The sequence below is a fragment of the Myroides sp. C4067 genome, from assembly GCF_038039665.1.
GTDB classification, from domain to species: Bacteria; Bacteroidota; Bacteroidia; order Flavobacteriales; family Flavobacteriaceae; genus Flavobacterium; species Flavobacterium odoratimimum.
On record NZ_JBBPHJ010000017.1, the window covers coordinates 1 to 57,671 of the forward strand.

At 34.6% G+C, this 57,671-nt stretch carries 43 protein-coding genes, 1 tRNA gene, 1 pseudogene and 1 riboswitch; of the genes and pseudogenes, 15 read left to right on the forward strand and 30 right to left on the reverse strand.

What is annotated here, in order from left to right; translation table 11 throughout:
• The 3 genes and pseudogenes from AABL87_RS12395 to lgt all read right to left on the reverse strand — a co-directional run.
• A pseudogene (locus AABL87_RS12395) lies at nt 1–685 on the reverse strand (hypothetical protein); the annotation flags it as partial.
• A 376-nt stretch (nt 686–1,061) separates the two neighbouring features.
• On the reverse strand, nt 1,062–1,790 hold the full coding sequence (locus AABL87_RS12400; protein ID WP_341277423.1) for a GNAT family N-acetyltransferase: 729 nt from the start codon (nt 1,788–1,790) through the stop codon (nt 1,062–1,064).
• A gap of 24 nt (nt 1,791–1,814) precedes the next feature.
• A complete protein-coding gene (gene lgt / locus AABL87_RS12405; protein WP_341277424.1) occupies nt 1,815–2,675 on the reverse strand; it encodes a prolipoprotein diacylglyceryl transferase in 861 nt (286 codons plus the stop codon).
• Nucleotides 2,676–2,810: 135 nt separating this feature from the next.
• Here lgt and AABL87_RS12410 point away from each other — a divergent pair, with 135 nt between their 5' ends.
• The 3 genes from AABL87_RS12410 (at nt 2,811) to AABL87_RS12420 (ending at nt 5,465) form a co-directional block, all read left to right on the forward strand.
• Nucleotides 2,811–3,053: a hypothetical protein gene (locus AABL87_RS12410; RefSeq protein ID WP_341277425.1), complete on the forward strand. Its 243-nt coding sequence runs from the start codon at nt 2,811–2,813 to the stop codon at nt 3,051–3,053.
• Between the two features lie 407 nt (nt 3,054–3,460).
• Nucleotides 3,461–4,018: a hypothetical protein gene (locus AABL87_RS12415; protein WP_006264278.1), complete on the forward strand. Its 558-nt coding sequence runs from the start codon at nt 3,461–3,463 to the stop codon at nt 4,016–4,018.
• A gap of 136 nt (nt 4,019–4,154) precedes the next feature.
• Nucleotides 4,155–5,465: a DEAD/DEAH box helicase gene (locus AABL87_RS12420; RefSeq protein WP_039328018.1), complete on the forward strand. Its 1,311-nt coding sequence runs from the start codon at nt 4,155–4,157 to the stop codon at nt 5,463–5,465.
• Nucleotides 5,466–5,520: 55 nt separating this feature from the next.
• Here the strand turns inward: AABL87_RS12420 and AABL87_RS12425 are convergent, their stop codons facing one another.
• On the reverse strand, nt 5,521–8,577 hold the full coding sequence (locus AABL87_RS12425) for a DNA polymerase III subunit alpha (protein WP_341277426.1): 3,057 nt from the start codon (nt 8,575–8,577) through the stop codon (nt 5,521–5,523).
• 179 nt (nt 8,578–8,756) lie between these two features.
• Nucleotides 8,757–9,914, reverse strand: coding sequence for a DNA polymerase IV (gene dinB, locus AABL87_RS12430; RefSeq protein ID WP_437440461.1), 1,158 nt, complete (start codon nt 9,912–9,914; stop codon nt 8,757–8,759).
• A gap of 84 nt (nt 9,915–9,998) precedes the next feature.
• Between dinB and AABL87_RS12435 the strand changes: the two genes are divergently transcribed.
• On the forward strand, nt 9,999–10,766 hold the full coding sequence (locus AABL87_RS12435; RefSeq protein ID WP_006258618.1) for an XRE family transcriptional regulator: 768 nt from the start codon (nt 9,999–10,001) through the stop codon (nt 10,764–10,766).
• Nucleotides 10,767–11,031: 265 nt separating this feature from the next.
• On the opposite strand, the gene AABL87_RS12440 is transcribed toward AABL87_RS12435, so the two are convergent.
• The 13 genes from AABL87_RS12440 to nhaC form a co-directional block, all read right to left on the reverse strand.
• The gene (locus tag AABL87_RS12440; protein WP_006258620.1) at nt 11,032–12,099 is read right to left on the reverse strand and encodes a 2,3-butanediol dehydrogenase; all 1,068 of its coding nucleotides are present in this window, start codon (nt 12,097–12,099) and stop codon (nt 11,032–11,034) included.
• Nucleotides 12,100–12,727: 628 nt separating this feature from the next.
• On the reverse strand, nt 12,728–13,705 hold the full coding sequence (locus tag AABL87_RS12445; RefSeq protein WP_006264283.1) for a DNA cytosine methyltransferase: 978 nt from the start codon (nt 13,703–13,705) through the stop codon (nt 12,728–12,730).
• Complete coding sequence (locus AABL87_RS12450) at nt 13,705–14,778, reverse strand: HindVP family restriction endonuclease (protein ID WP_006265859.1); 1,074 nt, start codon at nt 14,776–14,778, stop codon at nt 13,705–13,707. Before AABL87_RS12450 ends, AABL87_RS12445 begins: the two co-directional genes overlap by 1 nt.
• 311 nt (nt 14,779–15,089) lie before the next feature.
• Nucleotides 15,090–15,174 (reverse strand) — tRNA-Ser (locus AABL87_RS12455).
• A 207-nt stretch (nt 15,175–15,381) separates the two neighbouring features.
• Nucleotides 15,382–16,515, reverse strand: a complete 1,134-nt coding sequence (ribB, locus tag AABL87_RS12460) for a 3,4-dihydroxy-2-butanone-4-phosphate synthase (protein ID WP_006264300.1) — start codon at nt 16,513–16,515, stop codon at nt 15,382–15,384.
• A 25-nt stretch (nt 16,516–16,540) separates the two neighbouring features.
• Nucleotides 16,541–18,001, reverse strand: coding sequence for an LptF/LptG family permease (locus tag AABL87_RS12465; RefSeq protein ID WP_006258622.1), 1,461 nt, complete (start codon nt 17,999–18,001; stop codon nt 16,541–16,543).
• 8 nt (nt 18,002–18,009) lie between these two features.
• Complete coding sequence (locus AABL87_RS12470; RefSeq protein WP_006258623.1) at nt 18,010–18,648, reverse strand: LolA family protein; 639 nt, start codon at nt 18,646–18,648, stop codon at nt 18,010–18,012.
• Nucleotides 18,649–18,657: 9 nt separating this feature from the next.
• Nucleotides 18,658–21,168 carry a DNA translocase FtsK gene (locus AABL87_RS12475; protein WP_006265863.1) on the reverse strand — a complete coding sequence of 837 codons (2,511 nt, stop codon included), beginning with the start codon at nt 21,166–21,168 and terminating at the stop codon, nt 18,658–18,660.
• Nucleotides 21,169–21,278: 110 nt separating this feature from the next.
• Nucleotides 21,279–21,779, reverse strand: a complete 501-nt coding sequence (gene tpx, locus AABL87_RS12480) for a thiol peroxidase (protein ID WP_006258625.1) — start codon at nt 21,777–21,779, stop codon at nt 21,279–21,281.
• A 221-nt stretch (nt 21,780–22,000) separates the two neighbouring features.
• Complete coding sequence (locus AABL87_RS12485) at nt 22,001–22,258, reverse strand: DUF6952 family protein (protein WP_006258626.1); 258 nt, start codon at nt 22,256–22,258, stop codon at nt 22,001–22,003.
• Nucleotides 22,259–22,278: 20 nt separating this feature from the next.
• Complete coding sequence (locus tag AABL87_RS12490) at nt 22,279–22,587, reverse strand: thioredoxin family protein (protein ID WP_341277427.1); 309 nt, start codon at nt 22,585–22,587, stop codon at nt 22,279–22,281.
• Between the two features lie 37 nt (nt 22,588–22,624).
• Complete coding sequence (locus tag AABL87_RS12495) at nt 22,625–23,263, reverse strand: peroxiredoxin (protein WP_006258628.1); 639 nt, start codon at nt 23,261–23,263, stop codon at nt 22,625–22,627.
• 575 nt (nt 23,264–23,838) lie between these two features.
• Nucleotides 23,839–25,293, reverse strand: coding sequence for a Na+/H+ antiporter NhaC (gene nhaC / locus AABL87_RS12500; RefSeq protein ID WP_006258629.1), 1,455 nt, complete (start codon nt 25,291–25,293; stop codon nt 23,839–23,841).
• 520 nt (nt 25,294–25,813) lie between these two features.
• On the opposite strand from nhaC, the gene AABL87_RS12505 reads away from it, so the two are divergent.
• The gene (locus tag AABL87_RS12505; protein WP_039328278.1) at nt 25,814–26,740 is read left to right on the forward strand and encodes a bestrophin family protein; all 927 of its coding nucleotides are present in this window, start codon (nt 25,814–25,816) and stop codon (nt 26,738–26,740) included.
• A 67-nt stretch (nt 26,741–26,807) separates the two neighbouring features.
• Here the strand turns inward: AABL87_RS12505 and AABL87_RS12510 are convergent, their stop codons facing one another.
• The 5 genes from AABL87_RS12510 to AABL87_RS12530 all read right to left on the reverse strand — a co-directional run bounded on the left by AABL87_RS12510 (nt 26,808) and on the right by AABL87_RS12530 (nt 32,168).
• Nucleotides 26,808–27,008, reverse strand: a complete 201-nt coding sequence (locus AABL87_RS12510; protein WP_006258632.1) for a hypothetical protein — start codon at nt 27,006–27,008, stop codon at nt 26,808–26,810.
• Nucleotides 27,009–27,226: 218 nt separating this feature from the next.
• A complete protein-coding gene (locus AABL87_RS12515; protein WP_029988608.1) occupies nt 27,227–27,427 on the reverse strand; it encodes a hypothetical protein in 201 nt (66 codons plus the stop codon).
• A gap of 352 nt (nt 27,428–27,779) precedes the next feature.
• Nucleotides 27,780–28,202: a CBS domain-containing protein gene (locus AABL87_RS12520; protein ID WP_341277428.1), complete on the reverse strand. Its 423-nt coding sequence runs from the start codon at nt 28,200–28,202 to the stop codon at nt 27,780–27,782.
• Between the two features lie 249 nt (nt 28,203–28,451).
• On the reverse strand, nt 28,452–31,007 hold the full coding sequence (locus AABL87_RS12525) for a WG repeat-containing protein (protein ID WP_341277429.1): 2,556 nt from the start codon (nt 31,005–31,007) through the stop codon (nt 28,452–28,454).
• A gap of 210 nt (nt 31,008–31,217) precedes the next feature.
• The gene (locus AABL87_RS12530; RefSeq protein WP_341277430.1) at nt 31,218–32,168 is read right to left on the reverse strand and encodes an NADP-dependent oxidoreductase; all 951 of its coding nucleotides are present in this window, start codon (nt 32,166–32,168) and stop codon (nt 31,218–31,220) included.
• 79 nt (nt 32,169–32,247) lie between these two features.
• On the opposite strand from AABL87_RS12530, the gene AABL87_RS12535 reads away from it, so the two are divergent.
• The gene (locus AABL87_RS12535; RefSeq protein ID WP_341277431.1) at nt 32,248–33,081 is read left to right on the forward strand and encodes an AraC family transcriptional regulator; all 834 of its coding nucleotides are present in this window, start codon (nt 32,248–32,250) and stop codon (nt 33,079–33,081) included.
• Nucleotides 33,082–33,203: 122 nt separating this feature from the next.
• Nucleotides 33,204–33,815, forward strand: a complete 612-nt coding sequence (locus AABL87_RS12540) for a hypothetical protein (RefSeq protein ID WP_039328288.1) — start codon at nt 33,204–33,206, stop codon at nt 33,813–33,815.
• 50 nt (nt 33,816–33,865) lie between these two features.
• Here the strand turns inward: AABL87_RS12540 and metE are convergent, their stop codons facing one another.
• Nucleotides 33,866–36,175 carry a 5-methyltetrahydropteroyltriglutamate--homocysteine S-methyltransferase gene (metE, locus tag AABL87_RS12545; RefSeq protein ID WP_341277432.1) on the reverse strand — a complete coding sequence of 770 codons (2,310 nt, stop codon included), beginning with the start codon at nt 36,173–36,175 and terminating at the stop codon, nt 33,866–33,868.
• 179 nt (nt 36,176–36,354) lie between these two features.
• Nucleotides 36,355–36,542, reverse strand: a riboswitch (cobalamin riboswitch).
• A gap of 161 nt (nt 36,543–36,703) precedes the next feature.
• Between metE and AABL87_RS12550 the strand changes: the two genes are divergently transcribed.
• On the forward strand, nt 36,704–37,165 hold the full coding sequence (locus AABL87_RS12550; RefSeq protein WP_341277433.1) for an Lrp/AsnC family transcriptional regulator: 462 nt from the start codon (nt 36,704–36,706) through the stop codon (nt 37,163–37,165).
• A 276-nt stretch (nt 37,166–37,441) separates the two neighbouring features.
• Here the strand turns inward: AABL87_RS12550 and AABL87_RS12555 are convergent, their stop codons facing one another.
• The 4 genes from AABL87_RS12555 to AABL87_RS12570 all read right to left on the reverse strand — a co-directional run bounded on the left by AABL87_RS12555 (nt 37,442) and on the right by AABL87_RS12570 (nt 45,059).
• On the reverse strand, nt 37,442–38,833 hold the full coding sequence (locus AABL87_RS12555) for a TolC family protein (protein WP_341277434.1): 1,392 nt from the start codon (nt 38,831–38,833) through the stop codon (nt 37,442–37,444).
• Between the two features lie 94 nt (nt 38,834–38,927).
• Nucleotides 38,928–42,062 carry an efflux RND transporter permease subunit gene (locus AABL87_RS12560; RefSeq protein ID WP_286432855.1) on the reverse strand — a complete coding sequence of 1,045 codons (3,135 nt, stop codon included), beginning with the start codon at nt 42,060–42,062 and terminating at the stop codon, nt 38,928–38,930.
• A gap of 14 nt (nt 42,063–42,076) precedes the next feature.
• Nucleotides 42,077–43,198, reverse strand: coding sequence for an efflux RND transporter periplasmic adaptor subunit (locus tag AABL87_RS12565; protein WP_006258644.1), 1,122 nt, complete (start codon nt 43,196–43,198; stop codon nt 42,077–42,079).
• A gap of 997 nt (nt 43,199–44,195) precedes the next feature.
• Nucleotides 44,196–45,059 carry a helix-turn-helix domain-containing protein gene (locus tag AABL87_RS12570; RefSeq protein ID WP_058698983.1) on the reverse strand — a complete coding sequence of 288 codons (864 nt, stop codon included), beginning with the start codon at nt 45,057–45,059 and terminating at the stop codon, nt 44,196–44,198.
• A 197-nt stretch (nt 45,060–45,256) separates the two neighbouring features.
• Between AABL87_RS12570 and AABL87_RS12575 the strand changes: the two genes are divergently transcribed.
• From AABL87_RS12575 to AABL87_RS12605, 7 genes are all read left to right on the forward strand, one after another.
• Nucleotides 45,257–46,096 carry an NAD(P)-dependent oxidoreductase gene (locus AABL87_RS12575; protein ID WP_039328305.1) on the forward strand — a complete coding sequence of 280 codons (840 nt, stop codon included), beginning with the start codon at nt 45,257–45,259 and terminating at the stop codon, nt 46,094–46,096.
• Nucleotides 46,097–46,127: 31 nt separating this feature from the next.
• Entirely contained in the window at nt 46,128–46,943 is an 816-nt protein-coding gene (locus AABL87_RS12580; RefSeq protein ID WP_006264316.1) for a 2,3,4,5-tetrahydropyridine-2,6-dicarboxylate N-succinyltransferase, read from the forward strand.
• 78 nt (nt 46,944–47,021) lie between these two features.
• Nucleotides 47,022–48,890, forward strand: coding sequence for an LTA synthase family protein (locus AABL87_RS12585; protein ID WP_006261783.1), 1,869 nt, complete (start codon nt 47,022–47,024; stop codon nt 48,888–48,890).
• Between the two features lie 50 nt (nt 48,891–48,940).
• The gene (locus AABL87_RS12590) at nt 48,941–49,684 is read left to right on the forward strand and encodes a glycosyltransferase family 2 protein (protein ID WP_006258649.1); all 744 of its coding nucleotides are present in this window, start codon (nt 48,941–48,943) and stop codon (nt 49,682–49,684) included.
• Nucleotides 49,685–49,739: 55 nt separating this feature from the next.
• Nucleotides 49,740–50,504: a glycosyltransferase family 2 protein gene (locus tag AABL87_RS12595; RefSeq protein ID WP_006258650.1), complete on the forward strand. Its 765-nt coding sequence runs from the start codon at nt 49,740–49,742 to the stop codon at nt 50,502–50,504.
• Nucleotides 50,505–50,653: 149 nt separating this feature from the next.
• Entirely contained in the window at nt 50,654–54,325 is a 3,672-nt protein-coding gene (gene purL / locus AABL87_RS12600; RefSeq protein WP_341277435.1) for a phosphoribosylformylglycinamidine synthase, read from the forward strand.
• A 188-nt stretch (nt 54,326–54,513) separates the two neighbouring features.
• Entirely contained in the window at nt 54,514–55,005 is a 492-nt protein-coding gene (locus AABL87_RS12605) for a hypothetical protein (RefSeq protein WP_006265884.1), read from the forward strand.
• Nucleotides 55,006–55,126: 121 nt separating this feature from the next.
• Here the strand turns inward: AABL87_RS12605 and AABL87_RS12610 are convergent, their stop codons facing one another.
• Entirely contained in the window at nt 55,127–56,215 is a 1,089-nt protein-coding gene (locus tag AABL87_RS12610) for a hypothetical protein (protein WP_341277436.1), read from the reverse strand.
• 105 nt (nt 56,216–56,320) lie between these two features.
• Complete coding sequence (locus AABL87_RS12615; RefSeq protein WP_341277437.1) at nt 56,321–57,445, reverse strand: SPFH domain-containing protein; 1,125 nt, start codon at nt 57,443–57,445, stop codon at nt 56,321–56,323.
• Nucleotides 57,446–57,671: the final 226 nt, after the last annotated feature.

The following is a 57,671-nucleotide window of genomic DNA, read 5'->3' on the forward strand; positions in this document are numbered from 1 at the left end:
CTTTATCTGTTGCAGGATTTGCTTTAGCTACTTCTACTCCTTTAATCTTATCTACACTTGTACTATCCGCCTTTCCTGACACATCTCCTCCTAAAGTGATACCTGAAGGGTCAGCATTAACTGTATATGTAATTTGTCCATTTACTGGAGGTGCCTCATCAACTTTAATTCCTGTTCCTCCTTCAACCTTAACTTTAGTTGCTGCACTAGTAACTAAGTCTTTAATCCAAGTCTCAAAATTTGTACTTGATTGTAATTCTTTAGATATTTTTATTTCAGTATCTTTTCCATCCTCTGCTTTATACACTAAAACAGTTTCTCCTGCCTCTTGTTTAACGGATAATTTTGTTAATGTTTCAGATAAATGCTCACTCGATTTAGACATCAAAGCTCTCCAAAGTGTTCCATCCCAAAAATAGAATCCAGATTTCAATACATCTGTTGGAAGTTTTGCCTTGTGGTACACTAATAAACTCTCAGGATATATCCCCCCTTTAATAGTAGTAATATCTTTCTCACCTGTTAAAAAAACACGTGGGATTAAAACACCTTTAGTATCTGATCCTACATCTAACACTGCTGTCCCATCAGGTATAATTGATTTACCAATACCAATACCATCTTGAGCTTGCATCGTACTCAGTGCCATAAATGCTACACCAGCAAATAGTAATTTCTTTTTCATAGTATTCTTTTTATTTCACAATATTTTCACAAACAAAAACAGTTAAAAACAATCCATAACAACTACAAATTATCTTAACACAAAACAAAACTAATAAAAATATTAACATATTTAACAATAAAAGACAAAATAATTAATACCTTATAATCCTTTACACTAAAAAAACACGCCTACATTCTACTTAAAACCAAAAATTATCTCAGTAATCAAAAAAGAACTATTGCTTTAATGCAATAAAATACCAGATATTCCTAATAATAAATAAATTACTTCCTCCTACTAAAAAAAACAACTAATCTAAATCACTATCCCACAAAAAAAATCCCTCAGTAACACACGCTACTGAGGGATTCTTATTCTCCTATATATTTTCTACTTATTCTTCATCTGCGACTATGGCTTCCCATTGTCCGAATAGGGTGAAACCTACTGCCTTAGCTAAAGCTATAGAAGTATCATTATCTGTCTGGCATCTATACTGAGGTACATGCCCTCTATCGATCACCTCTAGACAAATAACCTGAACTAAACGTGTCGCGATCCCCCTACCTCTATAAGCATCATCCGTTATCACTCCTATATCTGCTAGCTTAGTTTCTTCCCATGGATACACACTCACAGCGCCTACTAGCCGATCTCCATCAAAGGCGCCATATACGATCCAATGCTTTAAAGAAACATAAGCTCCATCGAGATCTTCTTCTGAGCACACAGATTCGAATTGTCTAAACGCCTCTTTATCCGTTTCTATAGACAAGGCTCTGATCACTATACCATCTGGGATATCACTAAGCTGAGAGACTCTATTATCTAATAGATAATAAATATAATCTGGTGAGTGCAATTCTAACTTACAGGTAGAGATAGCCTTTCTAAGAGTATGGATAGAGTACTCCTCTAATTCTCTTAGCTTTAATGCTTCTGCTACCATCGGGGTGACTACAGCCATGGTATGCTTATTCGTCATTTCTAAAATCATGACTTTATACAGCTCATCTAAGGCTGGATTAGACACTAATGTAAACACCTCATCTAGATGAATAATACTTCCCTGTACCATCTGAGATCTCCAGTAAGTATGTACTTCTTCTACAAATTCGCCCATGATCTATATACTTCTTATTCCTTATTATTTTATCGTTGTCCCTATCAGAGCACGAGCGTCATAATGACTTATCCCTCTCAGCTTATCCTGAAACACTAACATCAATACTCCTATTAATATAAACGGAACACTTAACCACTGCCCCATATTCAACATCATATCTTGTTCGAAGGCTACCTGATTCTCTTTAAAGAACTCTAACACAAATCTAGTCAGGAACATCAGAATTAAAAAATAAGAAAAGATCACTCCATTATTCCTTACCTTCTGACTGCGGTATAAAAACCACAAGATCACTCCTGTCACTATATACCCAAAGGCTTCGTATAGCTGAGTAGGGTGGCGTGGAATCATATCATCATGAGCAAAGATAACTCCCCAGCTCCCACTCGTCGGCTTGCCATAGATCTCTGAATTCATAAAGTTTCCAAAGCGAATAAATGCTCCTGCTATCGGTACTCCTAAGGCTATTCTATCCAAAATCCAGAATGCTCCTATCTTATACTTACGACAGTATAAATAGATTGCTAGCAGTACTCCGATAGCTCCTCCATGACTGGCTAACCCCATAAACCCTACATACTCATACACTCCATCGACCTTAGCGAAAGGGATAATGATCTCTAAGGGGTGCTGCATATAGTAGTCAAACTCATAAAATAAACAGTGTCCTAATCTAGCTCCTAATACTGTCCCTACGATAATATATAGTAACAGCTTGTCTAAATACGCCTGTGGGATGCGCTCTTTCTGAAAGACATAACTCACTATCTTATATCCTAAGATAATCCCCAAGGCAAAAAGAACTCCATAATAACGCACAGGTACAGCACCTATTTTAATCATTTCGGGATTGGCATCCCATAGCACAGCAGCTAAACTCATCTACTTAGTTTAATTATTAACAAGGGTACAAAGTACTGCATTTATAATAACCTATAGATATAATATTTTGTTATTTTGTTACAGCACATTATAATTCACTGTACTCCTTTATACATCTACTAACAGGAAACATCTATGGTACCTAAAACCTCCTCACCCTACGAGTCTCCATACTATAAAAGAGAATTACAGCACTGCAGATACCTTATTAGTATCATCATAGGAGTAGATATCATCCCACCATCTCAGATTACCTTTATAGCTGATACAGTGATACTTTCTAAGATAGAAGAATACTATACTTATTTAATGAGAATATATCATCTTATTTATGACCTCCGTGCGATTAAAAAAACTGTATACATTAGCCCATCTTGATACTATCTTAGACTGATATTATGAATATACGAAACAAAAAACAAAACACTCAGCTTGCACTTCTTAGGGGATTCCTAGGAGATTTCTAGAGCTTTTCTTGCCCAGGAGGTGTCTTTGTCAAAGAAAGGTGCAAGAAACCCTCAAGCAATCACCTAGCAAATCAATACAAAACTAGCCTTAGTTTATGAATAAAGACAGATAAGAAATAGGTCTTTTACGTACTTTTTTTAATCATGATATTTGAATATTCTATTATTCAAATATTTGTATTACTTTTTTTATTTTATTGCTTATATAATTACAACATTTTATTATTATTCGGACTCATATTTATGTTTCCATCTTAAAACCAGCTTGTTTTTTTCTATATATTTGGATATTATAATGTAAGTAATCTAAAGATTATTATGAGAAATATTTTTTGCTTATTGCTAGTTCTATTTTCTACACTTTGTTTTGGACAGAAGTCTGTGGATGTTATGATTATTAGAAATAATAATGACACTATTTATTCACTACTTAGGATAGAAAGAAATCTGTTTGATAGAAAGTTAATCGATGAAGCATCTTTTTATAGGAGATTAGTTCTTTTAGATAGCAATGGGAAAAAAACAGTCAAATTAAAAGCTAGTGATGTAAAGAAATTACAGTTTATTGATTTAAAAGGAGTGGAAAAAATTTATGTGAATGGTGGAGATGTTTTACAACGCCTTGTATTTGATGGAAAAAAAATAAAATGGTATAAATTTCTTAGCCAACATATGATGGATAGATCTATTCAATATTTTGATTATTTAGTTGATCAAGATAATAAGAGATATAATATGGGTCTTTTTAATAGTAAAAGAAAAAAACTTCTTGAGGCTACTGCTTCTAAACCAGAGCTAATCGATCGAATAGAAAATTCAAGTTTAAATGATGCTGAAATACTTGGGATTTTAAGCGATTTTGAAAACTTAGATTAATTTTATAATAGAGTTTAATTATTCTTTTTTTAATATCGCTTATAGAGTTATTGACAGTATTACGCTTCTACTTTTATTAGATAAAATTAAATAACTAGAGAATAATAAAGTGAATTAGAAAAACTACCTTTGCTCCATGAATAAAGCAGAGATACTTAAAAACTTAAATATTGAGGCATTAAATGAAATGCAAACCAAAGCATTTAGTGCAGCTCAGAAGAACCCAAATATTATCCTTCTTTCCCCTACAGGATCAGGTAAGACAGTTGCATTCTTAATGCCTTTGTTAGAACGATTAGACCCTGCTATCAGAGGAGTACAGGCAGTTATACTAGTGCCGACTAGAGAACTTGCTCTACAGATAGAGACTGTATTTAAGAAGATGGGAACACCTTTTAAGATTAACTCTTGTTATGGAGGGCATTCTACTAAAACAGAAATAAAGAATTTCAGCACACCACCAGCAGTATTAGTAGGTACACCAGGTCGAGTGGCTTTTCACGTAGAGGAGTTTTCTTTTAACACAGAGACCGTGACTAGCTATGTAGTAGATGAGTTCGATAAAGCTCTAGAGATGGGCTTCCAGACTGATATGGATTATATCATCAATTCGTTTGATAATATCTCTTTCAGAATGCTTACATCAGCTACTGCTTTGAAGAAGATTCCTGAGTTTACAGGTATAGTAGATCCTGAGCGTATTCATTTCTTAAAGAAAACAGAGGTAATGCCAGACCTAACTTTTAGTCAGGTTATTTCTACTGCAGAAGAGAAGTTAGAGACTGTGATTAAGCTTATTGGTAAGATAGGTAAGGACACTATTCTTATCTTCTGTAATCACCGTGATGCCGTAGCTCGTATTAGTGAGACATTGACTAAAAAAGGAGTTGCTAACAGTGCTTTTCACGGAGGAATGTTACAAGAAGATAGAGAACGTGCTATCATGAAGTTTAGAAATAAGAGTGCACATATCCTTATCGCAACAGACTTAGCTGCTAGAGGACTTGATATTCCTGAGATTGGTCATGTGATTCACTACCAGATACCACAGAAAGAAGATGCTTTTATTCATAGAAATGGACGTACTGCACGTATGAAGGCATCAGGTAAAGCTTATGTGATGATCACCAAAGAGGAAAATATTGAATTCATCAACCCTGATATGCCAATAGAAGACCTTGATGGAAGCTATACTATCGACAATAAAACAGATTTTAAAACAATCTATATCAGTGCTGGTAAAAAAGATAAAGTCAACAAAGGGGATATAGTAGGTTATTTAATCAAGACAGGAGGCTTGACCAAAGAGGATATAGGAGTGATAGATGTACGAGATACGCAGGCTTTCGTAGCAGTGAATACAAAGAAAGTTAAGGCACTACTGACTGCACTAGTAGATACAAGACTTAAAAATAAGAGAGTAAAGATAGAGATAGCTAGAGACTAATTTAGCTAATATATACAATGAAAGCCTTGGTACATATCTTGTATCAAGGCTTTTCTTATTTAAACTTCATTCTATGACGCGGTAGATTGATTTCAGACGCTTTAGGATAAGGCTGACGGTGAGTAAGACTCACATCTTCTTTTACCTTTGATGCTGTAGTCTGATGGTGTTCATCCTCATAGTGATAACGAGGGTCAGTCATAAAAGGCAATCTTGCCATTTTTAGAATCTGTACATTGGGAAAGTGATATTCTACCTCCACCGTTCCTAATAACAAATAACAACCACCCCCTACGAAAGGATACTCCTCTAAACTATCAGGGAAGTGTACAGTGTCAAAATAATGTCCATTTGCGTCTATCCAAGTACCGAAGTACATACTCCCTTTAGAAGTAGGTACATGCTTACGAGCAATTAAGTAACCGAGCATTCTTATTGTTTTCTTATGATGATGTAGTAAGTCACAGACCATTACATCTCCTCTAAACTTCGTTTTTAATAAATCAAAAGGCATACAAGAAATAGGAAAGCCCAACAACTCTAACTCATCAAATGCGTCTTCGTATACAGAGCGCGTTAAGGTCGGAAAAGTGTATTCCTGTATAGGTTCTTGTAATAAAGTAAGTGTAGGAGTTGGCTCCTTTTTACTCAACAGTAGTTTTGCCTGAATCAATAACTCATTCTTTTGTTTGCCAAAGGATTGAAAAGCACCGATGAATATTAACTTCTGTAAAGAGTCCATCGCTATAGAAATACGTTGTATAAAGTCATAGAGAGATTCATATCTACCATTGGCTTTTCTCTCTTTTAAAATAGCTTTAAGCAACTCTATATTTAATCCTTCTATGAGTTTTAACCCTAAGAATAGCTCTTTACCTATTAAAGTAGTCTGCAATTCACTAGCATTAATACAAGGTGGCAATACATGAGCACCTGACATCGCTGCTTCGTGTATATAAACTTCTGTGCGATAGAACCCTCCTTCATTATTGATAACCGCAGTGATAAATTCTAATGGATAGTAAGTTTTAAGATATAGACTTTGATAACTTTCTATGGCATAAGAGGCAGAGTGTGCTTTACAAAAAGAATACCCTGCGAATGACTCTATCTGTCTGTATATTTCTTCACTAAGTGCTCTAGGATGTCCTTTAAGATCACAATGCTCAAAGAACCTGTCTTTCACAGCCTGTAACCCTGCTAGAGAACGGCTTTTGCCACTCATTGCCCTGCGCAGAATATCTCCATCAGCAGCAGGTAGTCCGCCGTAGTGTAACGCTATTTTGATCACATCTTCTTGATAGACCATGATGCCATAGGTTTCGCCTAATTGTTCTTTAAATACAGGATGAAAGTATTCAAATTGATTAGGGTGGTTATGGCGATAGATATATTCTTGCATCATCCCACTCTGTGCTACCCCAGGGCGTATAATAGAAGAAGCTGCTACTAGTATTTTGTAATTATCACATTGCAACCTTCTTAATAATCCACGCATAGCAGGACTTTCTATATAAAAACAGCCAATCGTATTACCTATTTTTAACTGTTGGTTACACAGCTCTTCATCTTTAGATAAAGCAATATTTCGAATATCAACTTCTATTCCTTGATTTTGAAGAATGAGTTCAGTAGCTTCATCTATATGCCCAATGCCTCGTTGGCTAAGGATATCAAATTTATCAAAACCAATATCTTCAGCAGTATGCATATCAAACTGTACCACAGGAAATCCCTTAGGAGGAAAGTCTAATGCAGTATAGCGAGTAATAGGATCCTCCGAAATCAAAATACCACAAGCATGCATTGTACGCTGATTAGGAAAACCTTCTAACAATTGTCCGTATTGATGGATTAGAAGCACGATACTGTTCGTTTCGTGGTCTTCTATAGGATTACGCGTTAGCGTGTCTAATTCGTTCTTAGATAGCCCGTACACCTTTCCTATTTCTCTAATAATAGAACGATATTTAAAAGTAGATACTGCACCACAGAACGCCACGTGCTCTTTTCCATATCGTGTAAAGATGTATTGAAGGATATCATCCCGTTGATTCCAAGACCAATCAATATCAAAATCAGGAGGAGACTTTCTATTCTGATTTAAAAAGCGTTCGAAGTACAAGTCTAGTTCTAAAGGACATACATTAGTAATGCCTAGGCAATAGCCCACTATACTATTGGCACCACTACCCCGTCCGATATGCATATAGCCTTGACTATTGCTATACTGAATAATGTCCCAGGTAATCAGAAAATACCCCTCAAAGTTAAGTTGATCTATTACGCTGAGTTCTTTAGCTAATCTTTCTTGGGCAAGAGTATGATCTTCTCCATATATTTTGACCATCCCTTCATAGGCTAGTTGTTGTAATAAATTCAAGTCACTAACCTTATCTTCAGTATAGTGTTTTTTATTTCTAGGAACTTTAAAAGAAAAAGAATAATTGCACTCACTCATTAGTCTTTGAGTGTTCTCTATCAGCTCAGGATAATCCTTAAACTCTGCTATGATTTGTTCTTCAGATTTAAAACTATCTTGAGGAGAAGCGCAGTCTTTCTCTATTAATTTAGAGAGTAGAGTATTCTTATCTATTGCACGTAGAATACAGTGTAGTTTATATTCTTCTTCATTCAAATGATTGACTGTATGCAGGACAACTAGCTTATCCATTAATGATCTCCACTTCTCTGCATAGAGTAGAGAAAGTTGATTATTTTGTACTCCAATATATTCCCACTCTTTTAGAGTAGGAACCACAGTTGAGAATGGATAAATCACAAAACAGTTTTGAAAGTCTGGAGCAGTAGAAGATACTGTAATAATCTCTTCATTTATATCCGTCAAGAACTGACCTATTTCACTAAAGCCTTCTTCATTTTTAGCAATGAGAATATAGTGTAATTTATCCTCAGTTCTGATTTCAGTACCTATTATTGGTTTGATAGCGGTCTCTTTACAAGCTGTAATAAACTCATATACACCACTTAGATTATTGATATCAGTCAGCGCCATTGTACTAATATGATATTGTTTACCTAATTCTACAAGACGCTGTATAGGAATAGTCCCATAGCGCAAGCTATAATATGAATGACAGTTTAAGAGCATTTTTGTTTTTTTGTGATTTTGGGATGTTGTGATATCGTGAAACCGTTTAGTCTATCATATCATCTAAATACATTATAGCGAAGCCAACATTCCTAATTCTTAATTCTACTAAAGGAGGTGTCATATAAGTACATATGCCCGTAGGGCAAGACTGTAAACCGTTAACTGTAAACTAATCTTCACTCTTTCTTCATTTTCAAAAAAGCCCCAGAACACCTTGCTACAGCATCTACACCATAGCGTTTCTTCATTTTATCCATTGCCTGATAGAGCGCCATCATCTCTTCTGTATCTTCGAATAAGTTCATTTGGTATGTTCCTCGTACCAGCCCACTAAACTGAACACCTATAAGGCGAAGACGCATTCTTCTTTGGAATACTTTATCAAATAACTCATGGACTAATTTAATAAGCGTATGATCTGCTGATGTATAAGCTATCCGAGTTTGTTTGGTCTCTGTATCAAAGTTCGTATAGCGTATTTTCACAGTAATGATAGAAGTAAGCCATTCTTCGGAACGCAGTTGATAAGCCAGTTTCTCCACCATACCTGTAAAGATAGATTTGAGCATAGGGATGTCTATGGTATCTTGGTCAAAAGTGTGTTCGGACGAAATAGACTTTCGCTCTCTATAGGGCTCTACAGGTGTGAGGTCAATGCCATTAGCTTTTTTCCATAAGTCTATACCATTTTTACCCAATAACTTTTGGAGTATTTGATGTGGCATTTCAGATAGCGTCTGTATATTCCGAATACCAATGCGAGAGAGTAGCGTATAACTAACTTCTCCTAACATAGGGATTTTGCGGATAGACAGTGGATTGAGGAAGGGCTGTACTTCAGGTGTTGTAATATTGAGAGCTCCTTTAGGCTTAGCCTCTCCTGTCCCTATTTTAGAGACTGTTTTATTAATAGATAAAGCATAACTTAAGGGTAATCCAGATTCGTGTTGTATCGTTTGCGTCAATTCTTTGATCCAAAGTGCTGATCCAAAGAATTTGTCCATTCCTGTTAGATCTAAGTAAAACTCATCTATACTCGCCTTTTCCATAACGGGAGCTTTCTCTGTAATAATATCCGTAACGAGATGAGACATCTTAGAGTATAACTGCATATCTCCTTTTCGGACGATGGCTTGTGGACATAAACGAGTAGCCATACGAATAGGCATGGCAGACCTCACCCCGAATTGCCTTGCTTCATATGAACAACTAGAGACGACTCCGCGATCTCCTCCACCGATAATGATAGGTAGCCCATTTAGAGAAGAATCTACTAAACGCTCACAAGACACAAAGAAAGTGTCTAAATCTAAATGTGCAATCGCCCTTTCCATAATAGAAATAATTAAAAAATCTTGTACGAAATTACTATCTATATTAGCAATAATACGTATATTTGATGCTATAAATAATAGCAAATGTCGTTTTTATCAGATAATATAAGGTATCTACGTGCTCAGAAGATCATGTCTCAGCAGAAAGTAGCAGATGAGTTAATGATAACTCGTGCACGTTATTCAAAGTATGAAGAAGGAGCCTCTGAGCCACCTTTAGAAGTATTATTGCGTATTTCTCGTTTCTTTCATGTCAGTGTGGACTTGATGATTTCTGTTGATTTGCGCAAAGTTCCCATGCAAGATTTACTAAAGCTTGAGGACAACCGTATTCTATTGCCTATTATGGTAGATCCTCATGGCAATAACTTTATTGAGATTATTCCTCATAAAGCGAGAGCAGGATATTTGACAGGGTATGCAGATCCAGAGTTTATTCAGAACCTAGACCAGATCTCTCTTCCATTCCTAAAAGAAGGGAAGTATAGAGCCTTTCCTATAGAAGGGGATTCTATGCCTCCACATCAGGAAGGTTCTTTTATCATCGGTAGTTATATCGAGCGTCTAGATTATATCCGAAACGGACATACATATATCATCATTACAGCAAATGAAGGGGTGGTTTATAAACGTGTATATCGCATAGATGATGAGACGTTAGAACTACACTCAGACAATACCTTTTACGAGCCTTATCGCATTAAAGCGTATGATGTATTAGAAATATGGGAATATGCGAGTAGTATCGCTACAGAAGAGTTTAAACCAGAAGACCTAGGAGAACCAGATACTAAGGCAATGTTCCAAGAAATTAGACATATGCTAGGAGAAGTGATTAAGAAAGTGAAATAAGCCACTAAGAAATTACGAATTTTGAATTACGAATTACGAGGCTTGCCTTTTAGGCATTAATAAAAGAATTAAAAATGTTGCTTGCAACACTCATTAATTAGGAATTGAGAATTAGGAATTTATGACTTCAGCATAGGTATGTATATCTGGCAGATAAAATCATAAGTGTTAAACCCATCAAAAAAGCCATTACTTGTTTTTAAGTAATGGCTTTTGTATTTATTAATAGAATCCTAATTCCTAATTTATAACTCCTAATTAAAAGTTATGCTCTATTGATATCAATAAGGATTTTAACTTGTTCTGGATTGCTTACTAAGGCTTCAAAACCATTTGTTACAATCTCGTCTAAACCAATTTTATTTGTCACTAATTTTTCTACCTCCATACGACCAGAGTCGATTAAGTTAATTACTTCAGGGAAGATATTTCTATAAGCGATAACCCCTTTTACAGTGATCTCTCTTAATACTTGATCTAAAGCATCGTGTTGAACTGGTTTTCCGAATAAAGCAACTAATACAGCAGTACCTCCATTACGAGTAGAAGCAATACCTGTATTATAAGAAGCTTGTACTCCAGCACAATCTAAGAATACATTAACTCCTAGACCACCAGTCAAGGCTTTAATCTTAGCAGGAAGATCAGCTTCCATAGCATTGAATACATGAGTAGCTCCGATTTCTTTTGCTTTCTCTAAGCGTTTCTCTGCTACATCTGTAACGATCACAGTAGACGCACCAGCTGCTAAAGCTGCTTGAGCACATAGTAACCCGATAGGTCCTGCACCAGATACTAATACTGTCTGTCCTACTTTTAGACCACTCTGTAGTACTGAGTATACAGCTACTGCAGCAGGCTCTACTAAAGCACCTTGTTCAAAAGACATCGTATCAGGAATTTTGTGAATCATATAATCTTCAACCACTACGTATTTTGCAAATCCTCCATTACCTGCTAATCCGATGAAACCTAAGTGTTCTCCTAAGTTGTATTCTCCAGAAGCTACGAATGGACTATCGAAGTTTTTATAGATAGGCTCAATTACTACACGATCCCCTACTTTAATATTTTTTACACCTTCACCTAATTCTTCAACGATACCTGAGAACTCATGTCCTAAAGTAGTTACACCCTGATGACCATTTAATGGATAAGGTTTGTCTAATGGAATTAATTGAGGCCCGTGTACATATTCGTGTAAGTCTGATCCACAGATACCAGCATATTGAACTGCTACTTTTACCTGTCCTTTAGCTGGAGTAGGGATTTCTGTTTGTTCTACTCTAATATCTTTGGCTGCATACCAGCGTGCTGCTTTCATTGTGCTCATAATAATATTCTTTTTTATGTTTCACTCAAATATACTGAGAAAACTAGAGAATATTCGTTTCCCGCGAAGCTTTGGTTGTTAATTATTAATCAATATTGTGTTATCATTTTAAGACTGCAAGTGTTCTAGAATGATAACTTCTAAAATGAAAGAGATAATGTAGTTTGTTAAGTATTTATGTTTAAATTTTAACGTAAAAGAGAGGAGTGTTTTTATAAGAAAACGAGTATTGGAATAAGGTTAGATTGAGATTAAAATGATTGCTTTTAAGGGCTCATAAAGTGGTTAGCTCTAAAGGATTGTTGTACTTGATAGTGCTGAACATTTTTCTAATTTTGACAACAGGTTTTTCGATGTACGTAACGGTTAAGAATACTATAAAAAAGCTAATTTAATCAGTTGTTTATCAAAAATCTTAATACAACTAAATCTTTTAAAAAGTGGAGACAAAAGCTGTAATACTTTAAAATATTAAACAAAGTTATTTCCGTAAAATTTTAGAGCTATGAGGGCTCGAAATTTACAGAATAACTTTGTAGGATTTGTATATAATTTTTAAATATATGGTAATACTTTAAGTATGATGTCAATTTTTAATATAAAAAATAAGTCGAACAACATCATCCCATTATGCTAATACATTGTTATCTCCAATACTGTCTTCATCTTCATAGAAAAGCTCTAACTGTCCAAGTGGAATTTGTTTATTTTGTTGTCTGTCACTAATGTAATCATTAATACAATTAGCCACAAATTCTCCGAGTTTTACAGGTACAGCATTCCCTATTATCTGTTCAAGGTTTGTTTTTGTGCCATTGAAAATAAAACTTTCGGGAAAGGTCTGAATGAGGCTTCTTTCTTTTGTTGTTAAAGGTCTTAAATTCTCAGTGATATCAACTGGGTCACCTTCGTGTTTTGTATAACCTTTTGGAATCGGTCGGTTTACACCACGAATAGTTGGACTTGGTTCATAAATGCTAAAAATACCACGTCTTGCGTAACTTCTTGGATGTCTATAATAATATTCAACACCTAATGAAGTGCCAAAATAATCGAATATAGTTGTTTGTTTTGTCGATTGTTTCTTAATAAAGTATGGGTTTAAGAAATTATCTTGCGAAAATTTATGTCCTATCAAAAAGAAACGTTTTCTTGATTGAGGTACTCCACAATAACTTGCATCTAAAACTTGATAAGATATTCCATAACCTGCTTTTTTAAAAATTTTTAATGCCTCTTTTAGAATGTTACTTTTCGTTATTCTTTCCACATTTTCCATAACAAACCATTCGGGATTTGCTTCTGATATAATATTTGCAAATGATATAGTTAAATCTGCTCTTCCTAATGTTTCATCTCTTTTACCAGCACTTGAAAAATCTTGACAAGGAGGTCCACCTATTATCATTTGAGGTTTAAAACTTTTGACAAATTCAAGCCCTTCATTAGTACCTAAATCAGTATCATAAATAGGATGATCAAAATTATCTCTATATACTTTTACTGCTGGCTCCCATTTATCAAAAGCAGCCAATATTTGAAAACCAGCATTTTGAAACCCAAGAGACATTCCGCCACATCCCGAAAATAAATCTACTATTTCCATTATTTGAATAATTCAGGTGAGTTGTAAATAATTGCGTCAAATCGTCTTTCAGGACTAAGTAAATTTTGTCCGCCACCAAGAATAATTTTTCTGATGTCTTTCTTTTCAATTCTTGGTTTTGTGAGTTCTGCACAAGACATATATTTGTGTGTAACTCTTCCACTTACAGCAAATGCTTTATCATTTTTCGTGTTGTAAGAAAGTTCGTCAATAACTTTATGATGATTAATTTGCCCTTGTCTTGAAAAATCGTAGAGCATTTTAAATAACCAAATAATTGTTCTGATTTGTCTTGTAATTCTATTGTTTACAGAAAGTTCACCTCTAGCAACATCTAAAAACAATTGAGTAAAAGCGAAATTACTCCAAACAAATACATCTAAACAATTATCAGTTAATTTAGGAGATTTTCCATTTGTTTTCCAAATTGGCTGTAGTAAAATTGGTTCTTGTTTATCTAAGACTGAAAGAATAATTTTATCAATGGTAGCTATCATATCACTTATATACGCCCATACAACTGAACCATCTGACCAATCGGAAATATCATCAAAATTTTTTCCGATAAGTTGAGAAAGTACCATTTGTTTATCCTTAAAGTTTATAGCAATACTACAAGCTAAATACACAATAGTATCTGGTCTGATAACAATTTCACAACTATAATATTCTTCGCTTAAATGACAAGTTGAATTATCAGGCAAAGCTGTTAGTTTTACTTCAATTGGCTTTAAACATTGCCCATTGCTTCGTAGTTGAGTAACTAAATCAACTCTTGGTAAAGACCCTATAACCAATTGTTGGTAAGGTGTAAATGGACTTTCAAAAGAAAAAAACAAATCGTCTGATTTGGGATTAACTCCAAAAAGTTCTTCAGCTGATATTTTTTGATGAGTTACTTTGAGGTCTTTGTCAAGACAAATATAAATATTGTCTAAATTTTTTGAAGCAAGAAAATTGGTCAAGCCTGCAGGAAATGAAGAATTAAACTGGTTCTTACCCCAAGTGTCAGCTTGTGTAAAATCCCTATTTGAATGTGTTACTCCAAATAATCCTGGTTTTTGTGTTTGCATAATTCTCTATATCTATATTTACCTTCAAATTTACTAATTTTTCAGCAAGTTAAGTTAGTCTTGTTTGTCATGGTGAAGACCATATAAATTTTCCAACAATATTTTTTTACAAAAAAAAGGGGTAGTTTCATAAAAACCACATCTCAATTGATATTTTCTCAATATTTATTGCTAAAAAAATTAGTTTCTGTAAATTCTACACTTAGTAAGACTATTTTTTTGTGAATGGCGCAATAAAAAACCCAACTTTACATTTTTGGGTGTAAAATTGGGTGTTTATCTTTTAACTGACTAATTATCAGTATTTATTGCGGAGAAAGAGGGATTCGAACCCCCGGACCTGTTACAGTCAACGGTTTTCAAGACCGCCGCATTCGACCACTCTGCCATTTCTCCAGTGGTCTGCATTACTTCTGTATTGCGAGTGCAAATATAGACACTTCCTTCAATTCTGCAAAAAAATATATACTAAAAAACACACTTTTTTTCAGCAATAAAACTAACTCTCTCGGCATGAAATATTTATAAAAATAAAAAAAGGTCTTAATAAGTAAAAAACTTATCAAGACCTTCTTATTCTACCTCTAAAAACTAATTATACTATTAGTAATTGATATATTCAGTGATTTCTAAACCATATCCTGTCATCCCTACTCTTTTGCCTTGAGCAGAATTAGACAACAACTTAATCTTAGAAATATTTAAGTCATGTAATATCTGCGCTCCGATACCGAAGTCTTTTTCATCTCCTGATAACTTAGGTGTATCAAGATCTAGCTTCGCTCCAGAGTTTTTAAGTACAGCTAATCTATTTAAAAGACTTGCATTGTGATCTTCCTGATTAATAAATAAGATCGCTCCTTTATCCCCTTCGTTAATCTTAGCAAACGTATTCTCCATACGAATGCTTAATTTACCACTTAAGGCATCTAAGATATCATTATTACCGATCGTTGAATTAATACGTGTTAAAACAGCCTCATCAGCATTCCAATCCCCTTTAGTCAAAGCGATATGCACTTGTCCATTTGTATTCTGTTGATACGCTCTTAATCTAAAAGTACCATACTTAGTTTCTAACTCGAAGTCTTCTTTCTTTTCGATTAAGCTATCGTGCTTCATACGATAAGCCACAAGAGCTTCAATAGATATAATTTTTAAGTCCCATTTCTTCGCTACATCCATTAACTGTGGTAGTCTAGCCATAGAACCATCTTCATTTAAAATCTCTACTAAGATACCTGCTGGTTTAAACCCTGCCAGTCTTGAGATATCCACTGCAGCTTCAGTATGACCTGTTCTTCTCAGTACACCACCCTCTTTAGCAATCAATGGGAAAATATGTCCTGGACGACCAAGATCTTCTCCTGTAGTCTCTTCTTTTACCAATGATTCTATTGTCTTAGCACGGTCATGTACAGAGATACCTGTCGTACATCCATGTCCTTTTAAGTCTATAGATACTGTAAATGCTGTCTGGTGAAGTACAGTATTATTAGTTACCATCGGATGCAAGTCTAATTCTTGACATCTCTCTTTAGTAAGGGGAGCACAAATAAGTCCACGTCCATGAGTGGCCATAAAATTGATCATCTCTGGAGTAACCATTTCTGCAGCAGCGATAAAATCGCCTTCGTTTTCACGATCCTCATCATCTACCACTATGATTACTTTTCCTGCTTTGATATCTTCAATAGCTTCTTCGATAGTGTTTAATTGAATGTGATTATGTGACATTATAGTTGTATTTTGTTGTTTTGTATTATTTCTTTTTTTGTTGTCTTTTTGATTTTAAAGCAACAAATAAATCTTTAAATGTATCTAACGATAGACTAAAGCTAACATCTCCATTATCCCTTGTAGCCTTATACGTTAAATATATAGCCAATGGAGTAAGAACTAAAGATCCTATCCACCCTCCAAAGAATGGGATAATTCCATCCTCCTGAGCCATCTTTCTTCCAAAAGTATTTATAAAGTGATAAGTAATAAAGATACCTACTGCAAATACAATTGGCAAACCAATCCCCCCTTTTCGAATAATAGCTCCCAATGGTGCTCCAATATAGAACATCAGGAAACACGAAAAGGCAATCACAAACTTCTCGTATAGAGCTAACCAGTGATCATTTATCTTCTTTACTTGATTTAATATAGAAAGGTCATTACTCTCTGTATTAAAGCTAATGTTATTCGTATAATCTATCGCTGACTGTAAGATTCTACTCTGATTATCATAAGAAAAATCCTTTATTAAGTCAGCATCCGCTATTTCTATTTTTGCAATAGTATCATTACTAGAAGGTTGTCGTTCCATAGACAACAGATTTCCTAATCTCAAAGTTAGGTTATCTGTATTAGATGCTTTCTCTACATTCATAGATCGTTGAAGAGAGTCTATCGTATAGTTTAGCTCCTTTATATTCAGCATACCATACGTATTGGTAATCTTATCCTCATCTTTCCCCTCATCTTGAAAACTACTCAAATCAATATTCATCGTATATTTTTCAAAAGAAGTTTTGATAAACGGCTCTTTCTTCTGTTCTTCATAGTTCTTCGCTACTACATCATCATAGTAGTTACCATCGAATAAGTGAAGCTTTAAGATATTAGACGTTTCTTCTGTTTCTAGTTCTCCATTTACTGATCTAATCACCGTCTTATTTTCATATCCAGAACTAGACTTGACATGCATCGTTACATTATCTAAATACTGACCTTTATCTCCAGTCTTATTATCTACCTTAATGTTGACCTGTCCTAAATCATTAAACTGCCCAGCGGCTATTGCCATAGCTGGTTTTGTTTGAATAATTTCTTTTCGAAGATTTAAAAAACGATATTCCGCCTTTGGAATAACATCATTCGCAAACCAAAATGATACTCCTGCTAATATAAATATGAATATAGACAATGGACGCATCGCTCTCTGAAGAGAGATTCCTGATGCCTTCATCGCTGCGAACTCATAGTTCTCTGCAAAGCTACCAAAGGTCATAATAGATGCTAATAGCACTGACAAGGGCAATACCAAGGGTACCATCTTAGGTGAATAGAACAGTAAGAACTGAACAATCACGATCAAATCAAGATCCTTTCCTGCTAATTCTGAGATGAATAACCACACCCCTTGTAGGATAAAAATAAAGTATAAAATAGCGAACACTGTTAGCAGCGTCGATATAAAGCTTTTTAAAATATAACGGTCAAGTAATTTCACTTAAATCTTTAATCTATATTGTTGATGTAATAATTAGGGTACAACGACTGTGTAAAGGTAAAATGATTTTTCGACATTGACTGATTTGTTTTAAAAGAATTAACCGTCAGTGTTGATTTAGAACCGTCTTTATTTACTTGAATCTTGTTATAGATATCTTTCGTTGCCGTATCTATCCCTAGATATACCTCTTTTATAACAGATTTTTTATCCGTAGGTATTAGTTTTATATACTGTACTTTCTTCCCATCTACATTCTGTAGAATATCCCACTGAAATGTATATCCTTGATTAAAGAAAGTCAGCATCTGAGAAGGCAATATTCCATCTGCATTTTTCTCATTAAACTTAGAGACTGTCACCTCTTCATCTTCATCCGAGATAGTATATATCTTCTTGCCATCATATATCTTCTTTATTCCCATAAATGTCAGGTTATAAAGGTCTTTCTTTAGATCCAGATGTCCTTTGCCATCGAAGTCTTTATTAGCCCCTTTTTGATTAAAAGAAAAGTCGATTGAGATATTCTCATACCCATTTATCTTCTTCGTTACTTCTAACAAATAATTCTTAGCTCGTTGACTACTCTGTGCATTTGCTGAAAAAGCAAATAGTACTATTCCTATAAGTGCAATAATCTTTCTCATTCTATTTCTTTAATTGTTGTTTTCTTCATTATCAAAAAACTGATCTAAAGCCATCAAATCTGGTATATTCACTGTACGTGCCTTACTTCCTTCGAAAGGCCCTACAATACCGGCAGCCTCTAACTGATCAATTAATCTACCTGCACGATTATAACCTAGTTTTAACTTTCTTTGTAACAATGAAGCTGACCCTTGCTGTGCTGTAACGATGATAGCTGCAGCGTCTTTAAACAGAGGATCTCTCTCACTAATATCCACATCTAAATTACTAGCTCCCTCCTCACCTACATATTCTGGTAATATATAAGCCTCTGGATAAGCCTTTTGTGCCCCTATGTACTCTGTTAGTTTTTCTACCTCTGGAGTATCTACAAAAGCACACTGTACACGTACCAAATCATTTCCTTGTGTGTACAACATATCCCCTCTACCGATTAACTGATCTGCACCCTGCTGATCTAAGATCGTACGAGAGTCTATTTTAGAAGTAACTCTAAAAGCTACACGTGCTGGGAAGTTCGCTTTAATAATACCAGTAATAACGTTTACAGATGGTCTCTGTGTAGCGATAATTAAGTGAATACCAATAGCACGAGCCAACTGAGCTAAACGTGCGATAGGCGTCTCTACCTCCTTACCTGCTGTCATAATCAAATCTGCAAACTCATCCACTACTAATACGATATAAGGCAAGAAGCGGTGTCCATTCTCAGGATTTAACTTGCGCTGTTTGAATTTCTCGTTGTATTCCTTGATGTTTCTAACCATTGCATCTTTTAGTAGCGTATAACGGTTATCCATCTCTATACACAGAGAATTCAGCGTATTAATAACTTTCGTATTATCTGTTATAATAGCATCTTCCGAATTAGGCAATTTAGCTAAATAATGTCGTTCTATTTTATTAAATAAAGTTAATTCTACTTTCTTTGGGTCAACTAATACGAACTTCACTTCTGCTGGGTGCTTTTTATATAGAAGTGATGTCAATAGAGCGTTCAGTCCTACAGACTTACCTTGTCCTGTAGCCCCTGCCATCAGAAGGTGAGGCATTTTTGCTAAATCTACTACGAAGGTCTCATTCGAAATCGTCTTACCAAGTGCCACTGGTAACTCCATTTCAGCACTTTGAAATTTAGGAGAAGCTATTACACTTCTCATAGATACAATAGAAGGGCTATTATTAGGTACTTCTATACCTATCGTTCCTCTACCTGGTATAGGTGCAATAATACGAATACCTAAGGCAGCTAAAGATAAGGCAATATCATCTTCTAAGTTCTTAATCTTCGAAATACGAATACCTGCCTCTGGTACGATCTCATATAGCGTCACTGTAGGCCCTACAGTCGCCTTAATCTGAGCAATATCGATCTTATAGTTACGCAGTGTATCTACGATTCTATTCTTATTCTCTTCTAACTCTTCTTGATTAATCGTAATTCCTGAACCACTGTATTCTTTCAATAATTCAATAGAAGGAAACTGATAATTAGACAACTCTAATGTAGGGTCAAACTCTCCAAAGTCTTGAACCAATCTAGCCGCTAGATTCTCTTCTAAACTTCCTTCGTCTTTTATTTCTTCAATAACGAAGTCATTAGCACCTGCTTCCTTAGCAGTCACAGATTCTGTCTTCTCTACGTTTGGCTTTGGATTTTTATGATCTAATACTAACTCAGAGCTATGTTCTATCGTCGGTTTGATATTTTTAGGTTCTACTATAGCAGACTTAGGAGACACAGGTTGCTCATAGATACTAAAATCTTCTTCTTTAACAGGTGTTTCTTGCTTAGCAGACGGTGTTTCTACCTCCTTATTCACTACTGCTACAGGCTCTGGATCTCCCTGATTTACTTGTCCATTATTATCGAAGTCAGCAGGAGTCTCTATATGTTTCTTTTTAAACTTCTTAAAGAACGCTGGCAACCCTTCTATTCCTTGACGAATAGAAGTAGGTGATAATTTAAATCTAAACAGTGCAAAAGCAATCGCAAAGAATAACAGTAACAATACCGTACCAGCTGTACCTAGATAATCTACAAAATACAGATTTAACTCATACCCTACTGTTCCTCCTAAAAGAGGATTACTGCTCCAGAAAAAACCTAAGAAAACAGACAGTAATAACATCGAGAACAAGTCCCAGAAAATCACTTTCTTGATTCTTCTAGCTGGTATAGTGAAAAAGGCATAAATACCTGAATGAACTAATAACTTTGCAAAAAAGAAAGACGCTACTCCGAATCCTTGGTATACAAATAGGTGAGCTAGATATGCCCCTAGTTTACCTAACCAGTTAGCCACCTCAGCCTGTCTATCACCTAATAATTCTAAGTTACTCTGATCTTCTATCCCTGTGATTAAATAGGATATAAAACTCAACGTTAGTGCGATACCACTGATGATTAACAGTATAGTGATTAAGAATCGGCTATTGATATGTATCGTTGTATCAAATCGTTTGGCCGTACTCGTTGATTTTGTAGTTTTCTTTTTTGTTGTATTTTCTTTTTCCATTTCCTTTTTTATTGACAATATGGCTATATTGTTTTCAACCTAATTCTTTTTATAACAATAGACTGCTAGTAAATCATACAACATACTAGCAGTCTATGTATATAAAACCCTTATTTTAAAGCAGCGATAGCTTTTTCATAATTTGGTTCATCAGCTGTCTCAGCCACTTGTTCTGTATAGATTACTGTACCTTCTTCGTTTAAGATAACAATAGATCTAGACAATAATCCTTTTAAAGGTCCGTCTGTAAACAGCACCCCATAATCTTTTCCAAATTGTCCGTCTCTAAAGTCAGACAACATCTCTACATTCGCAATACCCTCTGCTCCACAGAAACGCCCTTGTGCAAAAGGTAAATCTCTTGAAACACATAATACTACTGTATTTTCTAGTTTAGAAGCATCTTGGTTAAAATGTCTTACAGAAGTAGCACATGTAGGTGTATCTACACTAGGGAAGATGTTTAAGATTACTCTTTTTCCTTTATAATTCGCCAATGTTTTATCAGCTAAATCTCCTCCTACTAAATTGAATTCAGGAGCTTTCGTATTTAATCCTGGTAATGTTCCGATAGTTTGGATAGCATTACCTTTTAATGTTACAGTCGCCATATTGTTTTATTTTTTAGGTTACACAAAAATAAGTAAAATTCGATAGAATATAATGCTAAATACTGATAGATATATTAGCAAAACCTAAATGTAATAAATATATAATCAATGAGGCACTCCTATGCAGTCTTCTAGAATTGGACTACAGACTTATTTAACCCTAAAAACAAAAAAAGGACTGTACTCAGAGTACAGTCCTTAAAAATTTTATAAAGAGAGTTTTATTTATCTATTGATCCTAAAACTCTTTGCATAAAGGTATTCAACGCTTCTTTTTGGGTAGCTCCTTCTTTTACAAGTTTCTGAACCTCTAGAGCCCCATACATATTAGAAATAAGTTCACCGATCACATCTAGTTCTTCATCTTTAAGAGAAGGCACCTCAGTTAGGTTTTCTAATACTTCTAGCGTTTCTATAATATAATCTTGGTCGTTATCTGCAATGAATTGAGACAACTGTCTTATCACTGGTAATTTCATTCTATATAAGATTTATGAAATTATACAATTTCGTTTACTAATTCCTGTAACACCTCAGTTTTATTTGTCTGAGTTTGGTTAACTAATTTACCGTTTACGAATGTAGCAAAAGTTGGTAAATTGCTTACATCAGCCAACTTTCTTGACTCAGGGAAGTTCTCAGCATCTGCAATTACAAATGTCATGTTTTCTTTCTCTGTAGCCAATTTTTTGAATTTAGGCTTCATAATTCTACAATTACCACACCAAGATGCAGCATATTGAACAACCACTTTTTCATTTGAATTTACAATTTCTTGTAAATTATCTTTATCTAGTTCTAAAAGCATTTTTTTTAAATTTTGGGTTAGTAACCTGGTTTATTTCTTAGTGTTTGCTTAAGTATTCAGCTACACCTTTTCTGTCAGCATTCATTGCATCTTTTCCTTCTTCCCAGTTAGCTGGACATACTTCACCATGAGTTTGTACGTGAGCGTAAGCATCGATTAATCTGATGTACTCATTTACGTTTCTTCCTAATGGCATATCGTTTACTGATTCGTGGAAAATTTTTCCAGTCTCATCGATTAAGTAAGTAGCTCTATATGTAACGTTAGATCCTTCGATTTGAACTGAATCTAATTCTTCATTATATACTTCGTTTTCTACATCTAAGATTCCTAATACTGAAGATAAGTTTCTTTGAGTATCTGCGATAATTGGGTAAGTAACTCCTTCGATTCCACCATTGTCTTTTGCTGTGTTTAACCAAGCGAAGTGTACTTCGTTAGTATCACATGAAGCTCCAATCACCATAGTGTTTCTTTTTTCAAACTCTGGTAAAGCTGCTTGGAAAGCATGTAATTCTGTAGGACATACGAATGTAAAGTCTTTTGGGTACCAGAATAATAATACTTTTTTATTGTTCTTTGTTGCTTCTTCGAAAATGTTGATTCTTAAATCATCTCCCATTTCAGACATTGCGTCTACTGTGATGTTTGGAAATTTTTTACCTACTAAAGACATAATAATTTATTTTAAAGTTAATAATCCTTCTTGATTTCTTTTACAAATGTAAGGCTAGTAAATACGATAATCTATTAATCTTGATTATTGTTTTTTATTCTAACATAAATAAAATCTATACTTACATTGCATTGTCTATTGATTAGTTTAGACATGTCTAAAGATAGTCATTTTATATAGAACTAGGAAATCTTAGCATGTTATAATAATATTAATAAACCTAAATATTTTTATAATCTATAGTATATCAGCTCCTTTATAGATCTACATATTTATTCTGCGTCACTTTCTTCCCTAGCTTCTCTATAACAAAATAATTTCCACCTCATCATCCAAGTCTTTAATTTTCTCATCTTTTATTCATTTTTACAGAAGTGATCGCATACTTATCGGATACTTATCGCATAGTGGTCGCATAAAAAAGGGCTAAAAGTATGCGACCACTATGCGATAACCTTCCCATCACAAGTCGACCACTCCAAAAATGAATCAAAAAATAAGCAATGAAAAAAGGCGATAAGCTTAGTACTACCTAAGTTTATCGCCCCTTTTCTCTATAATATATAAGGTATGTCTTATGCCTTATTCACTATCTTTCTAATTTTATAATTAAATGCTGCATATAACAAGGTCACAAATGGACTCAAATAATTAAAAAATGCATACGGTAGATAGGTCATCGTAGGTATCCCCAATACTCCTGAATGATATGCTCCACAAGTATTCCAAGGGATCAATACTGATGTCACAGTCCCTGAGTCTTCTAATGTACGGCTCAGATTCTCTGGTGCTAATCCTTTTGCCTTATAAGCGTCAGAAAACATCTTACCTGGTACCACGATAGATAGATACTGATCTGATGTCATCACATTAATCGCTAAACAACTAGCTACTGTACTTGCAAATAACCCGAATACATTATTAGCAATATTCAACAGTGCCATCGAGATCTTCTGTAATGCTCCAATAGCTTCCATCGCTCCACCAAAAAACATAGCACATAAAATCAACCAAACCGTATTCAACATACTTGCCATCCCTCCTGCTTCAAACAAGCCGTTCAGGCTCTCTAATGGCGACAAGATTCTGATATCTGTAGTCAGTGCTAGCATAACACCTTTATACGCATTATAAAAATTAAATGTATCTCCACCTGATACTGCGACTACGATGTCTGGCTGGAAAATCAGTGCAAATACTCCTCCTAATAGTGTTCCTATCAATAATGCTGCTATAGGCTGTACTTTCTTAACGATCAAAAAAACTACAAATACTGGTACTATAAATAAAATAGGTGTGATATTAAATGTATCTGCTATAGCCTGTAAAGTCACTGATGTATCTACATCTCCTCCATGACCATATAATACCCCTAACACAGAGAACAGCACTAACGTAACGATATAAGTAGGTACTGTAGTGTACAGCATATATCTGATATGGGTAAATAAGTCTGTACCTGCCATCACTGGAGCAAGGTTAGTCGTATCAGATAATGGGGATAACTTATCTCCAAAATAAGCTCCTGATATCACAGCTCCTCCTATCATCCCTATAGGCATCCCTATCGCATTACCTATCCCTACTAACGCTATCCCTACTGTAGCAGATGTAGTCCATGAACTACCTGTAGCTATAGATATAATAGAAGTAATGATCAGACAGGCTGGTAGATAAATAGCGGGATGTAAAATCTGTAACCCGTAATAAATCATACTAGGTATAATCCCGCTTAAAAGCCAAGTACCCGATAAGGCTCCTACTAATAATAAAATAAAGATAGCACTAGAGGTATCTCTAACATTATTAATAATCTGCGTGATCACCTTATCGTAACTTACATGATTAAAGATACCCACAACAGTAGCAATAGAACCACCTATTAATAAGATAAACTGATTCGTACCAGACAAGGCGTCATCCCGGAATACAAACACATTAATAGCTAATAATCCTACTAAAATAACAACAGGAATTAGCGATTGGAATAACGTGATTGGCTTCTCTACTTTGTCGTGTTTACTACTCATTTACTTAAATCTTAAATTTATTTTGATGCGAAAGTAACGATTTTACAGTTATATCTTATGCAAAATAAGACATAATACAATATAACTATTAAAAAATCATATTTTACTTTACTGATTCATAGTTTATTATAAAAAAGAATACCAATAAATCCAATTAAAGGTTCAAAAAAATTGTTAAAAACAAAACTTTTTTCTATATTTACTACATACATATAAAGCAATTTATATGCAATCTTTATGTACTATCTCTAAAGAAGAGATACATTTAGATATAAAATATTGTTGTTTTGATGTTTTTAGAGGACATCATATTAAGCTACTTATCTACAATAAGTAGCTTTTTTTATACCTCTAAAGTATAGGTACCTCACCCCTTAATTACAACAATATTATTTTACACAAACCTTATAGTCAGTCCATTATTCTATTTTTTAACGATTGCTTTTATTAATTTCACAAGGATTATTTGTCTAAGACTGAATCCCAAACTAACTTTGCTCTTATATCAAAACTCAACAATATGATAGTAAGACACAAAAAGCATATCATACAAATGCTTTTTATATGGAAGGGGTCTGTCCTTAAAAAAATATTTCCAACGCTACTGGCTATCTTTATATTCTCTTGGATTGTCTATTTTGCTCATTACCTATTCCCTGATGTAATAATCCCACTTAATGTAGGAGCGTTTGCCTTAGTAGGTATTTCGCTAGCGATATTCTTAGGATTTTGTAATAGTGCGGCTTATGATCGCTTCTGGGAAGGAAGGAAACAATGGGGAAGCCTAGTGATACACTCTAGATCGCTTGCTTTTCAGATTCAAAACTATATAGACGAAAGCCCTTCGTTCTCTAAAAAGGAAAAACAAGAGGGGATCAAACTTATTATTGCTTTCTGCTATCTCTTAAATAAACAACTGAGAGAAAAGACAGACTATGAAGAGATACGTCAGTACCTGAAAGAAGAGGTATATCAAGAAATGCTGACTAAGAAATTTAAACCTGCGTATATTCTTAATGAATTAACGAAATGGATAGCTACACAGCAGCGTGCAGGTAGACTAGATACTATCACACAAGCTAGGATAGACAAGAATATCGATGAACTATCCATAGTATTAGGTGCATGTGAACGTATCGTACATACTAAAATTCCGTTTGTATACTTTGTTATTCTACACAGGACAGTCTATGTGTACTGCTTTATACTTCCGTTTGGATTAATTGATCTTATTGTCTGGACTATGCCCTTCTTTGTGACCTTCGTAGCGTATACCTTTATCGCACTAGACGCTGTAGTAGCAGAGATAGCAGAGCCATTCGGAGAAGAAGAAAACGACCTTGCTCTAGATCAGATGTGTGCTAATATAGCTTATTCTCTAAGTGAAATATCGGAAATGCCTCTACCAGAGCTGATGACACCTGATAAGAACTATATCGTTACATAATGTATCGAAAGTACATCACTAACGCTCATAAAAAAAGCACTTCGAATGAAGTGCTTTTTAGTTATAATTAAGCGTTAATTAAATTTAAAGATTCTTGAAGTTCTGGTTTTTCTAGAACATAACCATTCACCCATTTCGTTAAGCGATCTACATCATAAGGCAATAATTGATTAATAGCTTTATGAAGTTCTTTGTAAAATAACTTTGGATCAAAACTTACATTCTCAAGTATAGTTTTTGCGAAATCAAACATTAAACGTGTTTTCATATCTGTAATTTTTTATCTTACTACATAGTAAACATAGTCATTTTGAAAAGTATTTCCCGTTTTTCCCTCAGACTTTAATACAATTTTAGCAATTAATATCTGATTCTCATAATTTGAATAAATTGACTGAATTTTATTAAATAAATATTTCAATAATTTCATTTTATGCAATGAGTTGATCTTATAAAAAAAGCACCTCCTATGGAAGTGCTTTTATCTTATGCGTTCAGTAATTCTAAGGATTGATGTAGTTCTGGTTTTTCCTGAACATAACCACTAACCCACTGTTTTAACTGATCTAAATCGTATGGTAATAAATTCTGAATTGCTTTTTGCAATTCCTTATAAAATAACTTTGGATCAAAACTTACATTCTCTAATATCGTTTTGGCAAAATCAAACATTGTTCTTCTTTTCATATTTGTAATACTATTGTAACACATGAGCTAAATTAGCACTTATCATATTAAAACACAAAAATAAATGATATTTTATTATTATTTTAAGCATTTATACATTAAATAAACTTTTATATCTTAATATATAAAATAGTATCAACAAACATCTGTAAGTATTATATAAAAACATCATGTTACCCTATAAATTCACAAAATGTGTATTTCCAAACGAATTGGGGGTATAAAAAAATGAACTCTATTCATAACTAATGATGAATAAAGTTCATTTAGATATTAAGATAAATTCTTTTCGACCGATTTATCCTGCTTTATATTATCCTGATAGAGTCACACCTATCTTATCTTTATGACACTAATACTGTTTTAAGAAGTACTTTAATAAATCCGTAGTAGTCACTATTCCTTTTAAATGTCCTAGCTGATCAACTATCGGTATAGAGTGATAGCTCTGCTTTGACAGTATTTCTGTTACCTCTTTTACTGTTGCTATAGGTAAGGCACTTACCACTACTTTAGCCATTAGTTGTTCTATAGAATATAAGTCATAGACTACAGAAGGCATGTCTTCTGACTCATCCTCGACCACATCGACATAACTGATTTTAATCAAATCAGAATAACTTAGCACTCCTATTAATTTATCCCCTTTAACGATAGGGATGTGTCTTATTTTATGTTTTTTAAACAATCTCTCTGCATCATATAAACTATCGGATAAAGTAAGAGTGATGAGCTCTTTAGTCATAATCTCTTCAACTGGAACCTTTTGTTTCATAACAATCAGATTTTAGTTAGACAATACACATATAAAAAGGTCACCTTTTTATTACTTTAAATTTACGATACTTATAGGAATATAACAAATTAACTGCCAATGGATTAATTCTATTTTTCAAGTAATTAGACAATATCTTCATTATTTAAAAAGGAATATCTTCATTTTCATTCTTTATAGCTTATATCCTGCCTTCTTTACCATAAAAAAGCACTTCTGTATCTCTACAAAAGTGCTTTTTATACAAACCTATATTTCCTTTCCATTTATATCAATAACTACTGCTACTCCATTCTTTATCGCAGTAGTTTTACCATCTTTAAACTCTCCTATATGACTGTATGTAGTCGGTTCTAATACGATTACCCCTTTATCATTCATAAACCCTACATAGTTATTCAGCCTAATTCGCGCTGTATTATCTTTAGTGAAGCGCTCTACCTTATCATATTTCGCTACTGATACTACCTTTTGTAACTTATCCACTATGCCCCACTTACCTTTCTCTAAATAGGCAGCGTAGCCTTTAAATAAGTTATCTACATCTGTATACTGACCTGGTTTAAATAACTCTATCCCATTCTCATAATTAACAATAGTCAATAGTCCATTCGCTCTCACCTTTGCTAACTTGTCTTTTGTCAAAGCATAATCCGGTATTTCATATTTGGCATGCACAGTCGTAAGCCCTACATGATTCACAAATCCGTATAAACCTCCTTTTACTAAATAGGCATATCCTTCATTATTAAACTCACTGATACGATCGTACATCGGGTTTATAACAATGATGCCCTGTTTATTAATCAGTCCCCATACCCCATTCTGTTTCATCCTAGCTACTAGAGCATTGGTGAAGTCTAGCTCGTTCTCATAAACAGGAGAAGTGATATGTACAAGATTAACAGATGCAAAACCATGTAAATCATTCATCCCTTTTAACAAAATGACTTTGTTTGCATAGTCAAACTTTATCTCTTTATAGTTATCCTCTAAGGTCTTTCCGTTCTGATTAAAAACATTATACATTGTCACTGAAGAAGTGTGAATAGTAAGCTTTCTATTACTCTCTTTGTCTGGCGTAGATACCTCATCATATTCTACAGCTAGAACTTCTTTCCACTGTCTATTAATTAACCCGCTCTTATTGCCAAAAGACACTACTGCATGATTATCCTCTGCGAACTCTTCTATATCTGTATATTTAGTCGGTTCTACCAACATATTCATTCTAGAGTCAAATACGCCTAAATAAGGAGCCTTAAGTACTTTAAACACTCCAGCTTCATTAAATGGATATATCTCTGTATAATAAGTATCTAATCGCTCTTCGAAGTTTTTATCTATAAGACTCTTAGATATCTCATTCTTTTGTACTAATGCATATCCAAAAGAGTTATAATTATCTATTCGCTCATAGGTTGGTTCTAAACGTTTATACGTTTTTAGATGGAATAACCCTACAGCTCTTTCTATACCTGGTATATCATTGTAGATTCTCACCGTACCTTGGTCTTCTGTCACATTGATATCCTTATAATCTACAGGTAATACAACTTCCCAATTCTTATTCGCTAACCCTAGTTTACTATCTAGTGTTAAGATTGTCATATCATAAGGTAGTAAAGTTCCGATATTATCATATATCACAGGTAGCACTACTTTCCATTGTTTATTAATCACTCCCCATTTACCATTCTGATTGACACGCGCAAAGCCCTCAGCGTTAAACACGGTTATATTATCATATTCTGGAGCTAATAATACCTTAAACTCTCTGTTAATCACTCCCCACTTCTCTCCTACTTTAATACGTGCAAAACCTTGTTCGTCGAATTCTGTGATCTCATCATATATAGGCTCTAAGATTACCTTGTGATTCTTATCAATGAATCCCCACTTCTCCCCTACATGTAATCTGGCATAACCTGATTTATCAAACTCAAATATCTTAAAGTCTGCCTCAAAACGAGGTGCTATAATTTCTTTCCAATCTTTATTTAACAGTCCCCATTTCTCTTTTAAAACTACTTTATAAGTAACTTCAGCCTCGTCGTTAGACTCTTTAATCTCATCGTACTTAGGCTCTAGAATCTTTCCTTCCGTGTTAATCATCCCCATCTTTAAAGAATCGATTAACATCGCTATACCTCTAGTATCAAATTTGGTAATACTGTCATACTTAGCATTCGCTAATACTTTCCAGTTTTTATTAATCAATCCTCTCTTTGTATTCTGTTCTACGATGATGTGATCTGCATTCACTCCTTCTGTTCCAAAATCGCGAATCTTAGTATAAGAAGGTTTGATTGCTAATTTCCAATCCTTATCTATGATACCATACTTCTGCTCTATCATCACCTTTACATACTGCTTATCATAGTAGCCTGTAATCTCATCGTATAAAGGTTCTATCTTCTCTTCTCCCTTAGTATTAATCACTCCACTTTTTTCTAATCTCACCACAGTCGCATATCCCTGTATACTAAAATCTTTAATATCGTTATAAGTAGGAGCTATTACAGGTTTGCCCAGCATATCTATTATTCCCCAAAGCTTACTCTTTTTTACTCTAGCTATTTTATGTTGGTCAAAATCTTTTACAGCTTCATACTGAGGTACCACTACCACTACATTCGCCTGTGGGTCTCTGAACCCCCATAAACCACGCTCTTCAAAAGGGATCAGTATTTTAGGTTGATAATCTGGTTTCTCTTCTTTAGGTTTATCATTCTTGCTATTGTCATCATTGCTACAAGAAAATGACAAGAAGCCAATTAATATAAGTAAGGTTATTTTTTTCATAAACGTTTAACGATTATTTGAATAGTTAACAAGGAGAATCAAACAAATTCATAAATTCAAATATATAAAAAATTAACATTATTTAATTATTACACTTAAAAAACAACAATATAACCACACAAAACACTAAATAACAAAACATATAAAAACAAAAAAAGATGATATACTTTATATTTATACCATCTTTTATGTTTGATTATTATATTTATTTTAAGAAATACACACAACTACCTTTCCTACAGTATTCCCACTTTCTATATATAAATGTGCTTTATCCATGTCTTCAAAGTCAAAAACACGACTAATATGAGCTTTTACAATGCCTTTTTCTAAGAGATCAGCTATGATTTTCATATCTCTTCCACTCGAATACACACTCATAAAACAACTTCCGTGTAACTGTTTTTCATTAAACAATGCTTCATCTTCTTTTGTATATCCTGATGGCAAAGCTACAAGAGTACCGAACTGCTTAAGCACCTTTACTGATTTCTGAAAATTGTCTCCACCTACTGCCTCTAAGACAAAATCTATATCTGACACTACTTCCTCAAACTGCACACTTCTATAATCAATATGCTCATCAGCTCCTAAGTTTAAAACAAAGTCTTTATTCTTCAATGAAGATGTTCCTATCACATAAGCGCCTAAATGCTTAGCCATCTGTACAGCATAATGCCCTACTCCTCCTGATGCGGCATGTATTAGTACCTTATCATTAGGCCTTAACTTACCATAACTATCAAAAGCCTGCCATGCAGTCAAAGCCGCTAAGGTAGACGCAGCTGCTTCTTCATAAGTAATATTACTAGGTTTTAAAGCGATCTGATTAACGGGCACAGCAATATATTCTGCATAAGCCCTGCCGTGCCCTGGAAAGTTTACCATACCAAAAACAGCATCGCCTACTTTAAACTCTTGTACGTGATCTCCTATTGCTTCTATTACACCTGAAAAGTCCCATCCTAAAATAATAGGACTAAACTGTCCCACTATCTTAGACATTCCTACTGTACCTGATCTAGTTAGTGCATCCACAGGATTAATGCTAAGCGCATTCACTCTTACTAGCACTTCCTCTTTATTGATAAGAGGTATCTCTACCTCTGTCATTTGAAGATTCTCTACTCCTCCAAATTCATTTAACACAATTGCTTTCATATAATTATTACTTTTACACAAAAATAAACTGATTAAACACCATCATACAGGTACATTTTAATCAAATAACAGTATATACATGGCAAGAGAAAATATATATCAACCCTTTGAGGTCTTTTATGAGAAGGTAGATTCTTGTCCTCTACAGAACAGACAATTCAATTTTTTTGAGTTTGTATTTGTGATTTCAGGAGAAGGAACACACACTGTAAATGGCAATAAAAGCAAAATAACTATGGGTGACCTATATCTAATCACTCCAGAAGACAAACACTCTTTTGACCTAAAAGCTCAATCAGAGTTTGTCGTTATTCGCGTGAATGATGAATACATCAAGCAATACAATGCTGCTAATATTAATCACTTAGAATGCGTGCTGTACTATGCTACTCATCTACCTACTTCTATTATAACAGATGAGGAAGACAAACATATCATTCACAAAATAGTAGAATGTCTTATACTCAGTATCCAAAATACTAAAACGTGTAATTGCGATTTACAACGTCAGTATATCAATGCTATTATGATTATAGCTACGCGTAATCTAATGAACTATATTCCTGAAAACTTAACCACTAAAGAACAAAAGGTATTAGACATCATAAGTTACATACAGCAGAACATCTATGACCTCAAACGATTAACAGCACAGGTTATAGGACAAGAGTTTGGTCTAGCACCATCTTATATAGGTAATTATTTCTTTAACCAATGTGGAGAGACTATGCAACAGTACATCACTACTTATCGACTAAAACTTATTAAGCAACGCCTACTGTTTAGCGATCTTAGAATAGGTGAGATAGCTTCTGAATTTACGTTTACAGATGAGAGTCATGCTAATAAGTTCTTCAAAAAACACGAAGAGATGAGTATGTCGGCTTATAGAAAGACACATCAGAAAAGATAATCTTTTTTATATCAGAAATAATTGTAATTTCATTCTGGATAAGCTTTTCTTTTTTCTATCTCTTAAAAAAGGATATACTCTTATTCATCAAGCCCTTACATCGTTTTTTAAATAAAGACATTATGAAAAACAAAATCAATTGGCCAAGAGTAGGTATTGTGACGAGTACAATTATCTTCTTTATCGTAGCCATAACTTTTGAAATATTTGAACTAGCTTCACTTCCTGGTCAGTTCTTTGGCACCTTATTAGGGGTTGTAATCACAGCTATTATTACTGTTCTTTTATTACAAGGGCAAACTAAAAGTGAAGAGTCTAGAGAACGTCACTTATTAGTATTTGAAAAAAAACAAGAAGTTTTCTTTCAATTCTTGACTCAACTAAACACAATCTTACAACGAGAGTCTCTTAGTCCACACTTATCTACAGGTAAGAAAATAGAGAAAGAAGTGAATAACCTACACGATCTGATCTTTGAGTTTGGTTTTCTTCAAATGCATACCTCAGCAGAGACCTTTGATAAAATATTAATTCACGTAGGCAATCTAATGACTGAAAGTCATCAGATCAAAATAGCAGAAAATCAATCAGTAGAAAAAGTAGAACAATACTACTTAACGCTTACTTCTGATTTCTTTGCTATCGTATCACTGCTTAAGCATGAACTATACAATGAATTCTCTCCTCATATAGACAAGGATAAATTAGATAGGATCATTCGTCTATCTTTCTAAAATAACATAAAAAAATAAGGCTCTTGTTGATTAACAAGAGCCTTATTCTATTAAATAGCTTCTACTAAACTTTGTTCTCTCAATTTTTTAGAGACATTCACCATCGCTATAAGCGCTTTTTCAGTCTCTTCCCAATGACGAGTTTTCAGTCCACAGTCAGGGTTTACCCATAATTGTTTTGTTGGTATATAATTTTCTGCCTTTTTAATTAGATACAACATTTCTTCTTCTGTAGGTACACGTGGAGAGTGAATATCATATACTCCTGGTCCAATCTCATTTGGGTATTTAAATGCTGCAAAAGCATCTAATAAATCCATCTGTGAACGAGAGCACTCTATCGTAATCACATCTGCATCCATAGCTGCGATATGCTGTATAATATCATTAAACTCAGAATAACACATATGAGTATGAATCTGTGTCTCATTCTTCACTCCTGAAGCAGAAATTCTAAATGCTCTAACAGCCCAATCCAAATAACTATCCCAGGCTGCTTTACGCAATGGTAAGCCTTCTCTTATTGCAGGTTCATCAATCTGGATGATTTCAATATTAGCACTTTCTAAATCTACTACTTCATCTCTAATTGCTAAAGCTATTTGAGTACAGGTCTCAGACCTAGGAATATCATTTCGTACAAAGGACCACTGTAATATCGTCACTGGACCTGTCAACATTCCTTTTACCTTTTGCTTAGTCAATGATTGTGCATAAGCAGACCAGAATACCGTTAATGGCTTACTGCGATACACATCTCCATATATAACAGGAGGTTTCACACATCTACTTCCATAACTCTGTACCCAACCATTCTGAGTAAATGTAAACCCTTCTAATTGTTCTCCGAAGTACTCCACCATGTCATTGCGTTCAAACTCTCCATGTACTAATACATCTAACCCGATTTCTTCTTGCCATTGTATAGCTCTAGCCGTCTCTTGTTTTAATAAATCTTCATACTGTTGTGCTGTAAGCTCTCCTTTTTTAAACTTAGCTCTCCACTGTCTTACTTCTGTCGTCTGTGGAAACGAACCTATTGTTGTCGTTGGAAATAAAGGAAGATCTAATGCTTTATGCTGTAAGGGTTGTCTCGTACTAAACGGAGCTTTTCTTTGTGCATCTTGCTCTGTAATTCCTTGTACGCGTCTTTTTACTGCTTCATGATGTATAAGCGTAGATGTACGTTTATTGTGTTGAGCTATTTTATTCTCTTGATAAACCAATATACCCTCTCTATCTACAACACTCGCTAACTTAGCTAAGTCTACTACTTCCTGAACCTTTTGTTTAGCAAAAGCGAGCCATTGCTTGATTTCTGTTGTTAATTTCACTTCTCCTTCTAAATCAATAGGGCTGTGAAGTAATGAACACGATGTCGCTATGATGATTTTCTCTTTCCCTCTTCGTTCAATAGCTTTATCTATCAATGTTAATGATTGTTCATAATCGTTCTTCCAAATATTACGACCATCCACCACACCTAGTGACAACTTTAAACTAGACGGAGCCTTATTAAGTATCTCTTCTAGCTGCTCTTCATTGCGAACTAGATCAATATGCAATACTTCTACTGGTAATGTCAATGCCAATGAAGCATTATCTTCTAACCCTCCAAAATAAGTAGCTACAATTACCTTAAGATCTGGAAAAGTAGATTGTATCGTATTGTAAAACGATGTGATTGCAGTTTTCTGCTCTTCTGTTAAATCAAGAACTAGAAAAGGTTCGTCAATTTGAATATACTGGACTCCTTCATCTGTCAGACGTTTTATTATTTCAAGATATACTGGTAATAAACTATCTGCTAAGCTCAATACATTGAAATCTTGTTCTTTTGCCTTACCTAATAATAGATAAGAAACAAGACCTAAGATAACGGGCTTAGTCTCTATACCGATCTTCTTTGCTTCTTTATATTCCTCTACTACCTTTAATGAAGTTAATTCAAACTGCTGTCCTTTATAAAACTCCGGTACGATATAGTGATAATTGGTATCAAACCATTTTGTCATTTCCATAGCAGTAATATCAAATCCACCTTTTTGATACCCTCTAGCCATCGCGAAGTATAAATCTAGTAAAGACAGACCTTCATTTGTACGGAGAGGCTGATACCTTTTAGGAATAGCTCCTAAGGTTAAACTCCAATCCAATACCTGATCATAAAATGAAAAGTCATTAGAAGGAATTAATGTAATACCTGCTGTCTTTTGTAATTGCCAATTTTGATGACGAATAGCTTGCGCAACCTGCTCTAACTCTTCTCTTTCAATTTTCTCAGCCCAATACTGTTCATTTGCTTTTTTCAGCTCTCTTTGGCTACCAATACGCGGATAGCCTAATACTTGTGTTTGCATTTTCACAACTTTTTAAAATGGTTAATTAATCACTTAAAAAGTTCTCTCTTCTTAATGTAATACGCGGTAGTGGGGAAATTCTAAAAGATAAGGTATAGCTATAGAATACCATCTCTACATGATATAGAAACAGTGTAACATAGCATCAAACCTGACTTATAGCTCTTTACCGCGAAAGCATTGTCAATTCAAAAATGGCAGGTCTCCTGACTTATAACTACACTAATCGCCCTTCCCGATTTTATATCAGTGAGCATAATATGACTAGTATATTCAATGTTACTTACAGTTGCGCGACAGCTCGTGATTCTCACACGATTCCCTTTTAATCTACAGTTAAGTAAAACCTATTTTCGCTTGATGAAGTATTTTAAGAACAATTCATTAATTCTAAACAAAGATACAATTACAGAACATAAACACATTACACACCTAACAATTAAGAACAAATAACCACTCTAATAATTTAAACAGATTTTAATTCTATTATCACTACATTTGGTACCACTAAAACAAAATATTATTCTAATGCATAACTTAGATGAGACCGATTTAAAACTACTTCGAATACTATGTAACAACTCTAATCTGACTACAAAAGAGATTGCTCTACAAGTAAACCTATCTGCTACCCCAGTATTTGAAAGAATAAAACGACTAGAAAAAGAAGGTTTTATAAAGAAATATATCGCTTTAATAGATGCTGAAAAGCTAAATAAAGGTTTTATTGTATTCTGCAATATTAAACTCAAACAACATGAACGCCTTATTAATAACAAATTTGTTGAAGATATTATGCTTATAGATGAAGTTGTTGAATGTTATAATATATCAGGAGATTTTGACTTTATCCTAAAAGTATATGCAAATGATATGAAGCATTACCAAGACTTTGTATTTAATAAATTAGCCATGGTAGATAGTATAGGAAGTACACATAGTTCTTTTGTGATGAGAGAAATTAAGAACACTCACAACATTTCTTTTTAAATATTAAAAGAAATCAATTAAAACAAAAAAGCCACATCTCACGATGTGGCTCTCTCAATTAAAAAGTAGTAAAAAATCGACAAAGATTATTTGTCTAGAAAGACTCAATCTATTGACATAATCCAGTTTTATAAATAGTTTCCAAATTAGCACGATGATTAACTATCTAAAAGTAAAATGCCGACGAACAGATTGAGTCAAGTAATTAATAATCTACTATAAAGATTGTTCTCACTATAGTATCACTTTCATTACTTTATATATAAATGGAAAAAATTATTCTCTCCAACCTCCTCCTAATGCTTTATAAAGCTTAATAATGGCTTGCCATTCTAATAGTTGATCATTACTATGTGCTAATTGTGCATAAAGATGTGCTTGTTCTGAAGTCAATACATCTGTATAATTCGTTGATGAATGATACACTAATAACTTCTTTGTATAATCAACAGCTAAGGCTAACTTATCCACTTGTTGTTGTCTCATAGTCAATTGCTCACCTGCCATTTCATAAGCATATAGTGCATCAGAGACCTCTTGCCCTGCTACTAACATAGTTTTTTGAAAGTTGTACGCTTTCTCTTGATAACTCGCTTTCGCTATCTCTAACCTCGTTTTGTTTTGTCTTTCATTAAAGATAGGCTGTAATAAGCCCCCTGCTATATTAGCAAACAATCCTGTAGAAGTAAACCAATCTTTAAACTCATAACTAGAGAATCCCGCTCCTCCTGTGATATTTAATGAAGGGTAGAATGCTCTCTTAGCCGCATTCACATCTTCAAAATAGGCTGCCAACTCATACTCTGCTGCCATCACATCAGGCCTATTCTTTAATAGATGTGCAGGTATCCCTATACTTGGTTCTATTGGTAGTTCTTGTACAGCTAAGTTAGCTCTATCTATTGTACCTACAGGTTTCCCTAATAGAACATTCAATGCATTTTCTACTTCTCTGATTTGGCGTTTCACACCAGGTAGTGTAGCCTCAGCGTCATAGTAGTTAGCTTCACTCTGTACCACAGCCGCACCTGTTACTACATTGGACTCCTTCAACTTTTGCATTGTTTCAACGTCTACTTTTCTATTCACTATCGTCTTTTCGATAATAGTTTGTTGTTGATCTAACGCCAATAATTGGTAATAATAATCTGCTATCTGAGCGACTATCTGAGTCTGTACTGCCTTTTGTCCTGCATCAGACTGTAACATTCTGTAATAAGCGGCACGCTTGCTACTCGCTAATTTCCCCCATACATCTATTTCCCAAGAAGTATTAGCGAATACATCATACTGCGTAGCATTTTTTACAAAACCAAACCCCTGAGGATAAGATAATCTTGATCTTTTCACTCCTCCTCCTATACTTAAATCAGGTAAGAACGCAGCTTTAGATTGTTTTAATAACGACTCTGAAGCATGTAGCCTTTCTATCCCTATCTTTAGGTCTAAGTTATTTTCTATTCCTTCTGTTATTAGCTCTTGTAGCTTTGCATCTTTAAACAAAGTTTGCCAAGGCATCATACCTATACTTAATGTGTCCCCTTCTTGGGTATCTCGATAGAGCTCTTTTACAGCAATATCTAAGTGCTGATAACTCTGTGTGGATTGGCATGAGGCCAACATCCCTATAGCCAGAGCACCTATATATATTTTATATGTCCATTTCATGATTCTTCTGATTTATCACATTGACTTAAGTCGTTGTGTAACGTATAAGCGCATCCTTAGATACACTTATACGTTTCTCACTTTATAATTACACTTACTCTTGTTCTTCTAATACAGGAGCTCCACTTATTTTCTCTTGTAACGCCTGGAAGACAACAAATAATGAAGGAATAACTAATACCCCGATCAGTGTACCAATCAACATTCCTCCTACTGCTGCTGTACCAATTGACTTATTACTCAATGCTCCTGCTCCTGTCGCCATCATCAGTGGTAATAATCCAAATATGAAAGCAAACGAAGTCATCAGAATAGGTCTTAGACGAATACGCGCTCCTTCTATAGCAGCCGCTGCAATAGTCTGACCTGACTGTCGTCTCTGTAGCGCAAACTCTACAATCAGAATAGCATTCTTCGCTAATAAACCAATCAACATAATCAAACTAATCTGTAAGAATATATTATTTTCTATTCCGAATAGCTTAGCGAAGATAAAAGCTCCTGCTAATCCTATCGGTAAAGAGAACAACACTGCCAATGGAAGTATATAACTCTTAAACTGAGCACTTAATAAGAAGTAAACGAATAAGATAGACAGCACAAAAATAATAACAGTCTGATTACCACTACCGCTCTCTTCTCTAGACAATCCTGAATACTCAAAACCATACCCTTGTGGTAAAGTCTGTGCTGCTACTTCTTCTATCGCACGTATAGCATCTCCAGAACTAAAACCTGGATTAGGGCTACCATTCACGAAAGCTGAGTTAAACAAATTAAAGCGCGTCAAGAACTCTGGACTGTACACTTTCTTCAGATCAATGAAGGCTGTGATAGGAGACATTACTCCTTGCTCATTCTTCACATATAGTTTATCGATAGCCTCTTTATTCTCACGGAAATTAGGATCTGCTTGTATCATCACCTTATACTGCTTACCGAAGCGGTTAAAGTTCGTTGCATAAATACCTCCTAAATACCCTTGTAGTGTAGTCAGAATCTCTGTTACCCCTACCCCTGCCTCTTTTGCTTTTGCTACATTGACAGACACTTCATACTGTGGGAAGTTCGTATTAAAAGACGAAGTGGCATACATAATCTCAGGACGTTGATTTAACGCTCCTAAGAATCCTCCTATTATTTCTTCAAACTTCTTATAATCTCCACCAGTCTTATCTTGTAACTGTACTTCGAATCCTGAACTGTTACCAAATCCTTGTAGTGTAGGTGCTGCAAAGAATACCACATTAGCATCCTTAATATGCGCTGTCTTAGCAAATAACTGTCCTACTACACTGTGAATATTTTGCTCTGGATTTGGGCGATCTTTCCAGTGTTTTAACTTAATGAACTCTACAGCATACGAGCTACCATTCCCACTGAAGAAGTCCATACCTGCTAGTCGTGAAGTGAACTTCACCTCAGGTATGCTCATCGCGATACTATCGATCTCGTTAGAGATACGCTCAGTCTCTTCAAGAGAAGTAGAAGGAGCTAAGATAATATTACCATAGATAGAAGCACTATCCTCGTTAGGGACAAATCCCGTTGGTGTCGTTTTCGTTAAGAATACAAACAAGGCACCAAATACAACGATACTTCCTAACGACAACCATTTATTCTTATTCAAGAAGCCTAATACACCTACATAGCGATTAGTCATTCTGTCAAATGAACTATTAAAAGCTGATTTAAATCTATTGACAAAACCTCTTTTCTCCTCGTGTATACCTGTCTCAGGTTTCAACATAATAGCACATAACGCAGGACTCAAGGTCAAGGCATTAATAGCCGAAATCAAAATAGCGACAGCTAATGTGATACCAAACTCTTTATAAAATACTCCTACAGATCCTTCGATAAATGTAACAGGTACGAATACAGCTGACATCACTAACGTAATCGAAATAATAGCTGTAGTCAACTCATTCATCGCGCTCACTGTAGCCTTCTTCGCTGTCTCTGCTCCTTCATATAGCTTGGCGTGTACTGCCTCTACTACGATGATGGCATCATCCACCACAATACCGATGGACAGTACTAGAGCAAAAAGAGTCAACAAGTTAATAGAGAAGCCAAATAAATTCAAGAAAAAGAACGTACCTACGATAGCTACTGGTACCGCTATAGCTGGTATCAAAGTAGAACGCCAATCCTGTAAGAACACTAATACTACTATGAACACTAATACAAATGCTTCTATTAAAGTCGCTATCAATTTATCAATAGAGGCTAATAAGAAATCATTAGAATTCGCATATACTTCGAATTTCGCCCCCGCAGGCAAGTCTTTTTCTGCTTCTTTTAATAATTCTTCACATTGCTTAATAATCTCATGGGCATTAGACCCTGCCACCTGATTTACCGCGATATAAGTACCGTGCTGTTTATAAGCAGTCATGGTCATCGCATACGAGTAGGCTCCTAAGTCTATCTCTGCCACATCACTTAGACGCAATATCTTACCTGTACCATTAGAACGGATAATAATATCTCCGAACTCTTCTGGCGTTTCTAATCGACCTGTGTATTTTAAAGCATACTGAAAACTCTGTCTGCTATTCTCTCCTACCTTACCTGGTGCTGCCTCTACGTTTTGCTCTTGTAACGCTTGTACGATATCACTTGGTGTAAGTCCGTAAGAAGCCATTGCATTTGGCTTTAACCAGATACGCATACTGTACTCACGCCCTCCATAGATAGAGGCATCCCCTACTCCATTGATACGCTTGATCTTAGGCAGAATATTGATACGAGCATAGTTCTCTAAGAATGCCTGATCATATCTACTATCAGAGCTATACATTAAGAAACTGAATATCTCACTACTCAATCTCTTGGTTGTAGTCACCCCTTGTTTTATTACCTCTTCTGGCAATTGACTCATGGCTTGGCTCACACGGTTCTGCACGTTCACAGCTGCCATGTCAGCATCTGCTCCTTGTGTAAAAGTAATGGTAATAACAGCCGAACCATCATTACTCGCCTTTGAGTTCATATACGCCATATTCTCTACTCCATTAATCTGTTCTTCTAATGGAATAATTACACTCTTCATTACCGCCTCAGCATTTGCCCCTTGGTAGTTAGCAGTCACCTGTACTGTAGGCGGTGCTATCTCAGGATACTGTGTGATAGGTAATGAGAATAGTCCTAACAACCCTAGTATTACTATAATGATAGATATCACGGTAGATAACACTGGGTTTTCTATAAATCTTTTCAACATAATGCTATTCTCTATTACATTTTAATCTTCATTCCTTCACGTAGTCCTCCTATATCTGCACTTACGATTTTGTCTCCAGGTTTTAACCCACTTGTCACTACGAAGTATTGACTCGAAGGCACCTTCTCCATAACCGAAATTTCTGTGCTAGTCACTACACCCTCTGCATTAGCCACATAAATAAAACGCTTCCCTTGCACTTCAAAAGTCGCCTTCTGAGGAACTAGAATAGCTTCGCTTACACTCTCGTGTACACGAATGGTAGCACTATTTCCACTTCTCAATATTCCCTGTGGATTAGTAAACACAGCTCTGAAGTTCACACTTCCAGTACGAGGGTCTACTTGTCCACTCACTGTATTTATTTTCCCTTTCTGATTGTATTCACTTCCATTCGCTAATAAAAGAGATACTTCAGGCATACTCGCGAGTCTCTGTTCTAGAGTTTGTTCTCCTCCTTTTTGCATAAAGTCGATAAACTCTTTTTCATTCATAGAGAAATAAGCATTGATACTTCCTATCTCAGATACTGTAGTTAGAGGCTCTGGTGAAGCGCTACTTACCAGTGCTCCCACTTTATAAGGGATTAATCCTATAACTCCATCAAAGGGAGCTACCACCTGAGTATATCCCACATTAGCCTGTGCACTATTTAAGTTAGCTTTAGCTTGTGCTAGTTGTGCTTCTTTACTTCTTAATGCATACTCTGCAGACTCTAACTCATAGTTACTGATAATACCTTCACTCACTAGTGGTTTAGCTTTAGCTACATGCATACGAGCGTTGTTTAACTCTGCCTCTGCATTTTTTATCGAAGCCACCGCTGCCACACTCTCTTCGTGATATTGTGGAGCGTAGATTTTGAATAAGGGTTGCCCTTTTTTGACTGTTTGCCCTTCATCCACATAGATTGCCTCAACGAAACCATCAATTTTTGGACGCAATTCTACATCTTTTATCCCTTGTAACACCACTGGATAATCTGTAAATAAATTAGCTTGCTCCGCTTTTATTGAAAGTACAGGATACTGCTCGACTTGACTGTCTCCTCCCCATTCTCCTTCTTGCTTTTTATCTTGACATGCCCATAATAAGGCGATTGTAGTAAGACCTAAAAAAGTAGATGTTTTTTTCATCTTTAACTATTTATTATTGATTGAACTATTGCGTTAAGTAGTAGCACTATTTCTATTTAAACATGTAGCAAATGTATTATCTAAACAAAATGAGGTAAAGGGGTAAAAAGTAGATTTTTTAGTCAAAAGGTAAGATTATAGAAATCAAGAAGTATCTCCCTTAAGTACAAAACACATTATTTCTCTTCCCTACCGCACTATGCCCTAGCTTATAAAAGAATATAATACACAGCCATTAGGCTACTATTAACATGAGGCAAAATTCCATCAATGAGCACTAGCACACAAGCACTATAACACGGTATAGATGTTCAAAATGTCGGATTTCAAACATTTAACTATAATCGTTCTAAATAAGTTAATTTTAGCCAATAAGTAAGTTTCAGCCACTTATCCCTTCTATTTATAGTTCTTAAAAAATGGGAAACACTTTTTTAAAATCATCTACTTATTACTACCTATTTATAGCAATAAAACACTTTTTTAAGCTCTATTTTTTCTAAAAAGCACTCTATTAGGCTAATTCTAGCCATAAATAGTAAAAAAGAGATTCACTTTTTTTAAACAGCAAAAACAACCAACAATATAGTAATCAACACATTACTATCTATTTCGTTTTTTATTCAATGAAGTACTATCCCCTACCATCCCTTATATAATCTAGCATTCATCCTAATTCCTTCGACAATACATGGAGAATACCTCGAAAATGATGGAGCTAAGATGGTCTTTGTCGAGGGATGCTTCTTTTATTCTCCCATTATTTTCCAATCATTTCGTTTGGAGAAAAACACAGTACTAAATGATAAATCACTTAATGATCATTCACAACATTCAATAAATAGGCTAATAAAATAGAGAACTAGATACAGGCAAGGAATAGACTTTTATTGATTGGCAACACCTTCTTATCTCCTATAACAAAAATGGGATACACTATAAAAAAGCAATACTATTATCGATAAAAAGGTGATAGCACTCTGATAAGTAATTCCTCTTATAGACTGTGACGATAAGTACTAGGACTAATACTGCTATACTTTTTAAAGTATTTGCCAAAGGTACTCTGGTCGCTAAAGTGAAGTATCTCTGCGATGATACCTATAGAGAGGTTTTGGTCTTGTAGTAAGATTTTAGCTTCTAAGACGACTTGATTTTGGATCCACTCACTAGCAGTCAGTCCCGTTTCTGATGAGATTACTTGACTTAGATATTTAGGATGTACATGGAGATAGTCAGCGTAGTACTGTACACTTCTGTGTTCTTTACAGTGCTTACCTACCGCTTCTCTAAACTTGAGAGCTAGTTTATGTAAACTTTTGGTCACATTACCATATTTCTCATACAGATACGCTACTTCGTTAATCATACTGTAGATTACTCCTCTGATGACCTCTGTATGAAAAGAGTTATCCGAATTATGATAGAGATCTATGACCTTAAACATGGTTTTAAAACTCTCAAACTCCTTAGAATCTAACTGTGTGACACAACCTCCTAGACTAGATAAATCCGAAAAAGAAGCGAGTACATTATTCTCTACTAACTTATCTTGTAAGAAATCTTCTGAGAATAAGATAGTCGTCATCTCATAGGTACGACGTGTCTTATCCCATCTTTTAATCGATGTAGTATCTGCAAAAATGATAGCAGGCCCCTTGATAGTATACTCTGTAAGATCGATATAGAAGGTAATCTCTCCTTCTTCTAAGAGCCCTATTCCATAATAATTAGACCGATATGGCTCTGCCGGATAATATGCTAGATTAATAAATGGCATATAGATATAGTGCTCTTGAGTCTCTAATTCTTTGAAACTATTCTTTAAGCGATCTAAGGTTTCCCATTTAATATTCTTCATTTCTAGTCTAGCTGATAGGCAAAAATAGAAAGTTATTTAGAATAATTTCGTTTTTTGATACTTCTTGTACCTCATTGCCTCACTACATTTATTCGTATAAAATCTGTAACTCCATAGCATGAGAAACGACTCTCAAAAAAAAATATCGTTATATTTGCTTTATCATTAAAATAACCTCAACACAAAAAATAAAAGATATGAAAACAATAGGATGGATAGGATTAGGAAATATGGGAACCCCTATGGCGCACAATCTTTTAAAGGCAGGTTATAAACTAAACTTCTATAGAAGAGATAACTCTAAGACTTCTCCACTTATCGCTGAAGGAGCTACTCCTATAGAAGATCTTACAGACTTTATCGCTAAGACAGATATTATCTTTCTAACACTGCCTGATGATAAAATAGTAGTAAGTACTTTTGAGCAAATTCTCACTACGGATCTAAAGGGAAAAACATTCGTTAACAGTAGTACAATATCGCCTACATTAGCTGAAAAACTATACCAACAAGTACAAGAGAAAGAGGCTTTCTATCTAGATGCTCCTGTATCAGGAAGTGTAAAACCTGCGATAGATGGTACACTCTTATTCTTAGTGGGTGGTGATCTAGAAGATCATTTGACTTGCGAACCTCTTTTTGAAGTAATGGGTAAAAGCCATTATTACTTAGGAACGGCAGGTAGTGGTAGCAAAGCTAAATTAGCAATTAACTACTATATGTCTGTAGTAGTACAAGGGCTAGCAGAGACTGTACTATACGCAGAACAGAATGGAATAAATAGAGAGATGATGACTGCTATCGTAAATGATAGTGCATGTGGCTCTGGTATGAGTAAGATAAAGACCCCTGCTATACTAGAAGATAACTATCCTGCTGCATTTCCACTAAAATTTATGCTAAAGGACATTCGCCTAGCACAAGATGCAGGATGGAATACTGCACTGACACAAGCTGCTGAACAAGCGTATGCAAAAGCAAGTGAACAAGGATTAGCCGAACAAGACTTAATGGCAGTAATCAAAGCCATTCAATAATTATATATTAACAAACCTCAATCTAATACAGATGACGCACTTACAAGAAGTAATCGAAAAGGCGTGGGACGACCGCTCACTATTACAAGATCAAAACACTCAAAATACTATTCGTGAAGTTATAGAGCTGATTGACAGTGGTAAATTGCGTGTAGCTGAACCTAAGGGAACAGAATGGCAAATCAATGAATGGGTAAAGAAGGCAGTAGTGCTATACTTCCCTATTCAAAAGATGGAAACTTTAGAAGCTGGTATCTTCGAATACCACGATAAAATGCCTCTAAAGAAGAATTATGCTGCAAAGGGAATCAGAGTAGTACCTAATGCTGTGGCTCGTCATGGAGCTTATATCTCATCAGGTGTTATCCTTATGCCTTCTTATGTGAATATAGGTGCTTATGTAGATGAAGGAACGATGGTAGATACATGGGCTACTGTTGGATCTTGTGCTCAGATAGGTAAACATGTTCACTTATCAGGTGGTGTAGGTATCGGAGGAGTACTAGAACCTCTACAGGCTGCGCCTGTTATTATTGAGGACAATGCATTCATCGGATCGCGTTGTATCGTAGTAGAAGGTGTTCGCGTAGGGAAAGAAGCTGTATTAGGTGCTAATGTAGTACTAACAGCATCTACTAAAATTATAGATGTAACAGGAGATACTCCTAAAGAAATAAAAGGATATGTACCGGAGCGCTCTGTAGTGATACCTGGTTCGTATACAAAACAATTCCCTGCTGGTGAGTTCCAAGTACCTTGTGCGTTAATCATCGGACAGAGAAAACCATCTACAGATCTTAAAACATCTCTAAACGATGCTTTAAGAGAATATAATGTAGCTGTATAAATACTAAATATACCATTACTATCATAAAACAGAGTACTTTTGTGCTCTGTTTTTATTTATTAAAAAAAGTTTTTATTATTGATTATGAGTAAATTATTTTCTCAAAATTGTATCCTATTCTTTAAAAGATTTCTTTTAATCTTCTTCTTTTATCAAGTATGTAGAGTAGGTTTCTATTTTTACAATTCACACTTATTAGATCCTTGGGATTTAAATATATTTCTTGGGGGTGTTCGATTTGACTTAGCGGCACTAGGATTTATTAATATGGCATTCGCCTTATTACACTTATTCCCTGGTAAATTTCAAAATAACAAAGGATATCAACAGTTCTTATTTTACAGTTTCTACTTAGTGAATATATTCATACTATGTCTAAACTTTGTAGACTACGAATACTTTAGATTTATCAGTAGACGTAGTTCTTATGCCTTTATCACTGCCTCTGGTATGGAACAAGAATTACCAGGATTATTAAAGAATTTCATTGTAGACTACTGGTGGATACCAGTCTATATGTTCTTATCCTTCGTAATATTCTGGTTGATATACAGAAAGATAGATTACAAAATCAAAAGCAGTAAATTCAATATTAAAGATACTGTCGTGATGGTATTAGTAATAGGAATCATGCTAGTATTAGGTCGTGGGGGATTACAACGCAAACCTATTCGTCTAGTAGATGCATCTCAATATGGAGGATTAAAAAATACAGCTCTAGTCTTAAACACTCCATTCTCTGTATTAAAAACAATGGGAAGAAACGAAAACTTAGAAGAGGTAAACTTCTATACTGAAGCTGAACTAGACCAGGTATTTAATCCTGTACAAGAGTTCAAATATGACAGTATTAATAAAAAGAATGTTGTCTTGTTAATCGTTGAAAGTTTCGGTAGAGAAACGATGCATAGAGGATTGACTCCATTTATGGATTCGCTAGCGCAGAATAGTCATTTCTTCGAAAATGCATTCGCTAATGGTAAAGTATCTATCGATGCTGTACCATCGTCTATCTCTAGTATTCCTAGCTTAATGAATAGAACATTTATTTCGTCTAGCTATGCATTAAACGACGTATATACACTACCTAAAATATTAAAAGAAAATGGATATCACACTGCGTTCTTCCATGGTGCGTTCAACGGTAGTCAAAACTTCGATCAATATGCTAATGTAGCAGGTTTTGATGAATATTATGGAAAGAATGAATACGAAGGCCCTGATGCATTTGACGGAACTTGGGGTGTATTTGATGAAGAGTTTTTACAGTTCTATATCAAACAATTAGACCGATTCAAGAAACCTTTTTTTACTACTCTATTCACAATTTCGTCACATAACCCATATACTATCCCTGAGAAGTATAAAGGTAAATTCCCTAAAGGAGAAGCAGACATCCACGAATCAATCGCCTATGCTGATTATTCTCTTAAAAAGTTCTTCGAAACTGCAAAAAATAAAGAGTGGTATAACAATACTATTTTTATTATTACTGCAGACCATACCTGTGCAGAACCTATAGAAGATGAATGGAAAACGAATGTAGGTAAATTCCGTATTCCTATCTTGTTCTTTGCTCCTAATGACCCAAGTATAACAACTGAAAAAGTAGAGAAGAACTTCCAACAGATCGATATCCTACCAAGTTTACTGGACTATCTACAGATTAATACTAAGATTATTACTTATGGTAAATCTTATAAATCTGATCAAGACTTTGTAGTAAACTACTTAGATAATATCTATAACTATGAAAAAGGAGATTATTACTTAGCTTTTGACGGGAAGAAAACCTTAGGTCTATACAACTGGAAAAAAGATCCTCTACTAAAGCAAAACCTGATGAATACAGAGGCTGCAAAAAGAGAAGAGATGGAAAAATTCATCAAAGCATATATACAGTCCTTTAATTCTAGAGTTAAAAACAATCAATTGACTGTGAAATAATATTATAATAACCTTACATTTAACAATTATCTTTAGAGAACAAATAAATCATGGCAATTAGTGGACTTGTAATAACATTTAACGAAGAAAAAAACATTGGAAAATGTTTGGATTCATTATTTCAATATTGTGAAGAAGTAATCATTATAGATTCAAATAGTACAGATAAAACAGTGGAAATAGCTAAAAATAAAGGAGCTAAAGTTTATTCTCAAGCATACCTAGGCGACGGTCCCCAGCGAACTTATGGATTACAATATTGTAAAAACGATTGGATTATGAACTTAGATGCTGATGAATTTTTGGATCAAGATGCATTAACTTTCATTTCGAAAAAATCTTATGAGAATAATACTTATGATGCTTATAAATTCAGAGTCAAAAACTTTTTAGGAAATAAGTTAATTAACTTCTCTGGGTGGTATCCTGATTCAAAGATTCGCTTTTTTAATAAAAAAACAGCCTATCCTTCAGATCATATGGCTCACCAACATATTATAGCAACAAATGAAAAGAGCATCAACGTCCATATTTTACACTATGGATGGAGCTCTTATAAACAAGTTATAGACAAAAAAAATCAATACTCTACTTGGGCTGCTCAACAACTTTTTGATGAAGGCAAAAAAGTTTCTTCGTTTAAACCTATTTTAAACGGTATTGTAGCCTTCATTAGATGTTATTTCTTTAAAAAAGGAATTTTTAATGGAATAGATGGTCTTGCATTTGCTCTAATTCAATCTTTCTTTTCTTTTATGAAATATACTAAATTAATTAACTTGCATAAGCAATAAAGCAGCTTTTATTCTGTTACTATTACTAAATACATTCATCATTTAAATTATTACAATGATCAATAAATTGACTCTTTTAATCCCGACTAAAAATGAAGAAGACAAGATTAAACAGTGTATTTTATCTGCTAAAGACATTGTAAGTGAAATTATAGTTATAGATTCTTATAGTCAAGATAATACTGTAAGCATTGCTGAAGGCTTAGGGGCAAAAGTTATACAACGCAAATTTGACAACTTCTCGAATCAAAAGAATTATGCTATACCTCATGCTAAAAATGATTGGATATTATTATTAGATGCAGATGAACAATTAACAGAAGACCTTAAACAAGAGATACAAGTCCTGATAAATAACGATAACATAAATAATCACGAAGCTTATTGGGTATATAGATCGAACTACTTCTTTAATCAACTTATACATTATTCTGGATATCAGAAAGACAAAGTTATCCGTCTATTTAATAAGCACAAATGTTCATATAAAAACTATGTTCATGAGAACTTAGTCGTAGATGGCACTATAGGCTTTTTAAAAAATAAACTATATCATAATACATATAGAGGATTTGACATTCATATTCAAAAACTTAATCAATATGCAACTCTACAAGCAGAGGATTATAATAAACGAACAGGTAAATTAACTCTATATCATTTTATTCTTAAACCAGCGTTTAGATTCTTAAAACACTATTTTATTCAACAAGGATTTAGAGATGGTGTACCAGGATTAATATTATCTGTTTTAAACAGTTACGCAACCTTCCTTAGATATGTAAAACTATGGATGTTAAGAAATGATATCAAATCATAACAAAGAAAGATTATAGAGTTGTCTATAATCTTTCTTTGTTAAAATGAGTTTATTGAATTAAAAATTAAGAGTAAAATATTAAGTTTTAAAATCTTGTTTTTTTAGTCTATTTTTGTGCATTACAACAACAACTAAATATTCTTAACGTAATGATTCATTTCTTCGAAAACCCTTCGAGAAAGTTCTACACTGTACAAGTGGAGAACAACTTATCTAATGAAGATATCCAAAAGTTAAATTGGTTATTTGGCAATGCCAAGCACATTAACGAGAAAACAATCAATGCTAAATTTGTCGGTCCACGCGCTACGATGGTTACTCCATGGAGTACGAATGCAGTAGAGATTACTCAAAATATGGGGATCAATGGAATTATCCGTATTGAAGAGTTTGTAAAAGCTGAAGACAGTGACGCATTTGACCCTATGTTACTACAAGAGTTTGATGCACTTCACCAAGACATCTTTACTATCAACATTGCTCCTGAAGCAATTAACTACATTGAAGACATCGCTAAATACAATGCACAAGAAGGTTTAGCTTTAAATGAAGAAGAAATTACTTACCTAAATGAATTATCTACTAAACTTGGACGTAAGTTAACTGACTCTGAAGTATTCGGATTCTCTCAAGTTAACTCTGAGCACTGTCGTCACAAGATATTTAATGGTACATTCATCATTGATGGAGAAGAACAACCTACTTCCCTATTCAAATTAATTAGAAAAACATCTGAGACAAATCCTAATGATATTGTTTCGGCTTATAAAGATAACGTTGCTTTCGTAAAAGGTCCTAAGGTAACTCAGTTTGCTCCTAAATCAGCAGACAAGCCTGACTTCTACGCAGAGACTGAGTTTGACTCTGTGATCTCATTAAAAGCAGAGACACATAACTTCCCTACTACAGTTGAGCCTTTTAACGGTGCTGCTACTGGATCAGGAGGAGAGATTCGCGACCGTTTAGCTGGTGGACAAGGTTCATTGCCATTAGCAGGTACTGCTATCTATATGACATCATACTCTCGCTTAGAAGAGAACCGCCCTTGGGAACAAGCGATGGACGAAAGAGCATGGTTGTACCAAACACCTATTGATATCTTAATCAAGGCTTCTAATGGTGCTTCTGACTTCGGTAACAAATTCGGACAACCGTTAATCACAGGTTCTATCCTTACATTCGAACATGAAGAAGACGCTCGTAAACTTGGATTTGACAAAGTGATTATGCAAGCTGGAGGTATTGGATATGGTAAGCTTGACCAAGCATTAAAACACAAACCATCTGAAGGTGACCAAGTGGTAATCTTAGGAGGTGAAAACTATAGAATCGGTATGGGAGGTGCAGCAGTATCTTCTGCTAATACAGGTGCTTTTGGTTCAGGTATTGAGTTAAATGCTATCCAACGTTCTAATCCTGAAATGCAAAAACGTGCTGCTAATGCTATCCGTGCGATGGTAGAAGCTGAACACAACCCTATCGTGTCTATTCACGATCACGGTGCGGGTGGACACTTAAACTGTCTTTCTGAGTTAGTAGAAGAAACAGGTGGAAACATCAACTTAGATGCTTTACCAGTAGGTGACCCTACTCTATCTGCTAAGGAAATTATTGGTAATGAGTCTCAAGAAAGAATGGGATTAGTTATTGGTCAAAAAGACATCGATACTTTAGCAAAGATTGCGGAGAGAGAACGTGCTCCGATGTACACTGTAGGTGAGATTACAAATGATCACCGCTTTACGATAGAGTCTAAAACTAAAGGTGATAAACCTATGGACTTCGCTATCGAAGATATGTTTGGTAGTTCTCCTAAAACAATCATGGATGATAAAACTATCAACCGTGTATATGCTGATTTAGATTACTCTGTAAACAAAGTAGAAGAATACTTAAACCAATTATTACAATTAGAGGCTGTAGCTTCTAAAGATTGGTTAACAAATAAAGTAGACCGTTGTGTTGGTGGTCGTGTGGCTAAACAACAATGTACAGGTCCATTACAATTGCCATTAAACAACTTAGGTGCTATGGCACTTGATTATAAAGGTAAAGAAGGTATTGCTACTACTGTAGGACACGCTCCTATCGTAGCAATCATAGATCCTGCTGCAGGAAGTAGAAACGCTATCGCAGAGGCTTTATCTAATATCGTTTGGGCTCCGCTAAAAGAAGGTATCAAGAACGTTTCTTTATCTGCTAACTGGATGTGGGCATGTAACAATGCTGGAGAAGATGCTCGTCTATACAAGGCTGTAAAAGCTTGTTCAGACTTCGCTATCGAATTAGGAATCAATATCCCTACAGGAAAAGATTCTTTATCGATGAAGCAGAAGTACCCTAATGATGAAGTAATCGCACCTGGTACGGTTATTATCTCTGCAGCGGCTAACTGTACTGATATTACGAAAATAGTAGAACCTACTTTAAAGAAAAATGCTGGTTCTATTTACTATATCAACTTGTCTAAAGATAGCTTCAAATTAGGAGGTTCTTCTTTTGCACAAGTATTAAACAAAATAGGTCAAGAAGTTCCTACTATCACTGATGCTACTTACTTTAAGAATGCATTTAATGCTATTCAAGAATTAGTAGCTAATGAGCAAATCGCTGCTGGACACGATATCGGAAGTGGAGGTTTAGTTACTTCTCTTTTAGAAATGACATTTGCAGATGTAAACTTAGGAGCTAAGTATGACTTAACTGCTCTTAACGAAAAGGATACTGTAAAAACATTATTCAACGAGAACATCGCGCTTATCGTTCAAGCAAAAGACGATGCTACTTTAGAACAAGCTTTAGCTGCTAAAGGCGTTATCGCTACTAAGATAGGTACTGTAACTACAGATGAGCAAGTATCATTCACTAATGGTGCAGATCACTTTACATTTAATGTACCTGCCATCAGAGATACTTGGGCTAAAACGTCTTACTTATTAGACCAAAAACAAACGAAAAACAACAAAGCAACAGATCGTTATAACAACTATAAAGTACAACCTTTAAACTTCAGTTTCCCTGCTCAGTTTGATGGTAAAAAACCTGTAGTTGACGCTTCTAAACCAAGACCTAAAGCAGCTATTATCCGTGAGAAAGGTAGTAACTCTGAAAGAGAGGTTGCTAATGCTATGTTCTTAGCTGGTTTTGATGTAAAAGACGTTCACATGACTGACCTTATCTCTGGTAGAGAAACATTAGAAGATATCCAATTTATCGGAGCTGTAGGTGGATTCTCTAACTCTGACGTATTAGGATCTGCCAAAGGTTGGGCTGGTGCATTTATGTACAACGAGAAAGCAAATACAGCATTGAAAAATTTCTTTGCTCGTCAAGACACTTTATCTGTAGGTATCTGTAATGGATGTCAGCTGTTTATGGAGTTAGAGTTAATCAACCCTGAACACAAAGTACATGGTAAGATGCAACACAATGACTCTCAAAAACACGAGAGTAACTTTACATCTGTAACAATTCAAGAGAACAACTCTATCATGCTTTCTACTTTAGCTGGAAGTACTTTAGGAGTGTGGATTTCACACGGTGAAGGTAAATTCAACTTACCTGAGACAGAAGATCAATACAATATCGTAGCGAAGTATGCTTATGATGCTTACCCTGCTAACCCTAATGGTTCTGACTTTAACACAGCGATGATGTGTGATACTACAGGACGCCATTTAGTAATGATGCCTCATATCGAGCGTTCATTATTCCAATGGCACTGGGCTAACTATCCAGAAGGAAGAAAAGATGAAGTTTCTCCTTGGATGGAAGCATTCGTTAATGCACGCAAGTGGATTGAAGAAAACAACGCTAAATAATCATATAGCTTATAAATAACAAGAAGGGCTGTCTTTTTAAGACAGCCCTTCTTTAGTATATAATAAATTTAAAAAAACATTACACTCTTTGATTTAATACATAATTTGAGTTAAACAATTTGAATTGTATATTTTAAAAAATATGCTTTACTATACCTTTAGTCTCTTAACCAACTAAAGAAACTATTATGAAAAAAATTGTAGTACTTATAATTATAGCTATTACAAGTTATAATTTTACAGCATGTTCTAGTGATGATAATGTTCCTTATAAAGTAGCTAATTTTAAGGAAGAAATTATAAAAGAATGGACAATCGAAAAAAAAGAATTTCTTGATAATAAAGGAAAAGTTATTCTAAGTATTGATTACACAAAGAAAAAAAATTGTTCAACAGAAAAATGGACTTTTAACAAAGAAGAAGTTAATCGAAAAATATCTTCTACAAACCAAGCAGGAAATTGTAATGAAACTACAGACAAACTAAGTTACAAAGTAGTTGAACGAGATTTACTTGTCATGGTTCCTTCACAATCTAAAAGTACATTCAAAAAAATAGAAATTTCAAATTTCTACCATTATAAAATGCACTTAGTAGAAAAAGTAAATAAAGAAGAAATAACTCTTAGTTTAGATTACCCTAAAGGCACACAAACTATAAAATATACTTTTAAAAGATAACAAAGCCTCCCATTAGGAGGCTTTATTATTTTATTTCTTCTTTACAAATTCATATGAACTATATCTAAATACTTTAGCTTTATCAGGCTTCATCATCGGTTCCGCTGTTTTGCGTTCATACCTATGCATCTTTAAACAAATAAACAAGAAAGATAAGTATGAGTAAACCAATAAAGCATGCAAAAGCAATCTTCCATGTACTGTATGGTCGTTCACCTGTGATTCTACCTGTTACTCCATTGACATAGAAAGTATACTGCTTATTGCCATAAGAAAAAGAACTAACGTATAAAGGCAAAAGAATATGCTTAAATGTAATATCTGACAAGTCTGTATTCATATTATGTATACGCTGTTCATCTCCCCCTATATTTCTTCTTACACTTTCTCTTTCATATTGATAGACGATATCTCTGGCCTTATCATATCCTTCTTTTAAATCTACTTGGTATTTCTCTGTAATAAAACCACTTAAGTAATCTGGTTTTATCTTTTGTACACCTTTAGGATCCCAACCTGTAGAGATAGAATTAAGCAAATCCATTTTGAGTGTTTTACTTCCTGTCACTAAGATATCATCATAGAAATTAGACACTCTACCACTTACTCTTGACCAAGAAACTCTACGTACCTTTTTTTTATTCTCGCCACTACCTACTGTCACATAATAGGCATCTCCACGCTCCCCTCTATAATCAGTATGAGTTTGCATATCATAGGTCCAAAAAGGTACATATACTCCTCTTAAATTATCTGCTGAGAATATTCCTCTCTGTATTTTATTAGGTGCAAACCATAAATCTTTTATCCACCTCTGTAATATACCTGATACTTGATTCCTATCCACAGCAAAAGGAGATACATACTCTGGCTTAATATATCTTTCTTCGTGTATATCTTGTTCTACTAATGGATTAGCACAATAAGGACATGCCATCGACTTCAGGTTTTCATCTACTGTAGAAGTAGCATGACAACTACTGCATTCTACAACCTTCGTAGTACTAAAACTCTCTTTCTCATAGCTTTCCATAAAGCGGACGAAATCATGCTCATTCAGTTCTCCTGCCCCCTGCTCTATTTCCTTTACAGTACCACAGTACTCACATACTAATGCTTGAGCACTTGGCTTATAGGTCATTGGCCCACCACATGAGCTACATGGCGTAGCTTCTGATGTATTTAATTTTATCTCTTCTCCTGATGACACTTCTTATTCTAATTAAATAGCTATTAACATTCTCTTTATTCTAATCCTGTATAAAAAAGGTGCTGAAGAAGATTTAAAGCACCTGAAGCACCTTTATTTATCATATTACATATTTGGTAACGGAGGAGGTGTTTGTGCCCACAAAGCATTTAAATCACTTTGTTCGCCTGCTTTTTCCCAATTCGCCATTCCATTTTTCCAAACTAAGGTATCTCTTTGCAACTGTCCATTCGTTGTCATCTGTTTTAATCCTTCTAAATCAAAAGGACCTGCTTGCTGCCCATTTACTGCTACAAAATAACTTACTGCTACAGCACCTGGTATTGGTGGAGGTGTATTAGTTACTGGTTGTTGTTGCTGTTGTGTAGTAGTTTGTCCTTGCGCCATAGCTTGTCCAAACTGATTCGCCATAGCAAACCCTGCCCCCATACCTACTCCTGCTCCTGCTACACCTGATGGATTATTAGCAGCTGCCTCCATTGCTTTAGCTGCTTTCATTTGCATCAACTTATTCAAGTCAACGTGATTCAACCTGCTCAACTCAAAGATTTCTTTCTTAATCTCTTCAGGCATTGATACGTTCTCAATTAAGAACTTTGTAACATCCATACCATATACTTCGAAATCGTCTTTCATATAGGCAAAAATCGCAGTAGAAAGTTCATTTAAGTTTGCAGCATACGTCTCGATAGGCAAATTAGCTTCACCAATAGAATCTGTAAAACGAGTAACAATAGCACTTCTCAACTGATCATTAATTTGATCTGTAGTAAACGTACCTGACGTACCTACGATCTCTTTAATAAACTTACCTGGATCTGCTATTTTAAATGTATACGTACCAAAAGAACGTACCTCTATCATTCCAAAGCGATTGTCATTTAGAATAATTGGATTCTTAGTTCCCCAACGTTGATCGATAAAAGTCTTTGTACTTACAAAATAAACCTCTGCCTTAAATGGGCTATTAAATCCGTATTTCCATCCTTTTAAAGTTGCTAGGATAGGTAAGTTTTGTGTATTTAAGGTATGTGTACCAGGACTAAAAACATCTGCTAGCTGCCCCTCATTAATAAACACAGCCATTTGTCCTTCGCGAACAACTAACTTTGCATTATTCTTTATCTCGTTTTGATAACGCTCAAAACGGTGTACTATAGTATTCTGAGTTGGGTCTAAGAACTCAATGATATCAATGAATTCTCCTGCTAATTTTTTAAACAAGTTCATATCTTTTCTTTTTCTTATTAGTAGTTATATCTAAGTAAATGTAACAGATTTTATCCTATAATTATCACAAAGTATTCTTTAAAAAACGAAATCACTTATTCATATAACAATACTTTAGAATTTGTATTTATCTATATTTTGAAAAAGATATAATATCTATACAGCAAAAAGACTGTATTTAAATTTATTATCACAAGACCTTATATTACATTTTTTACTATATTTA

Bases quoted from the DNA above. Each gene is read 5' to 3' on its own strand.
- AABL87_RS12485 (WP_006258626.1), bottom strand. From the start codon at position 22,258: ATGAAATTACCAGTGATAAGACAGTTGTCTCAATTCATTGCAGATAAC.
- AABL87_RS12470 (WP_006258623.1), bottom strand. From the start codon at position 18,648: ATGAGAAAGATTATTGCACTTATAGGAATAGTACTATTTGCTTTTTCA.
- lgt (WP_341277424.1), bottom strand. From the start codon at position 2,675: ATGAGTTTAGCTGCTGTGCTATGGGATGCCAATCCCGAAATGATTAAA.
- dinB (WP_437440461.1), bottom strand. From the start codon at position 9,914: ATGGAAAGGGCGATTGCACATTTAGATTTAGACACTTTCTTTGTGTCT.
- AABL87_RS12525 (WP_341277429.1), bottom strand. From the start codon at position 31,007: ATGAAAAAAATAACCTTACTTATATTAATTGGCTTCTTGTCATTTTCT.
- ribB (WP_006264300.1), bottom strand. From the start codon at position 16,515: ATGTCACATAATCACATTCAATTAAACACTATCGAAGAAGCTATTGAA.
- AABL87_RS12605 (WP_006265884.1), top strand. From the start codon at position 54,514: ATGAAAAAAATTGTAGTACTTATAATTATAGCTATTACAAGTTATAAT.
- tpx (WP_006258625.1), bottom strand. From the start codon at position 21,779: ATGGCGACTGTAACATTAAAAGGTAATGCTATCCAAACTATCGGAACA.
- AABL87_RS12410 (WP_341277425.1), top strand. From the start codon at position 2,811: ATGGTACCTAAAACCTCCTCACCCTACGAGTCTCCATACTATAAAAGA.
- AABL87_RS12415 (WP_006264278.1), top strand. From the start codon at position 3,461: ATGAGAAATATTTTTTGCTTATTGCTAGTTCTATTTTCTACACTTTGT.
- AABL87_RS12550 (WP_341277433.1), top strand. From the start codon at position 36,704: ATGCATAACTTAGATGAGACCGATTTAAAACTACTTCGAATACTATGT.
- nhaC (WP_006258629.1), bottom strand. From the start codon at position 25,293: ATGAGTAGTAAACACGACAAAGTAGAGAAGCCAATCACGTTATTCCAA.
- metE (WP_341277432.1), bottom strand. From the start codon at position 36,175: ATGCAAACACAAGTATTAGGCTATCCGCGTATTGGTAGCCAAAGAGAG.
- AABL87_RS12420 (WP_039328018.1), top strand. From the start codon at position 4,155: ATGAATAAAGCAGAGATACTTAAAAACTTAAATATTGAGGCATTAAAT.
- AABL87_RS12535 (WP_341277431.1), top strand. From the start codon at position 32,248: ATGGCAAGAGAAAATATATATCAACCCTTTGAGGTCTTTTATGAGAAG.
- AABL87_RS12445 (WP_006264283.1), bottom strand. From the start codon at position 13,705: ATGGAAATAGTAGATTTATTTTCGGGATGTGGCGGAATGTCTCTTGGG.
- AABL87_RS12510 (WP_006258632.1), bottom strand. From the start codon at position 27,008: ATGAAAACACGTTTAATGTTTGATTTCGCAAAAACTATACTTGAGAAT.
- AABL87_RS12565 (WP_006258644.1), bottom strand. From the start codon at position 43,198: ATGAAAAAAACATCTACTTTTTTAGGTCTTACTACAATCGCCTTATTA.
- AABL87_RS12540 (WP_039328288.1), top strand. From the start codon at position 33,204: ATGAAAAACAAAATCAATTGGCCAAGAGTAGGTATTGTGACGAGTACA.
- AABL87_RS12495 (WP_006258628.1), bottom strand. From the start codon at position 23,263: ATGTCTTTAGTAGGTAAAAAATTTCCAAACATCACAGTAGACGCAATG.
- AABL87_RS12570 (WP_058698983.1), bottom strand. From the start codon at position 45,059: ATGAAGAATATTAAATGGGAAACCTTAGATCGCTTAAAGAATAGTTTC.
- AABL87_RS12575 (WP_039328305.1), top strand. From the start codon at position 45,257: ATGAAAACAATAGGATGGATAGGATTAGGAAATATGGGAACCCCTATG.
- AABL87_RS12425 (WP_341277426.1), bottom strand. From the start codon at position 8,577: ATGCTCTTAAACTGTCATTCATATTATAGCTTGCGCTATGGGACTATT.
- AABL87_RS12520 (WP_341277428.1), bottom strand. From the start codon at position 28,202: ATGAAACAAAAGGTTCCAGTTGAAGAGATTATGACTAAAGAGCTCATC.
- AABL87_RS12490 (WP_341277427.1), bottom strand. From the start codon at position 22,587: ATGCTTTTAGAACTAGATAAAGATAATTTACAAGAAATTGTAAATTCA.
- AABL87_RS12560 (WP_286432855.1), bottom strand. From the start codon at position 42,062: ATGTTGAAAAGATTTATAGAAAACCCAGTGTTATCTACCGTGATATCT.
- AABL87_RS12435 (WP_006258618.1), top strand. From the start codon at position 9,999: ATGTCGTTTTTATCAGATAATATAAGGTATCTACGTGCTCAGAAGATC.
- AABL87_RS12615 (WP_341277437.1), bottom strand. From the start codon at position 57,445: ATGAACTTGTTTAAAAAATTAGCAGGAGAATTCATTGATATCATTGAG.
- AABL87_RS12530 (WP_341277430.1), bottom strand. From the start codon at position 32,168: ATGAAAGCAATTGTGTTAAATGAATTTGGAGGAGTAGAGAATCTTCAA.
- AABL87_RS12590 (WP_006258649.1), top strand. From the start codon at position 48,941: ATGGCAATTAGTGGACTTGTAATAACATTTAACGAAGAAAAAAACATT.
- AABL87_RS12515 (WP_029988608.1), bottom strand. From the start codon at position 27,427: ATGAAAAGAAGAACAATGTTTGATTTTGCCAAAACGATATTAGAGAAT.
- AABL87_RS12400 (WP_341277423.1), bottom strand. From the start codon at position 1,790: ATGGGCGAATTTGTAGAAGAAGTACATACTTACTGGAGATCTCAGATG.
- purL (WP_341277435.1), top strand. From the start codon at position 50,654: ATGATTCATTTCTTCGAAAACCCTTCGAGAAAGTTCTACACTGTACAA.
- AABL87_RS12595 (WP_006258650.1), top strand. From the start codon at position 49,740: ATGATCAATAAATTGACTCTTTTAATCCCGACTAAAAATGAAGAAGAC.
- AABL87_RS12440 (WP_006258620.1), bottom strand. From the start codon at position 12,099: ATGAGCACAATGAAAGCAGCACGCTGGTATGCAGCCAAAGATATTAGA.
- AABL87_RS12475 (WP_006265863.1), bottom strand. From the start codon at position 21,168: ATGGAAAAAGAAAATACAACAAAAAAGAAAACTACAAAATCAACGAGT.
- AABL87_RS12505 (WP_039328278.1), top strand. From the start codon at position 25,814: ATGATAGTAAGACACAAAAAGCATATCATACAAATGCTTTTTATATGG.
- AABL87_RS12555 (WP_341277434.1), bottom strand. From the start codon at position 38,833: ATGAAATGGACATATAAAATATATATAGGTGCTCTGGCTATAGGGATG.
- AABL87_RS12450 (WP_006265859.1), bottom strand. From the start codon at position 14,778: ATGCAAACACAAAAACCAGGATTATTTGGAGTAACACATTCAAATAGG.
- AABL87_RS12580 (WP_006264316.1), top strand. From the start codon at position 46,128: ATGACGCACTTACAAGAAGTAATCGAAAAGGCGTGGGACGACCGCTCA.